This window comes from Methylobacterium sp. V23 (assembly GCF_002917135.1).
GTDB lineage: Bacteria > Pseudomonadota > Alphaproteobacteria > Rhizobiales > Beijerinckiaceae > Methylobacterium.
Map to the genome: position 1 here is coordinate 1 of NZ_PDHT01000030.1, position 55,248 is coordinate 55,248.

Genomic DNA, 55,248 nt, shown 5'->3' on the forward strand with positions numbered 1-55,248 from the left:
CCCGGACCCTTCCGCTACCTCCTCTACAAGGACGTCAACCGACACCCCGCGCTCGCCCCCATCCGGGCCCGCCGATGAACGACCGCCGGATCGTCGCCGCACCGCTGACGGCGGAGGCCTTCGCCCCGTTCGGCACCGTGATCGACAAGGACGCCGTCGCGCCGCGCTCCATGAATGCCGGCAAGGCCCGCCGCTTCCACGACCTCGCACAGGTGCGGGTGGCGGGCGAGGATGGGCATGTGGTGATCGGCTACGTGGAGGCCGAACCCTACGGGCTGCCCCTCGCCGTGAGCCTCGTGGAGCGCCACCCGCTCGGAGCACAGACCTTCCTGCCCCTGGATGCCGCGCCGTTCCTCGTGGTGGTCTGCCCCGACGAGGGCGGTCGCCCCGGCCGGCCGCACGCCTTCGTCACGGCGCCGGGGCAGGGCGTCTGCTACGGCATCGGGACATGGCACGGGGTGCTGACCCCCTTCGGCGCGCCCCAGGACTTTCTCGTGATCGACCGCGGCGGGCTCGGCACGAACCTGGAGGAATACGTGTTCGACCAGCCCTGGACGATCGAGGCCCCCGCAGCGCCCTGAGCGGCTGCGCGCCTCTGGAACGCACAGGCAGCAGGCGTGCGCCCGCTCGTCAGCGCGCCTTTGCGGCGGGGGAGGCGAGGCGGGGCGACAGGACGATCATGAGCGGCACGACGGCCAGCGCCGTCGCGGCGGCGGCCAGCATCGCGACGCGGGGTCCGGCAGCATCGCCCAACCGTCCGTAAAGCAGGGGGGCTGCCAGGGCGCTTCCGCCCAGGGTCCAGGTGTAGAAGACCGCGAAGGCCTTCTCGACCTGCCCCCCGGGCGCCAGGTCCGGCACCGTGCCGTAGAGCACGGAGGAAGTCCCGTTCAGCATGATGCCGAGGACCGGCAGGAGCGCCAGGGCCGGCCAGAGCGGGAGCACCACCACGGCCAGGATCGCCAGCGCCGTGCCGGCCTCCGTCAGGATGACAGTCCGGGTCACGCCGAACCGCTCGCCGAACCGCCCGCAGACGGCTTTGCCGAGAGCGCCCCCGATGAACACCGCCGAGAGGGCGAAGCCCACCGTGGTCAGGCCGGCGCCCTTCTCCTGAAGCAGGAACGGCAGGTAGAGCAGGAAAGCCGGGCGGGCGGCATTGTCGAGGGTGCCGATCGCCACGAGCAGCCGGAAGCCGGCGCCTCCGGTCCCGTCGGGCGTCAGGGGTCGCGGCGTCCTGGCCGGGCTCCCGTCCCGTGATGCCGGGTCACGCGGCAGCAGGCGCAGGAGGCCGAGTGCCACCGCGAGGCCCAGGGCGGCGATGAGCCAGAGCGCCGAGCGCCAGTCCATCAGCGACAGCAGCAGGCCGAGGAGGGGTGGTACGCTGGCTTTCCCGAGATCGCCCGTGAAGTTGTAGGTGCCGAGCGGCCCGCGGGCCGACCGGCCGTAGGCGCGGGTGATCACCGCCGAGGCCAGGGGATGCTGGGTGCTGCTGCCGATGCCCCCGAGCGTCAGGGCAAGGCAGAGGCCGGCGAGGCTCCCAGAGAGGCCGGCCAGCGCATAGCCCCCGGCGCTCAGCAGCGTCCCGAACACCAGCACCTGCCGCGCGCCGAAGCGCGCCGCGAGCCTGGCCGACGGCATCTGCAGGGCGGCGAGGGCCCCATTGTACAGGCTGCGCAACAGGGCGAGGGCGGCGTAGCCGAGGGCGAACTCCGCCTGCCAGACCGGCAGAAGCACGTAGATCAGGTCCGTATAGCCATCGTGCAGGGCGTGGTTCAGGCCAACGGCCGCCAGCGTCCGCTGCGCCTCCGGATGAGGCAGGGCGTCGGCGGCGGGCGCTCGACATAAGGCGCTCAGGTCCTGGGCGGACGACATGCGGGAATGATCCTCGTTTTCCGACGCAGGATCGCCCGCTCGTCCACGGCTGACAAACGTCTTATGCTGACGCTCGCGTGAGGAAACCTGACCTGTGCTGCGTCGTCTGCCGCCCCTGAATGCGCTGAAGGCCTTCGAGGCCGCCGGGCGCCATGCCAGCTTCACCCGGGCTGCCGAGGAGTTGCGCGTCACGCACGGGGCGGTGAGCCGGCACGTCCAGGCCCTGGAAGCCTGGCTCGGCCAGCCGCTGTTCGAGCGTCACAACCGTCGCGTGGTCCTGACGGAGGCGGGCGCGAGCTACCTCGCCGAGGTCGGCGCCGCCCTGGACCGCATCGCCCTGGCAACGACGCGACAGCTGGAGCGCGGACGGCCACGCTTGCTCCGCGTGAACGCCCTGGCGACCTTCACCCTGCGCTGGCTGATCCCGCGGCTCTCCGGTTTCCAGCGCGCCCATCCCACCGTAGAGGTGCGGCTGACCACTTCGAACGTGCCCTTGGCCAACCTGGCCGAGCCCTTCGACGTCGCCATCCGGGGTGGCCCCGACCTGCGGCCGAACCATATCGGACGCCCCTTTCTCACCGAGCGCCGCATCCCCGTCTGCAGTCCTGATCTGCTGCGGCGCCTGCCCCTGACCGAGGCGGGCGCGCTTCGGCAACACACGCTGCTGCACGCAGCGACGCTGCCCCAGGTCTGGCCGCAATGGCTGGAGGCCGCCGGCGTGCCGGGCCTGGAGCCGCAGGCCTCGGTGACGCTGGAGCATTTCTACCTGACGCTCCAGGCGGCCCTCGACGGCCTCGGCGTAGCAATGGGGCCCGAGCGGCTGATCGCCGACGACGTCGCGGCCGGCCGGCTGACCTGCCCCTTCGCCGGCCCCGCGCTACCGGCCCGCAGCTACTTCACCTACGTGCCGGAGGCCCGCGCGGACGATCCCGCGGTCCGCGCATTCTGCGCTTGGCTGGTCGCCGCGGCCGACCCTTGAGGCGCCGGCCCACCGCGCTCCCGGCGGGCCCCGCCCCGCCCGTCTCAGCGGGCGGTGGGAGAGGGGGCGGCCTTGCGGGCGGCCAGGGCAGCAGCCTTGCCGGCAGCCGCGTAGAGATTGAGGCGCGCATACACGCCGAAGGCCGATTCATCGTCCAGGAACCCGCCGCCCGGCCCCTGGGTCTCCGTCAGGATGGCGTTGGCCTCCGCGAGGCTGAGCGCCGGAAAGGCGGCCGTGAGCAGGTGTCCGGCCTCCGGCGCGATCCGGCCGACATCGTCCGTCGTGCCCACCCGCTGCGGATGCACGACGGGCAGGTCGTAGGTCTGTGTCGCGTCGTAGAGGGCCGCATTGGCGGAGGCATCGCGGAAGCGGCCGGTATCGGCGCGCGCGCAGGTCGCGACCGTGTCGCCGCAAGCCTCCTTCAGGAAGGCGGTCAGGTCCGTGCGGGCGGCCTCAAGGGCCGCACGATAATCGGTGAGCGTCACGGCCGTGTTCGTCCCGCGGCTCATGTCGTTGACCACCGCAGGGTTGCGCCGCATCTGGCCCACATAGGCGGGATCGTTGGCGAGGAGATGGGCGACCGCGTGCAGGGCGACGGCCCGTCCGCCGAGCACATCCATCGCGTAATGCGCCCCGATGACGATGCGGTTGGTGCCGTACTCGGCGGCGCGCGTGATCATCTGCTGGTAGCGCTCCGGCACCAGGATCGCGAGCACGACGGATTCGATATAGCCGTAGGTGGTGTGCCCGCTCGGATACGAGGGGCTGTCGAGCAGGTTCATGCGCGGGCCTCGCAGCCAGTCCAGGCTGTGGGACGGCCGGCCGAAATAGTCGATGCCGCGATAGGCGAACAGGCTCGGCAGGGTCTGGAACGGGCGGGCATCGCCGTGGACATCGCTGCCCGGCGTCCCGGCGGGTCGGTCATAGGCCTTGCCGAATACGTCCGTCGTGCCGCCGCGCTCCGTCAGGATGACGGCGGCAGCCTCCGAGACCGGCGCCTTGCCGTTGGTGGTGGCGTTCGCGAAGAAATACTTGCCCGCATTCGAATCCGACTTGGCGACGTTGTTGGTGTAGCCGAGGAGGTCGGCGACGGACGCGGCCACGTTGGTGAAGGTCTCGTCAGCGGCGTAGCGGGCCTTGGCCTGATAGAGGCCGCCGAGCTTGCTACCGAGCCCGTCGGCGAGTTCCGTCGCGTTTCCGTCGGTGATGAAGGAATCGCGCAGCGCGAGCTGACGCTGCTCGCTGAGCGGCAGCAGGAAGGGCACCTTGCCGGCACCGGCCTGAATCGTGCCCGTGACCCTCAGGTTGGCGTCGAGGGCGTCTCGTCCCGCCGCGCTCTCGCCCAGGGCGCTGACGGGCGCGAGCCCCCTGAGGGCCGTCAGGTTCTGCGCCGATTGCGCGGCGGCCGGGAGGGGCGCCAGGAGGCACAGGGCCGTCGTCCAGGATCTCAGGGTCTTCGCCATGGGGTCGTCTCCGGTGCTCGCTGTCAGGTCCGGTCCAGAGGCTCCGGAACCCTAAACTCCGAGCCCAGACGCGGCGGAATCGGGGAGCTCGGATCGGGTCATAGAAGTTGCACGTGACAGGCGGACGTCAGGAGCGTGCCCGAAGCAGTCGAGCGTTCAGGCCGATCGACCCGGGCCGATCGCGGCGTCCCGGTCCGCATCGAGCTGGAGCATCAGCTCGGCGAGCCGTGGGTCGAGCGGCTCGTCGATGACGGGCTCGTAGAGGGCTTGCAGCTGACGGCCGAGACGGAGCCGGGTGGCCTCGTTCAAGGTCGGCAGGGTTATCTCATCGGGACGGCGATGCCGTTCGTGCTCAAGATCGCTGGCCATGAGCCTCATGTGGCGGACGAACGGCTGCCGGCAATGGGTGCGGCCGTCCCCAACCACAGCCTTTCGCGCCCTCGCTTGCCCCTCGCTGACCCGTTCGGCGCCGGAACACGTTGATCCTGCATCCGGTTGGACGCTGACGACGAGCGGAAGAATTACCCGTCAAAAGGAGTCATCCATGAAAATCAGTCTCGCCTGTACGGCCGGCCTCGCCCTGGGTCTTATCGCCCTCGGGGGTCAGGCGGATGCCAAGGGCTGCATCAAGGGCGCGGTCGTCGGCGGCGTCGCTGGGCACATGGCCGGGCATGGAAAGATGGGCGCCGCCGCCGGCTGCGCCATCGGGCACAGCAAGGCGAACAAGAAGGACCAGCAGTCGAGCGGAGGTCAGCAACAGCCGCAACAGAACTGAGGCCTTGAAGCCCCTCCCGCGGCGGCAGCTCCGAACGTGGGTGGGACTGGAGACGCAGGCCTGCCTCCTTTGGGACAGGCCTCCTCTTCGAGTCAGGTTGCTTCGAGCCAGTTTTCTCCGGGCAAAAATTCTCGAAAATGCCTCTGCGCATCCACGAGGAAGCTACGGAAGGCTTTGTCAAACAAGACTTGGTCGAACAAGACTTGGTCGAGTAAGATTTTCTCGACCAAGTCTTGCGTGAGGGTATCGCGGGGCGATCGAAGTTCAGGGAACAGGGCCTTCAGAAAACCGGTTCCCGAGGACGTGCCCTGAGCTGCGTGTCGCTGCCAGGGTGTCCCCCTTTCCCTTGGAGTCCCTCGATGCATCGTCGCGATTTTCTCTTCAGCATGCTGACGGCCACGGCGGCCCTGGCGGTGACCCGCACGGCGGTCGCGCAGCCGACGCCCGCCGGTGCCATCCCGACCCCCGTCTACCTGAACATGGCGACCAAGGGCGGCCTGTTCCTCGAGAACACGGCGCGGGATGCCTTCGACAAGACCCAGAATCCACGCGTCAAGAAGTTCTCCCGGGCCGAGGTGGTCGAGCAGGTGAACCTCTCGAAGAAGCTCGCGCCCTATACCGGTGGTATGGCGGCCGCGGCGGCCGGCGGACCGGGCGGCCTGATCGGTGGCCTCGTCACGGCACCCCTTGCCGTCGCCGGCGGCGTCGCGGGGGCGACGGTGGGTGCAGTGGGCGGTGTCCTCGGCGCGCCCCCGCCCGGCGGCATGACCTCGGACGAGCAGAAGGCGCAAATCCTGTCGCAGCTTTCCGGGATGCAGCCAGGGCCGCAATACGACGCAGCCTTCGTCAACGCCTCGCTGCAGGGCCACCAGGAGGCCTACGCAATCCATGGCGGCTACGCGGAGACCGGGGAAGATCCCCAGTTGCGCCGCATCGCCCGGGGCGCCATCCCGCTGATCCAACTCCACATCTCCCAGCTCACGAAGATGCAGGGCATGATGGGCGGCCGGGCCGGCTGAGCCCAGCGCGCGCCCGGGCATCTTCCGGGCGCGCGGAACGCTGCGCACTCCCGGAGGCGCCGGCTACCCAGGGCCGGCGCCGTGCGCTAGCCTTCCTGCATCGCATTGGCCCGGCACCGGCGGGCCGGGCGAGGGGAGGCGGCATGAGCGGGACGACCAAAGCGCAAGCTGGCCTCTCCACCCCCCGCGGCCGTCCCCATCGAGGACACGAGCCTCACCGGGTTCTACGCCGACATGACGACGCCCGAGCGGCGCACCTTCTGGGCCTGCGCGGCCGGGTGGGCCCTCGATGGCATGGACTTCATGATCTATCCCCTGGTGATCGGGACGATCATCAAGCTCTGGAACGTCGATGCCGGGACGGCGGGTCTCGCCGGTACGGTGACGCTCCTCGCCTCAGCCCTCGGGGGCTGGGGCGCAGGGTACCTCGCCGATCGGATCGGTCGCGTCCGCACGCTGCAGTTCACCATCCTGTGGTTCTCGTTCTTCTCCCTGCTCTGTGCCTTCGTCCAGGACTTCAACCAGCTCCTGATCTGCCGCGCCCTTTTCGGGCTCGGCTTCGGTGGCGAGTGGGCGGCGGGGGCAGTGCTCATGGGCGAGACGATCCGCGCCCAGTACCGCGGCCGGGCCGTCGGCTCGGTGCAGTCGGGCTGGGCGGTGGGCTGGGGGCTGGCCGTGCTGGCGCAGGCCGCGCTGTTCTCCCTTCTGCCGGCCGAGCAGGCCTGGCGTTGGATGTTCGCCCTCGGCGCCCTGCCAGCGCTGCTCGTGTTCTACCTGCGGGCCTATGTCGAGGAGCCGGCGGTAGCCGCTGAGGCCCGGGCGCGGGCGGCGGCCGCCAGGGACCGGCCGGCCCTCTGGGAGATCTTCTCCGGCCCGATCCTGAGGACGACGGTGCTGGCTTCCCTGGTGGCGACCGGATGCCAGGGCGGCTACTACGCCATTACCTTCTGGGTGCCGCGCTTCCTGACTACGGAGCGCAAGCTCTCGATCGTCTCCTCGACCGGATACCTCGCCGCGCTGATCGCAGGCTCCTTCGCAGGCTACCTCGCCGGCGCCTGGTTCGCCGACCGATACGGGCGCCGTACCCTGTTCCTGGTCTTCTCGCTCGGAGCCATCGCGGTCATCCTCGTCTATACCCAAGTGGCGCTCTCGAACGAGCTGCTATGGGTCCTCGGGTTCCCCCTCGGCTTCTTCGCCTCCGGCTACTTCTCCGGCATGGGGGCCTTCCTCACTGAGCTCTACCCGACGCGACTGCGCGGCTCGGGACAGGGATTCTGCTACAACTTTGGCCGCGGCGTCGGCGCCCTGTTTCCCTTCCTGGTCGGTGCCCTGTGGCAGACCACGACCCTCGCCAACGCGATCTGCCTGTTCGCGGTGGGTGCCTACATTCTCTTCTTCGCGGCCGCCTACGCGCTGCCGGAAACCCGGGGCCGCGTTCTCCATGCCGATGCGTGAAGCCGTTCCCTCCGTCGACGAGGCGCCCGCCTGCCCTGGGCCGCAGCCGCACCCACGTGGGCCGACCCGCTACGCCGTTCCGCCAGGGGCCGTCGACACCCACGCCCACGTCATCGGACTCCCGCCGAACGATCCCTTCGTCCGGCCGCGCAGCTACACGCCGCCGGCCGCCGCCGCGCCGGATTACCTGGCGATGCTCGATGCGACCGGGATGGCCTACGGCGTCCTCGTCCAGGTCAGCGTGCACGGCACGGACAATCGCCTCCTCCTCGAGACCCTGCGGGCGCATCGCCAGCGCCTGCGCGGCGTCGCGGTGATTCCCCTCGGCCTGCCCGACCGGGCGCTCGCCGCACTCCAAGAGGCCGGCGTGACGGCGCTCCGTCTCAACGTGCTCTTCGGCGGCGGCGTCGGTCTCGCCGACGTCGAGGCCTACGGGCAGCTCGCCCGCGAGATGGGCTGGCACCTGCAGTTCCTCCTCGACGCGCGCGACCTGCCGCCGGTGGCCACCCGTCTGTCGCGGCTGCCGGTGCCGGTGGTCATCGATCACATGGGCCATCTCCCCACCTCCGCCGGCCTCGACGATCCGGGCTTCCGCTCCCTCGTCGACCTCGTGCGCGACGGCGCCTGGGTGAAGCTCCAGGGCGCGTTCCGCACCTCTACGGCGGGGCCGCCCTACGCCGACACGGTCCCGTTCGCGCGGGCCCTGAACGAGGCCGCACCGGATCGCTGCCTCTGGGGCTCGGACTGGCCGCACGTAGCGACCTGGGGGCCGATGCCCGCCATCGGCGACTTGCTCGACCTGATGGCGGACTGGATTCCGGACCCGGAGCGACGGCGAAAGCTCTTCGTCGACAACCCGCACAGGCTCTACGGCTTCCCGCCAGGGCTTCGTTAAGGCTCTGTGCAGGACAGGCGGATTATGGTCCGGTCATGCGCTACATCCCGGCCGCCGGCCTGCTCCTCTGCGTCTCGCTCCACGCCTCGGCCGTGGCGGCTGGACCACTTGATAGCCTGATGGGTGCGCCCGACACGCCCGGCGTGGTCACCGGCGGCACCTTCGGACCGAGTGGCAATGACTATTACGGTGACATGCGCCTGCGGCGCCCGGCTTCCGGGCCACGCGCGACCCAATACGCCAGGGTCAAGCCGCGCCACACCAAGGTCGACAAACCGTTTCCGAAATCCTGACGCGGACACAAGAAACCCGCCGCGGCCGGAGCCGGGCGGGTGGAGGTGTTCGCTTTGGGAGGAAAGCGTCTGTCCTTCCTACCGGGTCCTCCGACCGGCACCACTTCGCCGGGCGCCGGTCTGGTATGCCAGGGTGGCGCGCCGCCTCGGGCCGGGTCGTCCCCTCGCATTTCGACCTCCCATGGTCACGCCATGGTGACGATCACTCTACGGTGACAGACTTGGCGAGATTGCGGGGCTGGTCGACATCCTTCCCCATGGTCACCGCCGCGTGGTACGCCAGGAGCTGGATCGGGATGGCGTAGAGGATCGGCGCCACGGCCGGCCGGCTCGACCTCCGGCATCATCACCGTCGCCAGGGTATCCAGGCCGTGTGCGGCCGCGCCGGTGGCATCACCGATGAGGACGATCCGTCCCCCGCGCGCGGCAACCTCCTGCATGTTCGACACCGTCTTCTCGAACACCGCGTCGTGCGGCGCGATCACGATGACCGGCATCGCCTCGTCGATCAGGGCGATCGGGCCGTGCTTGAGCTCGCCCGCCGCGTAGCCCTCGGCGTGAATGTAGGAGATCTCCTTCAGTTTCAGTGCACCTTCGAGGGCGAGCGGATAGGCGGTGCCGCGGCCGAGATAGAGCACGTCGCGGGCCTTCGCGATCTCCTGGGCCAAGCCCTGGATCTCGGATTCCTGGCGCAACGCCTGCGCCATCAGGCCCGGCATGGCGATCAGCGCGTCGACGAGCCGGCGCTCCTCGGCCGCGTCCAGATGCCCCCGGGCGCGGCCCGCCGCGATGGCGAGGCACAGGAGCGTCGTCAGCTGTCAGGTGAAGGCCTTGGTGGAGGCGACACCGATCTCGGGTCCGGCGAAGGTCGGCAGCACCGCATCCGATTCCCGCGCCATGGTCGAGGTCGGCACGTTGAGGACCGCCAGGATGTGCTGGCCCTGGGCGCGGGCGTAGCGCAGGGAGGCGAGGGTGTCGGCGGTCTCGCCCGATTGCGAGATCACCAGGGCGGCCTCGCCCGGGCTCAGCGGAGCCTCGCGGTAGCGGAACTCGGAGGCGACGTCGATCTCGACCGGCAGTCGGGCCAGGCATTCGAACCAGTACTTGGCCACGAGGCCTGCATAGTAGGCCGTGCCGCAGGCGGTGATGGACAGGCGCGTCAGGTCGGCGAAGGCGAACGGCAGCGTCACGGGAAGCCGGACTCGGCTCGCCGCGAGGTCGATGTAATGGGCCAGGGTCCGGCCCACCACTTCGGGTTGCTCGTGGATCTCCTTGGCCATGAAAATGCGAAGTGTTCCCCGAAGTCCTGACCTTTGAAGATCGCCGCAACCCTGACGCATCGCACGGCCTGTGATGGCGCGCTCACGCCAGCCCGAGTGGTGCCTTCGCCTCTCCCGGGCCACTCTGTGCCCCCTCGGGCGTTCGACGAGTGCGATCGGATGCGGTGGGGCCGGGGCGGCGCCGGGACCCTCGAGGTTCCTCAGGCGATCCCAGCGAACGCTGGGTGCTTGGGAAGGGGCCGCGTCGTAGCGGCCCCTCAGACCGGGGCCGTCGTGTCGCGAAGGGCGCGGTCCGCGGCGAGGAAGGCTTCGACCGCGTCCGACATCGGCGGCGCTTCGGCCGCGATGCCGATCGCCGCGAGCAGGGTTCGCATCGGCACGTAGCTGCGCCGCCGGCGGTCATAGAGCCCGGCCTGAACCAGCGCGATGGCCGCGACCGTGCAGGTCTCCCGGACCACCATCCGGTGCTCGATGACGAAGCGGGTCTCGTCCCAATGCCAGAAGGGTCTCCAGGTCGAAAGTCTGGAACGGCCGGAGTTCGCGGCGAAAGCGGATCTGGCCGGCGCTGACCACCGGGGTCCAGCGCTGGCGCAGCACCGCGCGCCACAGGCCGGAGCCGAGCATGAGGTCGGTGCGGCCGAGATCCATCAGAGTCCAGTAGCGCCCGTTGTTCAGGTGCAGCGACGTGTCGAGGTCGTGGGGCCAGACCCGGAAGCCGAGGCGCGAGACCCCGAAGGGCGGGGCGAGCTTCGGTCGCCGCCACGCGGTCGCGATGAGCCAGAGGAGGCGCAGCCAGAGAGTCATGGGCGTCCCGGAACGGAGCCTCGGATCGGGGCTCTCGGCAGCGCCCGGATTGGCAGAACCCCGACGCCCGCACCAGCCTCCGACGGGAGTCGGGTGATCGTGGTTGCGCCGCCGCTCCCGAACTCGTCGCCGTCCGCGCCGGGCGGAGGCCGAACCATCGCCCCCGGGGCCGGTTCTCCGGGCATTCGAACACGGACGCCGCTTCCTGCCACAGCGCTGAGGATCGCCCTTCGCGCCGATCAGCCATCGCCGGGCTGGTCCGCCGGGCCGTCCGGCACTGTAGTCTCACCGGAGCCCCGGGTGCGGTCCGCGCCGGTGGGGTCGGTGAGAGGAATGGACATGCTGGCCCCGACGCTCCTGCGGCGCCTCGATCCGACGACGCTGCGCCTGTTCGTGGCGATGTGCGAAGACGGCACCCTGACCCAGGCGGCCCGGCGGGCGGCGATCGCCCCCTCCGCCGTCAGCAAGCGCCTGGTCGAGCTGGAGCAGAGCCTCGGCGTCCAGCTGATGACGCGGCATGCGCGGGGCATGGTGATGACCCCGGCCGGGGAGACCCTGCTGCATCACGCCCGGCGCATGCTGCACGACGTCGAGCAGATCGTGGCGGAGCTTGCCGAGCACGCCAAGGGCGTCCGGGGCATCGTGCGGATGTTCGCCAACCTCTCGGCTATCGTGCAGTTCCTGCCCGAGGACCTGCGTGCCTTCCTGGCGCGCCAGGAGGCCATCAAGATCAGCCTGGAGGAGCGTCCGAGCGGCGGCGTGGTGGCGGGCGTCGAGGCGGGCCTGGCCGAGCTCGGCATCTGCTCCGGCAGCATCCCGGCCCGCGACCTGACCAGCGTGCTCTACCGCCGGGACAGCCTCGTCGTGGTCATGCGACACGACCACCCCCTGGCGGACCGGTCCGCGCTCGCCTTCCGGGACACCCTCGACCACGACTTCGTCGGGCTCCACGCCGAGAGCTCGATCTATGCCAGCGTGCGCGGCGAGGCCCAGAACATCGGCCGCCCCTTACGCCTGCGCGTCCACGTTCCCGGCTTCGACGCGGTCCTGCGCATGGCCCAGGCCGATATGGGGCTCGGCGTGGTGCCCCTCGGGGTCTTCGCCCTCCTGGGACGAGCCATGGACCTCGCCGCGATTCCGCTCACCGACCCGTGGGCCCAGCGCGAATTGCGCATCGTCAGCCGCCCCGGCACCCTGTCGCCAGCGGCGAACCTGCTCGTCGCCAGCCTGACCGCGGACGCCGCCTGAGCCTCGAAGCGTTCTCCGAACGCGAACGGTCATCGCCGAAAGACGGTTGGCCTTCAGCGGCCCTGCGCAGCTATCGATGGGACAAGAAGACGATCCCAGAAGACCATCGCCAACAGACCCCCGGAGGAATCGTTCATGGCCGGACCGCTCGCCGGAATCCGCGTTCTCGAACTCGGACAGCTCATCGCCGCCCCCTTCGCCGCCCGCCTGATGGCGGAGTTCGGCGCCGAGGTGATCAAGGTCGAGGCGCCGGGGGAGGGCGATCCCCTGCGCAAGTGGCGCAAGCTGCACGAGGGCACCTCCCTTTGGTGGTACCTCCAGTCCCGCAACAAGAAGTCGATCGCCGTCGACCTGAAGTCGCCGGAAGGCGTCGCGGTGGTGCGCGCCCTGGCCACCAGCGCCGACGTGGTCATCGAGAATTTCCGCCCCGGCGGCTTGGAGAAGCTCGGGCTCGGCTGGGCCGACCTCTCCGCCCTCAATCCCAACCTCGTCATGGTCCGGATCTCCGGCTACGGCCAGACCGGCCCCTATCGCGACCGGCCGGGCTTCGGCGCCATCGGCGAGGCCATGGGCGGCCTGCGCTTCACCACCGGTCATCCGGACAGCCCGCCGGCCCGCGTCGGCGTCAGCATCGGCGACACCCTGGCCTCCCTGCACGGCGTCATCGGGGCGCTGATGTCGCTCCTCCACGTCAAGACCGCCGGCGGCAAGGGCCAGGTCATCGACGTCTCGCTGGTGGAGAGCGTGTTCAACGTGATGGAGAGCCTCGTCCCCGAATACGACCTCCTCGGCGAGGTCCGTACCCGGACGGGCGGCGCCCTGCCGGGCATCACGCCCTCGAACACCTACCCGACCCAGGATGGCGGCTACGTCGTCATCGCGGGGAACAGCGACCCGATCTTCCGGCGCCTGATGCAGGCGATCGGCCGGCCCGACCTCGCCGACGACCCGGCCCTGCGCAGCAACGACGGCCGCTCGGCCCAGGCGGCAATGCTCGACGCGGCCATCGCCGATTGGTCGGGCTCGCGCAGCATCGCGGAGGCGCTGGCAACCCTGGAGGCGGCGCAGGTCCCCGCCGGGCGGATCTACTCGGTGGCCGACATCGTCGCCGACCCGCACTACCAGGCCCGCGACATGATCCTCCCGACCGAGTTGCCCGGCGGCATGGCGGTGAAGATGCCCGGCATCGTGCCCAAGCTCTCCGAGACCCCCGGGGCGGTGCTCTGGTCCGGCCCGGCCCTCGGGGCCCATACCGACGCGGTGCTGGCGGATCTCGGCTACGACGCCGCGGCGATCGCGGCCCTGCGGACCACGGGAGCGGTGGCATGAGTGGCGGCGAGACCGGCAGCCCCGGCGACGAGACGCCCCTGATCGTCCAGGAGGTTGCGCCCCGCGACGGCCTGCAGATCGAGCCGGCCTTCGTCGACACAGCCGACAAGGTCACGCTGATCGACGCCCTCTCGGCGACGGGCTTCAGCCGGATCGAGGCGACCTCGTTCGTCTCACCCAGGGCCGTCCCGGCCCTGCGCGATGCCGCCGAGGTGCTGGCCCGGATCACCCGGCGCCCGGGCACGCTCTACGTCGCCCTGGTGCCGAACCTGAAGGGCGCCGAGCGGGCACTCGCGGCCCGCGCCGACGAGCTCAACCTCGTCATGTCGGCGAGCGAGACCCACAACCGCGCCAACATGGGCCTGACCCGCGAGGCCTCCCTCGACGGCTTCGCGCGCATCGTCGCGGCGGCCCGCGGCAGCGGGGTGCGACTCAACGCGACGGTGGCTACCGCCTTCGGCTGCCCCTTCGAAGGCGCCCAGCCGCCGGAGCGGGTCCTCGGCATCGTCGAGCGCTACCGCGCCCTCGGGATCGACGGCATCACGCTGGCCGATACCACCGGCATGGCGAACCCGCGCCAGGTCGGCGACCTCGTGGCCCGGGCCCTCCGGCTCGTCCCGGTGGAGGCGCTGACGCTCCACTTCCACAACACCCGCGGCCTCGGCCTCGCCAACGTGCTGGCGGCGCGGGCGGCCGGCGCCCGGCGCTTCGATGCGGCCCTCGGTGGCCTCGGCGGTTGCCCCTTCGCCCCGGGCGCCACCGGCAACATCTGTACCGAGGACCTCGTGAGCATGGCTCACGAGATGGGCATTCCCACCGGCCTCGACCTCGACGGACTGATCACCCTGTCGCGCGGGCTGCCGGCCCTCGTGGGCCATCCCGTGCCGGGGCAGGTGGCCCAGGCCGGGCGCCCCGGCGACCTCCACCCGCCGCCGCCCGGGATCGCGGCCTGACGCTGGGGTTCGGCGCACGTCGAGCCGAACCCGCACGACGGGCCGAACCACGAGACTGCCCGAACGCAAGAACGCCGAACATGAATGACCACCCGGATAAGGGCGGCGCGCCATTGAGACGCCTCCAGGGAGAGACACCATGACCCTCGCCGCCCCGGCCGCCCTCGGCGTGCCCGCAGAGACCAGCGAAGCCGCCACCTACCGCAAGATCGCCTGGCGGCTGATGCCGCTGATCATGGTCTGCTACCTGTTCGCCTTCTTCGACCGCATCAACATCAGCTTCGCCAAGTTCCAGCTCCAGAGCGACCTCGGTTTCAGCAACACCGCCTACGGCCTCGGCGCGAGCCTGTTCGTGGTCGGCTACGTCATCTTCGAGGTGCCCTCGAACCTGATCCTGTACCGGGTCGGCGCCCGGCGCTGGATCGCCCGGATCATGATCTCCTGGGGGCTCGCCACCGCCGCCATGGTGTTCATCACCCAGGAGTGGCACTTCTACGCCCTGCGCTTCCTCATCGGCGCCATGGAGGCGGGCTTCGCCCCCGGCATCCTCTACTACCTGACCCTGTGGTTCCCGGCCTCGCGGCGGGGGCGCATCACCTCGATGCTGTTCGTGGCTTCGGCCTTCTCGGGCATCTTCGGCGCCCCGTTCTCGGGCCTGATCCTGACCTCGCTCAACGGCGTCGCGGGCCTCGCCGGATGGCAGTGGCTGTTCCTCGCCGGCGGCCTGCCCTGCCTGCTTCTCGGCGCCCTGGTGATGAGCCGCTTCGACGACCGCATCAGCGATGCCCGCTGGCTGACCGACTCCGAGAAGACCCTGGTGGCGAGCCAGATCGCCGAGGCCAACCGCGGCATCGGCGACCACTCGCTCCTGGGCGCCATCCGCAGCCCCGGCTTCCTCAAGGTCGGGCTGATCTACTTCCTGCTTCAGATCGGCTCCTACGGCCTGAATTTCTGGGGACCGGACCTGATCCGCACCGCGAGCGGCGCCAGCACCGGGACGGTCGGGCTCCTGGCGGCGCTGCCCTACATCTGCGGGGCGATCAGCATGGTGGTGATCGGGCGGCTGTCCGACGCCTCCGGCAACCGGCCGAAATTCGTCGCCGGCCTCGCCATCGCGGCGGCTCTCGGCTTCTTCGGCGCCGGCCTGTTCGACCGGCAGATCGTGCCGTTGATGCTGGCCCTCTGCCTCGTCGGCACCGGGATCGTCGCCTCGATCCCGACCTTCTGGACCTTGCCGCCGAAGCTCGTCACCGGCGTCGGCGCCGCCGGCGGCATCGCCCTCATCAACACCCTCGGGCAGTTCGGCGGCATCGTCAGCCCGGTGATGGTGGGCTGGGTGAAGGATCTCACCGGATCGACCACCCCGGCCATCTGGGTGATCGCCGGCCTGTGCCTCACGGCCGCCGCCATCAGCCTGTTCGCCCTGCCGGCCCAGCTGCGCCGCAGCGACCGGATCGACTGACCGTCCGTCGGAGCGCCGCCTGGTCGGGGGCGCTCCGTCCGACCTCAGGCGTGCGGGACGGGGAGAGGCGCCTCGTCCGTCGCGCCGACGAAGCGACCCAGGACCCGACCAAGGACGGCGCTGAGGCTGTCCATCAGCAGGAACACCGCCGGCACGAAGACCAGCGAGAGCAGGGTCGAGACGATCAGGCCCGAGATCACCGCCACCGCCATGGGCGCGCGGAACTCGCCGCCGATGCCGAGCGCCATGGCGGAGGGCACCATGCCGGCCGCCATGGCGATGGTGGTCATCATGATGGGGCGGGCGCGCTTGCGGCCCGCATCCACGATGGCGGTGACTCGGTCGACGCCGCGGGCCATCTCCTCCACCGCGAAATCCACCAGCATGATGGCGTTCTTCGTCACCAGCCCCATCAGCATCAGGATGCCGATCACCACCGGCATCGAGATCGGCATGTTCAGGATCAGGAGGCCGAGGATCGCGCCGCCGATGGAGAGCGGCAGGGAGAACAGGATGGTCAGCGGCTGCAGGAACGAGCCGAAGAGCAGCACCAGCACGGCGTAGACCATCATGATCCCGGCGCCCATCGCCATGAGGAAGCCGGAAAACACCTCGCCCATGATCTCGGCGTCGCCCGTCTGACGAATGGTGACGCCCGGCGGCAGGGTCTTGGCCGTGGGCGTCTCCAGCGCCTGGGCGATCAGGGAGCCGAGCGCGTCGGAGCCCTCCATATTGGCCTCCACGGCCACGCGCACGACGCGGTCGTAGCGCTCGATGGCGCCGGGGCCCTGGTCGAGTTCGATGTCGGCGACGGCCGCGAGGGGCACGGCGGCGCCGTTCTTGGCCGGCACCTTGAGGTTCTCCAGGCGCGAGACCGCGCCGCGGGCGCTCTCGGGAAGCTGCACCCGGATCGGGACCTGACGGTCGGGCGCGTTGAACTTCGCCAGATTCAGGCCGATGTCGCCGATGGTGCCGACCCGGACGGTCTCGGCGATGGCGTCGGTGGAGACGCCCAGATCGGCCGCCGCCCCCTCCTTGGGCCGGATGCGGACCTCGGTGCGGTTGAGGGGGGCCGTCGACATCACCGAGACGAGGTGGGGGATCGCCGCCATGTCGCGCTGGAGCCGGGCGGCGACCTCCGCGACCACCGCGGCATCGGGGCCGCCGACCACAAGGGCGAGGTCGCGCTGGCCGCCGTCGCGCAGGGTCCAGGAGCGGATGTCGGGTTCCTGGGCGAGCAGGCCGGCGATCTCGGTCTCGATGGCGGCCTGATTGCGGGCGCGCTGGTTCTTCGGCGTCAGGTTGACGATGAGGGTGGCCAGCCGGGTCTCCTTCTTGCCGCCGGCCTGGCGGCCACCGTCGACGAAGACCGAGACCACCTCGGGCAGAGCCCGGATGCGGGCCACCACCCGGTCCGAGACCGCGACGGTGTCGGGCAGGCGGGCGCCAGGCGCGAGCTCGACCATGAACAGCGTGCGGGCATTGTCCTGCTTCGGCACGAACCCCGAGGGCAGCAGGCCGGTGGAGGCCAGGGAGCCGGCGAACAGCGCGAGGCCGACGATCAGCGTGATGACGCGGTGGCGCACCGACCAGCCGACGAGGCGGCCGTAGGCGCGCATCACCGGTCCCTCGCGCTCCTCGGCATGGCCGTGGTCGCGCAGGAAGTAGGCCGCCAGCATCGGGGTGATGAGGCGCGCCACGAGGAGCGACATGAACACCGAGACCGCGATGGTGAGTCCGAACTGCATGAAGTAGCGGCCCGCGATGCCGCCCATGAAGGAAACGGGCGCGAACACCGCGATCAGGGTCGTCGTGATGGCGATGACGGCGAGCCCGATCTCGTCGGCGCCCTCGATGGCGGCGCGGTAGGGCGATTTGCCGAGCCGCATGTGCCGGACGATGTTCTCGATCTCCACGATGGCGTCGTCGACGAGGATGCCGGTGACCAGGGTGATGGCGAGCAGGCTGATCCCGTTGAGGGTGAAGCCCATGGCGTCCATCGCCCAGAAGGTCGGGAAGACCGAGAGCGGCAGGGCGATGGCGGCGATCAGCGTCGCGCGCCAGTCGCGCAGGAACAGAAAGACCACGAGCACGGCGAGCGCCGCCCCCTCGATCAGGGTGTGCATCGCCGAATCGTAGGAGCCGATGGTGGCGGCCACCGAGGAGTCGATGGTCGCGAACTGGATGTCGGGATAGGCAGTCTTGAACTCGGCGATGCGCTTCTCGACGCCGGCCGCGACCTCTGCGTCGCTGGCACCCGAGCCCCGGGAGACCGCGAAGGCGACGACCGGCTCGCCGTTGAAGCGCGCGAAGGTGCGCGGCTCCTCGATGGAATCCTCCAGCGTCGCCAGTTCGTCGAGGCGGACCTTGCGGCCGCCCGGGAGCACGATGGAGGTCGCCTTGAGGTCGCGCAGCGAGCGCGAGGCGGCGAGCGTCCGGATCGACTGCTCGCGCCCGCCGATCTCGCCGCGCCCGCCCGCCATGTCGGCGGAGGTCAGGCGCAGCTGACGGTTCACGTCGGCCGCCGTGATGCCCAGCGCCAGCAGGCGGTCGGGGAGCAGGGTGACGCGCATCTCGCGGGCGACGCCGCCGACGCGCTCGACGCCGCCGACGCCCTTTACGCCCTGGAGCGAGCGGGCGACCTTGTCTTCCACGAACCAGGACAGCTCAGCCGGCGTCATCCCGGGCGACTTCACGCCGTAGATCAGGATCGGCAGGCCGGTGATCTCGACGCGCTGGATCACCGGCTCGTCGATGGTGCGGGGCAGGTTGATGCGGATCTTCGAGACCGCGTCCTTGACGTCGTTGACGGCCCGGTCGGTGTTCACCTCGAGGCGGAACTCCACGGTGGTGACCGAGGAGCCCTCCGTGATTGCCGAGGTGATGTGCTTGACCCCGCGCACGCCTGCGATCGAATCCTCGACCCACTTCGTCACCTGGGTCTGCAGCTCGGAGGGTGCGGCGCCCGACTGCGTGATCGTCACCGAGACGATCGGCACGTCGACATTGGGCATCCGCGTCACCGCGAGGCTGCGGAAGCTGACGAGGCCGAGCACGATCAGCACCAGGAACAGCACCAGCGGCGCGATCGGGTGGCGGATCGCCCAGGCGGAGATGTTCAGGCGCATGCGGCGACTCGATGGGGGTTTCGTATCGGGAGACGAGGAGGCACCCGGTCAGGGCGTCCCGGCCTCGGCGGTCTCGCGCGGAGAGGGGGCGGCGGCGACGGCAGGCTCGGGCACGGCCAGCGCCACCGGGCGGACCCGGTCGCCGTCGCGCAGGAAGCTGCCGGCGCGGGCCACTACGCGCTCGCCGTCGGCGAGTCCGGCGCGGATCTCGATGTCGTCGTCGTCGGACAGGCCGGTGCGGACCTCGCGGACCTCGACCACGTCGTCCGCGACCACGAGGACGGAGCTGCGCTTGCCCCCGCCGTAGAGCACGGACGCCTGCGGCACGGTCACGCCGCGGGTGCGGGCGAGCTCGACGGCGCCGCGCGCGAAGGTGCCGATGCGCAGGCGCAGGTCCGGTTCCAGGCGGATGCGGACCTTGCCGAGCCGCGTCGCCTTGTCGACCTCCGGGTAGACGGTGCGGACGCTACCGGGGATACGGGTGCCGTCGCCGAGGTCGATCCAGGCCGGGGCGTTGTCGCGGAGCTGCGGCAGCTTGGTCTCGATGACCTCGCCCTCGAGCTCGATCTCGCCCCGGGCGATCAGGCGGAACAGGGGCTCGGCCGAGGCGGAGGCGGCGAGGCCGACGCGGGCGCTGCGGCGGCTGACGATGCCGGCCTCCGACGCGCGGATCTCGGTGCGGGCCAGGCGCAGGTTCAGTTCCTCCAGGACGGCCCGGGCCTGGGCGAGGTCCGCCCGGGCGATGCGCAGGCCGTTGCGGGCGAAGGCGAGCTTGCCCTCGGCCTGACGCAGGCTGGCGGTGCGGCCCTCCATCACGGCCGCGGTTGCATTGCCGGTCTTCAGGAGCTGCTGGGCGCGTTCGAAGGCGAGGCGCGCCTCGGTCTCGGCGGCCTCCGCCTGCTCGATGCTGCTCTGGGCCTGGGGCACGGCGGCCTCGGCCTTCTCCACCAGGGCCGCCTGCTGGGCGAGCTGGCGGTCGATGAGGTCGCGCGAGAGGCGGGCGAGCACTTGGCCGCGGGCCACCCGGGCGCCTTCCTCCACCAGCACCTCGGTGACTCGGTAGCCCTCGATCTCGGGCGTCACCAGGATCTCGTCACGCGGGACCAGGGTACCGGTGACGACCACCGACTCGACGATCTCGCGCCGCTTGGCTTCGACCACGCTGATCGTCGGCACGAGGCCGGCCTTGATCGGCTGAGCGGAGGCGGCCGGCGGCTGGGCCGGGCCGGCGAGGGCTGCGGAGACGGGCAGCGCCCAGGCGAGCAGGGCGAGACCGAGGCGGGCGACGGTCATGGGCGGGGTTCCGTGACGGGAAGGGGGGCACGGCCGGCGAGTCCGGCCTCGATCAGGGCCTGGAGCTGCGCCACGGCGAGACTCGTGTCGAAATCGGGCAGGATGGCCCGGCTCAGGACGATCCCCTTCAGCTGGGGCGCGAGCAGGGCGTAGAGGGCGACGGGATCGCAGTCCGGCGCGGTGGCGAGGTCGGCGAAGGTCTCCTCGAACCAGGCCCGGGCCTCCGCCTCGGTCTCCGCCGTCAGGGCGGCGATGGCCGGATTGCGGGTGCCCTCGGACCAGATTTCCAGGCGCAGCACCGCCGCCTCCCGGGTCAGGGCGCCGAAATACTGCCCGAGCACGCCGAACAGCGCGCTGCGCCGGTCGCCCTCCTGCTGGAGACGCGTCACCAGCTGGGCGCCGCTGATCCGCTCGCGCTCGACGAGGCCGAGGACCAGCGCCTCCTTGGAGCGGAAGTAGTGGTAGAAATTGCCCGCCGTCATGCCGGCCTCGCGGGCGAGATCCTGCATCGTGGTGCGGTGGAACCCGTTGCGCACGAAGCAGGCGCGGGCGGCGTCGAGGATCTGTTCCCGGCGCGCGGTCTGGCTGGCGCGGGCGTCGATGAGGGTGCCGACCGGCGAGGCCATGGTCAGGAGACCCGTCCGTCCGCCGAGGGCGCGACCACCCGGCAGGCGGCGACCGAAGCGTCCGCATCGGCGCAGAGGCGGGCCTGCCAGCCCACCGCGCCGTTTCCGGTCCAGGCGATGAGCGAGGCCCAGCCGAGCACCAGCACGGCCCCGAGCAGAAGGTGCTCCGGTGTGACGAACGCCCGCGCCTTGCCCACCAGCGCCTGAAACGGAAAATCTTCGTGCGTCCGCTGCATCGCATCCTCCACCCGACCCCATCGTCGTATTGAATGTTCATTCATTGGTCAATGAGCGTTCATTCTGCGGGTGCGGCAGGACACGGTCATGCGGCCTCAGAGACACGAACGGCCTCGATTCTCGAGCCGCCGTGTCAACGTGAAGCAAGCCAGGGCCGGAACGGCGGAGCGCCGCACGGGTTCGAGCAGACCCCCGCGGAGGATCCCGCTCGGCCCGGTTCGGACAGAGGCGACGCGCAGGGATTGCCCGTGGCGCCTCGCCCGGCCCCGGCCGGACTCGTTCGCTCACCATCCGAGGTCGCCCGCGCCGTGCTGAAGCCTTTTCCCCGCGAGGGCGGTGCCGTCGCCCGCACCGACGGATTCCTCCCGATCGAGGGCTACGCCGCCATCGGCGAGGGTCGCTCGGTCGCGCTCTCGGGCGCCGACGGATCCATCGACTGGTGGTGCTGTCCCAGTCTCGATTCACCGCCGCTGTTCGACCGCCTGCTCAGCCCGGAGGAGGGCGGCTACTTCGCGATCACGCCGGAGGAGCCCTTCACCGCCGAGATCGGCTATCGCGACGGCAGCAACGTCCACGAGACCGTCTTCACCACGAAGACCGGGCGGGCGCGACTGACCGAGAGCCTGAACAGCGGCCCGGCTGGGCGCCTGCCCTGGGCGGAACTGGCTCGCCGGATCGAAGGCCTGGAGGGGCACGTGCGCTTCCGGGTCTCTCTGGTCTTCGGCACGCGGGGCGACACGGCCGCGCCCTATCTCTCGGGCAACAGCAACGGCACCGCCTTCCACGTGGCCGGTATGATGGGCCTGTTCCGCACCAGCGACGGCATCCGGATCGAGACGGAGAACGACCATGCCATCTCGGGCTTCGTCGAGGTGCGGGCGGGCCAGCGCGAGGTCGTCGCCATCGTGGCGGCCGAGAACCAGCCCCTGGTGGTGGCATCGATCGACGAGATCGACGGGCGCATCGACGTATCCTGTCAGGAATGGCGCGACTGGACCGAGCGTCTCGCCTATCGGGGTCGCTATGCCGAGCAGGTCGAGCGCAGCGCCCTGGCGCTGAAGCTGCTGCTCTACTCGCCCACCGGCGCCATCGCGGCGGCGGCCACGAGCTCCCTGCCCGAGGGCATCGGCGGCTCCAAGAACTACGATTATCGCTACGCCTGGATCCGCGATGCCGGCTACGTCATCAAGGCTTTCCTGCGTTTGGGCGCCCAGGCCGAGGCCAACGCGGCCCTGTCCTGGCTGATGCGCCACATCGGCGAGCACGGGGCGCAGGTGCTCTACACCCTCGACGGCGGCTGCGTACCCGGCGAGCGGGACATCGACCTGCCGGGCTATCGTGGCTCGCGCCCTGTGCGCACCGGCAACGCCGCCACGAGCCAGCACCAGCACGGTATCTACGGCGACATCTTCGAGACCGCCGAGCGCTTCGTCGCCGACGGGAACATGCTCGACCTGCGCACCGGGGCGCTGCTCGCCCAGCTCGCCGACCAATGCGCCGAATCCTGGAAGCTCAAGGATGCGGGCATCTGGGAGTTGCCGGAGGCCGAACACTACACCGGCTCCAAGATCAGCTGCTGGCAGGCATTGGCCCGGGCGGTGGAACTCGCGGATGGCGGCCACCTGCCGGGCAATTGCCGCGAGCGCTGGGCCCGGGCCCGCGACCGCGTGGCGGAGTGGATCGACGGGAACTGCTGGTCGGAGGCGCAGCAATCCTACGTCATGTATCCGGGCACGGAGAAGCTCGACGCCTCGATGGCGCTGGCCGTGCGCTTCCGCTTCGGCAATCCCGAGCGGCTCGCAGCCACCTGCCGGGCCATCGACCGGGAACTCGGACGCGGCCCCTACCACTACCGCTACACCGGCGCCGAGGTGGAGGAGGGCTGCTTCCTGGCCTGCACCTTCTGGCTCGTCGAGGCCAAGGCCCTGCTCGGGGAGACGGCGGAGGCGCAAGCAGAGTTCGAGGCCCTGGTGAAGGCCCTCGACAGGAATTCCGGCACCTACTCGGAGATGGCCGACCCCAACAGCGGCACCTATCTCGGCAACCTGCCCCAGGGCCTGACCCACCTCGCCCTCATCCAGGCTGCCGCCACCCTGTCGGGCCTCAGCCTGTGAGGCTGCGGCATTCGGCGGGAGCATTGGTCGCAGATCCGACCCCCATCCTGCCGCGTTGCCGGGGACCACGACAGGAGACGGCAGCATGGCCAAGACCACGGATAAGACCACGGACGTGACGACCTACACCCTCAAGCAGGCCCTGGCCGCCCGCGTCGACGATCACGTAAAGATCGCGGTCGAGGCTGAGGACGGCACCCGGTTCAAGATCCGGGCGACCGCAGACCAGCTCGACGCCCTCACGGGCGACCTCGAGACCATTTTCGAGGCAGACGACGCGGACGCCTGATGGTCCCGGGGCCCGCCGCCAGGCGGGCCCTTTCTCTCGAAGACAGCCCTGGAAGGCCGAGACGCCGATGACCACCGATCCCCGTGACGCCGGCCCGCGGCCGCCCTTTCCCGGCGACCAGCAGCAGGAGCGGCCGGGCCTGACCTCGCGGATGCGTCCGGCTCCCGACCACGGCGAGACGAGCTACGTCGGAAAGGGCCTCCTGACCGACCGGGTCGCCCTGGTGACCGGCGGCGATTCCGGCATCGGCCGGGCCGTGGCCATCGCGTATGCCCGCGAGGGCGCCGACGTGGCGATCGCTTACCTGCCGGTCGAACAGTCCGATGCCGAGGACACCGCCGAATGGGTGCGCAGGGCGGGCCGGCGCGTCCTGCTCCTGCCCGGCGACCTCCGGGACACGGCCTATTGCCGCGACCTCGTCGCCCGCACCGTCGCCGAGCTCGGCGGCCTCGACATCCTCGTGAACAACGCCGCCGCGCAGGTGGTCAACGAGGACCTCGACGACGTGACGCCGGAGGATCTCGAGGGATCGTTCCGCGCGAACGTCTTCGCGATGCTCTACCTCGCCCAGGCCGCCGTGCCGCACATGAAGCCGGGCTCGGCCATCGTGAACTCCACGAGCCAGCAGGCCAAGGTCGCCGACAGGACCATGCTGGTCTACGCCGCGACCAAGGGCGCCATCGCGAGCCTGACTATCGGCCTGTCCAACCTGCTGGCGCCCAAGGGCATCCGGGTGAATTGCGTCGCTCCGGGCCCGGTCTGGACCCCGATTCAGCCCATCGTGAAGAGCCCCGAGCAGATCGCGTCCCTCGGTGCCGACACGCCCCTCGGCCGTGCCGGTCAACCGGCCGAACTCGCCCCCGCTTACGTGCTCCTCGCCTCGCGCGAGGGCAGCTACATGACGGGCGCGCTGGTGCCGGTGACGGGCGGTACGCCGATGTATTGATGAACCCGACGCCCGTGGCCGCGGCGGTGGCCTCGCACCATCGCCGCCGAGGCATGCCGATTGCTTAGCGCTCCTCCTTCAGGAACGCCTCGGCGCTGCGCAGGCTCAGGGCCATGATGGTCAGCGCGGGGTTGGCGGCGAGCGAGCTCGGGAAGGTGGAGCCGTCGCAGACCCAGAGGTTGGGGATCTCGAACGTGCGGCCGAAGGGATCCACGACCGCCGTGTCGCCGTCCCGGCCCATGCGGCAGGTGCCGATGGTATGCGCGACGCGCTCCAGGGTCCAGAGGTCCGTCGCCCCCGCCGCCTCCCAGACACGGTTCAGGAAGCGGATCGCATGGGCGTTGAGCCGCTCCTCGTTCCGGCTGTAGCCGAAGCTGATCGCGGCCTTGCGCATACCCAGCGCATCGACCTCGTCGGACAGGGTCAGCACGTTGGCGTCGCAGGGCAGCGTCTCGCCGTTGATGCCGATGCCGGCCATGTGATTGTAGCGGGCGAGCTGGTCGGCCAGCGCCCGTCCCCAGAGCTTGCGGCCCCGCGCCACGGAATTGGCGAAGGTGAGGGGCACGACGCCAAGGCTCTGCACGAGGTAACCGCCAGCGAAGTCCGCGTCGGCCGGGCGGATCATGTCCTCGGTGATGAGCGAGGACGGATAGCCCTTGTTCATCCGCATCTCGGGCTCGAAGGTGCCCCAGACCTGGGTGGCGACGTGGCCCATGTAGTTGCGCCCGACCTGTCCGCTGCCATTGGCCAAGGCGAGATGCAGCAGGAGGCGCGCGGATTCCACCGAGCCGGCGCAGAGGAAGACGTTGCGACAGGGCTGACGATGGTCGACGCCGCCCTGGCGGTAGATCACCGCCGTCACCCGGCCGTCCTTGGCGCGCTCGATGCCGTGGACCCGCGCCTCGGCCCGGATCTCGGCGCCGTGATGGACGGCGAGCGGCAGGTAGGTCACGTCCATGCTGGTTTTCGCGCCGGTGCGGCAGCCCTGGTGGCAGTAGCCGCAATTGATGCAGCCGGGCCGGGTCGGGCCGTGCTCCTGTGCGAAGGCGCGCGAAACCACGGCCGCCGGCGCATCGGCGTAGCGCACACCGAGGGCCGTACAGGCGCTCGCCATGGCCTGGGCCGGGGCGTTGCGGGCGACGGGGCTGAGCGGATAGGCACGCGACGCGTCCCACGGATAGGCGGCGGGGCCGGAGACGCCGATGAAGGCCTCGACGCGCTCGTAGAACGGCAGCAGCTCGGCGTAGTCCAGGGGCCAGTCGACGCCCTCGCCGGTCTCGGTCTGGAGGCGCAGGTCGCGGGCGTCGGCCCGAGGCGTGAAGGCGCCCCAGTGCAGGGTTGAGCCACCGACGCCGGTGCCGCTGTTGTTGCCGCCGAAGGCCTCGGGCGTCGAGCCGCCGCTGATCCGCTCCTCGGTCCAGTAGATCTCGTCGGCCAGGGTCTCGTCGAAGGCGAATCCCTTCGGGTCGAAGTTCGGCCCCGCTTCCAGGGCCACGCAGGAGAGGCCGGCCTGGGCGAGGCGCGCCAGCAGGGGCGCGCCGCCGGCGCCGGTGCCGATCACCACCGCATCGACGGTCTCGGAGGTTGCGTGGCGACGCATCGCATCGAGATTCATCGGACGGTCTCCAGGGGGGCGTTCGGTTCCCAGGCCTCGCGCTGGCCGATGCCGACCTCGTGGAAGCCGGGCAGGGGTTCGGTGTCGCCGCCGGCGCCGATGCCGCTGAAGTTCATGCGGGCCAGGGCGACGGGGTGGGCGAGATAGGTGCGGGCCACGTCCGCGCGCAGGTCCTCGAACCAGCAGCCCATCTGCTCCGCGTCGAGGTCACCGGAGACCGCACCGGCCTCCAGGCTTCCCAGCAGCGCGTCCTGCGCCTCGGCCTCGAGGGCAACGAAGGGCGCGCCGTGGGCGGCGCGGGCGGCAGCGTCCAGGGTCTTCAGGGCGCGTCGGTAGGCCTCCGGATCAGGGGGGAGCCGGGCGAAGCGCCAGCCATCCCCCGCTCCGCTCGCCAGCCGCGCATCGATGCGGGCGGCAAAGTCGATGGTCCCGCCGCTCTCCTGCGGCAGCACCCGGGCGCAGGCGGCCCGCAGGATGGCGAGGCCGACCGGATCGAGGGCTCGAGGCTGGTAGGCCGGGTCGTCGGGCTCTGCACGCTGCCGCAGGGCCGCGCGCAGGCGGGCATTGACCCGATCGGATCGGATCAGGGCCGCGTAGGCGTCCGGGAGCGCGGGCGCCTCGGCTGTGGCTGAGACCGCTCCGGCCGCAAGGCTCCGCACCGCCTCGGCCGCCGCCTCCGGGCGCTCCAGGGGGATGAGGTGCCCCGTCTCCGCCAGGGACACGAGGCGGTGATGGGCGAGATGCGGCGCCGTCAGGGCGGCCTGGGCCGCCGGGCCGAGATCGGCATCCTCAGCCCCCGCCAGGAGGACCGCCGGGCTGCGCAGCACGCCGATGCGTGCGCACCAGTCTTCGCGGCTGCCGCCGGTCAGCCAGCGTTTCCAGGCGTCGGGGCTGGCACGCAGGACATCCGCCACCGTCCGTGCCATCCGGTCCGGGTCGAGGGGCCGGGCGATGTTCGCGGCAACGAAGGCCTCGGCCTCCCGCTGCCGGGTTTCGGGATCGGCATCGATCCAGGCGATCATGGCGGCGCGCCTGTCCTCGCCCATGGGCTCGGGGGAGGGCGGCGACCCCGCCATGAGCACGAGGCCGGTCAGACCGTCGAGACCCGGCGCACCATCCTCCGCCTGGCGAGCGACCACCAGGGCGACCTTGGCGCCCATGCTGTTGCCGGCCAGCATCCACCGGCCCGGCGCGTCTGCGCGGATCCGGGCGGCCACGCCGTCCGCCATGGCGGCCACATCCCGGCCTGAACCGGCGCCGTCCGCGCCGAAGCCCGGGAGGTCGAGGGCGACGCAGGACACCGCGTCCGCGAGGTGTTGCGCGACCGTCTCGAAAGTCCCGGCACTGCCGCCGAGATAGTGGAGGCAATATAAGACCGGCTGGTCGGATGATTTGATAGTCATTGCCGGGAAAGAGCGCGCGGCGGCGTCCGTTCAAGTCATCGGGGACGCGGCGTTCGGCAGCAGCCCGGCCACGGAACGAACGCCCGCAGCGGTTGCACGTCCGTCAGCGGGTCGCGGAGGCCTGCAGAACCGCGAAGACGCGCAGGCTCGCTTCCAGATCGGCGGTACTGACCTCGGCGAAGACTTCGGCGCGCAGGCGGGCGAGATCGGCCTCCATATGGGCGACCACGGCCGTGCCGGCCGGCGTCAGGCTGAGCACCTTGGCCCGGCGGTCCGTGGGATCTTCGCGGCGGACCGCGAGGCCGGCTTCGCAGAGCTGGTCGAGGAGACGCACCAACGACGGTCCCTCGATGCCGACGGCCTCGGCCAGGGCGTTCTGCCGCGGCACACCGTCGAGACGGGCGATCATGATCAGCGGCACGGCGGTTGCGTCCGAGAGGCCGTGCGCCTCCATCACGGCGTTGGCGGCGCGGCGCCAGTGGCGCCCCGTCAGCAGCAGGGTGTGCGTGTAGGCGAGGCGGAGCTGGTCCAGGCTGCGGGAGGGCGGCGGATTGACCGGCGCCGGCTCCGCGGACGGTTTTGGAGGCGACACGCACCAGGCTCCTGTGACACCGACCGGTGGATGATCCGATTCTCTTTTCGTTTGCGTATTATTAGGATGCAAGCCGTTTGATCGCAAGCGGACATCGTCGTATCAGGACACCAGCCCACGTCTCGTCGTCCGGATGCGCCCGGCGGCCCGCGCCGTGGCGGGCGCTGCACCGGCCCTTGATTGATCCGACGAGACGTAAGTAAGGACTGACGATGAGCGCCCCCGACGACCTCTCCTTCACCACGCAGCCGCATGCCTCGCCCGTCTCACCGGAGCGCCGGGCCGAGCTCCTCGTCGATCCCGGCTTCGGGCGGGTGTTCACCGACCACATGGTGACGATCCGCTACGTCGAGGGACGCGGCTGGCACGATGCCCGCGTCGAGGCGCGCGCGCCGATCGCCCTCGATCCGGCGGCGGCGGTGCTGCACTACGCCCAGGAGATCTTCGAGGGGCTGAAGGCCTACCGCACGGCCGATGGCGGTGCCGCCCTGTTCCGGCCGGAGGCCAACGCCCTGCGCTTCCGTCGCTCGGCCGAGCGCCTGGCGATGCCGCCGCTCCCCGACGCCGCCTTCGTCGAATCGGTCAAGCAACTCGTCAGCGCCGACCGCGACTGGATTCCGTCGAGCGAGGGCGGCAGCCTGTACCTGCGCCCCTTCATGATCGCCAGCGAGGTGTTCCTCGGGGTCAAGCCGTCCTCCGAATACCTCTACCTCGTCATCGCCTCGGCAGTGGGCGCCTACTTCAAGGGCGGCTCCGAGACCGTGACGGTCTGGGTCTCGCGGGACCAGACCCGCGCGGCGCCCGGCGGCACCGGTGCGGCCAAGTGCGGCGGCAACTACGCCGCCAGCCTGCGCGCCCAGGCGGCGGCCGTGGAGCATGGCTGCGCCCAGGTGGTCTTCCTCGACGCGATCGAGCGCCGCTGGGTCGAGGAACTCGGTGGCATGAACATCTTCTTCGTCTTCGACGACGGCTCGATGGTCACCCCGCCCCTGAGCGACACCATCCTGTCGGGCATCACCCGCGACTCGATCCTGACCCTGGCCCGGGCGGACGGCATCTCGGTCGCCGAGCGGCCCTATTCCATCGACGACTGGAAGGCGGACGCCGCCAGCGGACGCCTGCGCGAGGTCTTCGCCTGCGGCACCGCCGCGGTCATCACGCCGGTCGGGACCGTGCGCAGCGCCGACGGGGAGTTCTCGGTCTCCGACAACGTCGCCGGGCCGGTGACGAAGCGCCTGCGCACGGCCCTCGTGGACATCCAGCGCGGCAACGCCCCCGATTCCCACGGCTGGGTCACGCGGGTGTATTGAGCGGTCGTCGCCCGGCTCAGGCGAGCCAGGGCCGGGCCGCGAGGTGCCGGGCCTGGAACGCCCGGATCGCCTCCGCGTGGTCGAGGGTGGCCCCGATCGCGTCGAGGCCCCGGACGAGGTGATCCTTGCGCCGGGCCGGGATGTCGAAGCGCTGCACCGCGCCGTCCGCGGTGGCGATGGTCTGGGCCGGCAGGTCGATCGTCATGCGATTGCGGGCGGGGTCGGCCGCCAGGGCCGCCAGGTCCGCGACAGGCTCGGGCGACAGCTCGATCAGCAGCAGACCGTTATTGGCGGCGTTGTCGGCGAAGATGCCGGCGAAGCTGGTGCCGATGACCGCGCGGATGCCACCCTGGAGCAGGCCCCAGACCGCATGCTCGCGCGACGAGCCGCAGCCGAAATTCGGGCCGACCACGAGGATGCACGCCCCCTGCCAGGCGGGTCGGTTGAGGACGAAGTCCGGGCGCGGCTGGCCGGGGCCGACGTAGCGCAGGTCGTGGAAGGTGGCCGCGCCCAGGCCGGCGCGGTCGATCCCCTTCAGGAACTGCTTGGGCATGATGACGTCGGTATCGATGTTGGCTCCGGGCAGGCCGGCGGCCGGACCCGCGACGATCGTGAACGGCTGCATGGTCAGGTCTCCGGCGCGAGGCGGCGGCTGTCGGTGAGGTGGCCCGCGATGGCCGCGGCTGCCACCATGGCGGGGCTCATCAGGTGGGTGCGCCCGCCCGCGCCCTGGCGGCCCTCGAAGTTGCGGTTGGTGCTGGAGGCGCAGCGCTCGCCCGGCGCCAGCACGTCGTCGTTCATGGCCAGGCACATCGAGCAGCCGGATTGGCGCCACTCGAAGCCGGCATCGCGGAAGACCCGGTCGAGCCCCTCGGCCTCGGCGGCCCGGCGCACGCTGGAGGAGCCTGGCACCACCATGGCCTGGACCCCGTGTGCGACCCGCCGGCCGCGCACGAGGGCGGCGGCCTCGCGCAGGTCGGAGAGCCGGGCGTTGGTGCAGGAGCCGATGAACGCGCGCTGGATCGGGATGGCCGCGAGGGGCGTGCCCGGCGCCAGGTCCATGTAGGCCAATGCCCGGACCATGTCCCGCCGCCGGGCCGGATCGGGCTCGGCCGCCGGATCGGGCACACAGCCGTTGACCGGGCCGGCCTGGTCCGGGCTGGTCCCCCAGGTGACCATCGGCTCGATCGCGGACGCGTCGAGGGCGACCTCGCGGTCGAACACGGCCCCGTCGTCGCTGCGCAGGGTCCGCCAATGGGCCGCGGCGGCCTCCCAGAGGGCGCCCTTCGGCGCGCGGGGCTTGTCCACCAAGTAGTCCAGCACGGTCTGATCGGGGGCCATGACGACGCCGCGGGCGCCACACTCCACGGCCATGTTGCAGATCGTCATGCGCCCCTCGACGGACAGGGCTGCGACGGCGGGGCCGGCGAACTCGACGGCGTAGCCCGTCGCCCCGTCGGCGCCGATCCGGCGGATCAGGGCCATGACCACGTCCTTGGCGGTGACACCCGGCGCCAAGGCGCCCGAGACCGTGACCCGCAGGGTCTTCATCCGCCGGTACACCAGGGTCTGGGTGGCGAGGTAGTGCTCGATGTCCGAGGTGCCGATGCCGAAGCCAAGGGCGCCCAGCGCCCCGTAGGTGGTGGTGTGGCTGTCGCCTGCCGCCACGATCATGCCCGGCAGGACGAAGCCTTGCTCGGGGGCGACCACGTGCTCGATGCCCTGGAGGGGGTGCAGCACGTCGAGGAGTTCGATCCCGAAATCCCGGCAGTTCTCGTCGAAATACGCGACCTGCCGCGCTCCGCCCGGATCGGGCATGGCGGCGACGCGCTGGGCCGCCGTGGGATTGACGTGATCGACCACCGCCAGGGCGGCCTCCGGTCGCCAGACCCGACGCCCGGCGGTGCGCAGGCCGCTGAAGGCCTGCGGGCTGGTGTACTCGTTGAGCACGGTGCGATCGACGTAGAGCAGGACGCTGGCCCCGGGGCCCTCGGCCGCGTCGAGGCGGCGCACGGTGTGGGCGTCCACCAGCTTGTCGTAGAGGGTGCGGGCCTGCATCGATCGGCTCTCTGGCTCAGGCGGGATTTGGGCGTGGGACTTGGGCGTGGGACTTGGGCGTGGGACTTGGGCTCAAGTGGGACTGAACCCGATCCGGCCCTGCGAGGCCAATGCCGATGCGGCATCGGGTGATGCCGGGCTCCCCGGCCGGTTGACCCTGGGGCGGCCCGCTCGCAATCTGCCACCTTCGACGATCCCCGACCTCTCGAGAGCACCGACGCGATGGACTCCGCCTGGCTGGAGGATTTCCTGGCCCTGGTCGACGGCGGCCACTTCTCCCGGGCCGCCGAGCAGCGCGGCATCACCCAGCCGGCCTTCAGCCGCCGGGTCCGGGCCCTGGAAGACTGGGTCGGCGGCCCGCTCTTCGACCGCGAGAGCCAGCCCGTGACCCTGACCCCCGCGGGCATCCGCTTCCGCCCGGTGGCGGAGGAGGCCCTGCGCCGGCTCTACCAGGGACGCGAGGCCGCCCGCGAGGCCGGACGCGCCGCCGCCGAGACCCTGCGCTTCGCCTCGACCCAGGCCCTGTCGCTGACCTTCTTCCCGCGCTGGCTGCAGGCCCTTGAGGCGCGCGAATCGTTCAGCGCCACCGTCCATCTGACGGCGGCGCACATGGCCGCCTGCGAGCAGGTGATGCTGCGCGGCGAGGCGCAGTTCCTGCTCTGCCACCACCACCCGGCGGCAGCGAGCTTCCTGATGTCGGATCAGTTCCACAACCTGCCGGTCGGCGCGGACCGGCTGCTGCCCGTGAGCGCGCCGGAGGCCGGAGGAACGGCGCCGCTGTTCTCCCTGTCGGCGCCCTCGGACACCCCGGTTCCCCTCCTGAGCTTCAGCGGTGAATCCGGGATCGGGCGCATCCTCGCCGCCACCCGGGCGGTCGAGGAGAGCGGCGCGCGGCTCAGCCCGAGCTTCACCTCGCATCTCGCCTCGGTGCTGGTGGCCATGGCCCGGGCGGGCCGGGGTCTCGCCTGGGCGCCGATGAGCCTGGTGGCCGACGACCTCGCCCGCGGCACCCTGGTACGGGCGGCGCCGGCGGAGCGGGACGTCGCCATCGAGATCCGGCTCTACCGGGCTCGAGCCCGCCAGAGCCCGTCGGCCGAGCGCCTCTGGGCGGCGTTGGCGCGCGGGCCCGGCCCGGCCGAGGGGACGGTGTGAGGGATCAGGGCAGCGCGGCGCGCTTGCGCAGGATCATGTCGCCCCGGAACAGGAACTTCTGGGCACGCTTGCCGGTGTCGACCTCGGTGGTGAAGACGTTGCCGTGGCTGTCCACCGCGAGGTTGTGGACCCAGTGGAAGTCGCCCGCCATCCGGCCGTTGCGGCCGAAGGCGCCGAGCACCTCGCCGGTCTCGCGGCTCAGGGTGCGGACCTCGTTGTTGGCCCCGTCCGCGTTGAGGAGATAGCTCTGCTCGGCGTCGGGCCAGAGCGCCAGTTCCCAGACGGAGCCGTTGGCCCGGGTGTTCTTCTCGACGAAGAACTCCTTCACGAAGGTGCCGTCGCGGTGGAAGACCTGGACCCGGTCATTGGTGCGGTCGCAGACGTAGACAAGACCGTCGCGGGCAATCTGCACGCAGTGGACGGGATTGCGGAACTGCTGGGCCGGGGCCGCCGCCGGGTCGTAGGCCGGCAGGGCCTCGTCCGTGGGCGGCTTGCCGTAGGCACCCCACATCCGCTTGAACGCCCCCGTCTCGGCATCGAACACGATGACCCGGTGGTTGAAGTAGCCGTCGGCGACGTAGAGCTCGTTGGTCTCGGGATCGACCTGCATCGCGGCCGGCTTGCCGAGCCGGGTGGTGTCGAGGCTGTTGGTCTGCGGGCCCTGCTTGCCGATCTGCAGGACGAACTTGCCCTCGGCCGTGAACTTGAGGATCTGCCCGTCGGTGTCGCCGTTTCCGGCGAGCCAGACGAAGCCCTTGTGATCGATGTGGATGCCGTGCTCGTTCTGCGGCCAGTCGTAGCCCTCGCCGGGACCGCCCCAGCTTCGGATCAGGGTGCCGGCCTGGTCGAACACCAGCACGGGGGGCGCGGGACGGCAGCACTTGGTACGCGGCGGCGACAGGCTCGCGGCCTTCTCGTCGTCGGTGAGGGTGCGCGGGCGCTGCACCACCCAGATGTTGTCCTGCCCATCGACGGCGACGCCCGAGGCCTGCCCCATGATCCACTGGTTGGGCAGCGGTTTCGGCCAGGCCGGATCGACCTGGAAGGTCAGTGGATCCGCATATGCCACAGTCGCCCACGCGACCGCGAGCGCGGCCAGACCAAGCCGAAGCCTCATGCTTTCCTCCCGATGTCGTCCGGCCTTGGCGACCGGCTCTTGATGATCGGTTCTTGAACACAGTATTCGCGCCTGGCGGGGAGGCGTCCAGTCGCGGCGGAGCGGAGGCGTGTCGCCGACCCGGATCTGTCACCCGGCCGGGGCGTCAGGCGCCCTCGCGGGACGGCCCCCGGAGGATCGCCTCCCAGAGGATTGCCGCCCGCTCCCAGGTCAGGGCTCGGCGCTGCAGGAGCGCGCCGGCGCTGAGCTCCGACCAGAGGTCGTCCTGGGTGGCGAGGCTCACGATGGCCTCGGCGAAGGCCGCATCCGTCCCGGCGATCCAGCCGTTCACGCCGTGCTGCACCCGCTCGGCGAGGGCGCCGATGCCGGCGGTCACCACCGGCAGCCCCATGGCCTGGGCCTCTGCCGCGGCGAGGCAGAAGGTCTCGTCGGGGGAGCCGGGGCAGACCATGGCCCGCGCAGTGCCGTAGAACGCCGCCAGGGCGGCGGCCCCACGGCGAGGATGGAACACCACCGGTCCGCGATCGTCGGGCGAGTCGGGCTGTTCGGATCCGAAGACGTGGAGCTTCGCGCCCGAGGCGATCAGGGGTGCGGCGCCGCGCCAGAGCCGCAGCATCCGGTCCAGGCCGCGCTGGGGCTGGGAGGCGTAGACGAAGTCCCGGCTCCGGCCCCGCGTCGGCTCGGGCGTCAGGAACACGGGCGAGACGCCGTGCGGGACGACGTGCCGGCGCCGGAAGGGATAGAGCGGCGACATGATCCGCGCCGCGAGGGTGCCGACGAAGACGGCCTCGGGCCGCAGGGACAGGAAAGGCAGGAGGTAGCCCTTCCGCACGGACTTCTCGACGTTCAGCGGATTGTGGACCCAGACGATGCCGCGCCGGCCCGGATGGGCGCGGAGCGGGCGGGGATCGTTGCTGGTGACCACCGCGTCGGCCTCGCAGCCCGCGGCCTCGCCGAGCGGGATGTTGCGGACCCCGTCCCGCTCGACCGTCCCGCTCCGGCGCGTGGCCAGGGTCACCGCCCAGCCCCGTCGGGCCAGGGCGCGGGACAGGGCGATGTTCGTGCTCTCGATCCCGCCGAGGCCGATCTCGGGCGGCGTGTCGAGGCCGAAGGCCACCGGCGTCGCGCAGATGAACAGGACCCGACGCATCGACATCTCCAGGGATCGCGTGTCCGGCCGGTCAGAGGCCGAGGCTCCGGGCCTGCTGGCCGAGCCAGGAGGCGGGCGGCGGGGGAGCGTCCCGGCCGATCGACCAGAGCTTGCCGCGCCAGGCATGCACCGAGACCGTCTCGGGCCCGATGAGCGCGCGGGCCGCCCGGTCGTCCGCCTCTGCCAGGAGGTGGGCATCGTCATCGCCGAGGGGATAGAACACCTCCCGCGCCTGGGCATGGCCCTCCAGGCGGAGCTTGCGCACGAAGTAGGTGAGGGCGCGCGGGCCGATCGCCAGGCGCTCCGGGCGGAACGGGATGCGCTTGCCGATCAGCAGTTCGAGGCGGCGCTTGACCCGGATGTGTCCGGTCGCCCAGGGCGCTCGGATCGGCACCGTCGAGATCGCGTCCCAGTAGTGGGTGACGAGCTCGGATTCCGGGGGAGCCGACAGGATCGCGTTGTTGAGGCGGCTCGCGTTCAGCCAGCCGAAGAGGTACGCGGCCGCGCCGGCGGGCGTCTCGAGGGGGCGCTGGAAAACGCAGTCGAGGTCCGACCAGATGCCCTTGCCGTCGCGGATCAGGCTCAGCCGCAGGTAGTCGGCGTAGAAGGCGAGGACCCCGCGGCTGCGATAGAGATCCGCCATGAAGTTCGGCCCGATCCCCTCGCGGGCATCGATCACCGTGCCGGGCAGGCCCTGGGCGCGCAGGGCGGCGACATCGTGCGCGTAGATGTGGAGCGGGTGCCCCGCCGCGACGATCGAGGCCGCGCTGAGCCGTTCGAGCCAGGTCACCGGCCCTTCCCAGTAGGTGACGATGGTCCTGGGTGGCGTTCGCTCGGGCGCAGCGGGCATGGCCGCGGATCGACTCATTCCCTCTCACGCCCCTCCGTCTCGCCGCCGCGCGGTCTCGGTTCCTGGGGGCTGCTCTATCGCGGCCCCTCCGACACGACCACCGCTAAATCCGGTCCGGGTCACGGGGAGGCCAGGATCCGCTCCCGCAAGGGAGCGTCGGCGTAGCCGTCGGGAGGCAGGCCGTTGGCGGCCTGGAAGGCCCGGATCGCCGCCCGCGTCCGGGGGCCGATCTTGCCGTCGGCGCTACCAGCCGGAAACCCGCGCTCGGCCAGGCGCAGCTGCAGTGCCCGGACGTCCCCGGCACTCGGCATCACCGTGTCACGCGGCCAGTCCCGGGTGAAGGCCGGCTCACCGCGCAGGCGGTCGGACAGGTGCGCCACGCTGAGCGCGTAGGCGAGGGCGGTGTTGTAGCGCAGGATGATCCGGAAGTTGGGCTGGAGCAGGAAGGCGGGCCCGCCCGCGCCCGCCGGCAGGACCAGCGTCGCCGGGCCGCCCTCTTCCGCCAGCGGCTGGACCGGGATCACGCCGCGTTCGCGCCAGGCGGCGATGCTCCGCTCCGTGGTCTCGTCGGCCAGCGCGAGGTCGAACCCCTCCGGCAGCCGCGCCTCGCTGCCCCAGCGCGCCCCGGAGCGCCAGCCCATCGCCACCAGGTAGTTGGCCGTGGAGGCGAGGGCATCCGGCACCGAGGTCCAGATGTCGCGCCGGCCGTCCCCGTCGAAATCCACCGCGTAGGCCTGGTAGACGGTCGGCATGAACTGGGTGTGGCCCATGGCCCCGGCCCAGGACCCGGTGAGCGGCCCGGGGGGGCCCTTGTCCTGAGCCTGGATCTCCAGGGCGGCGATCAGCTCCGCGCGCCAGTAGGGCGCTCGCGCCGTCTCGGTGCAGGCCAGGGTCGCCAGGGCGCGCAGGACGGGGCGGACGATCCCGGGATCCTCGAGGACGCTGCCGTAGGTGGATTCGACCCCCCAGAAGGCCGCCAGGATGAAGCGGTCGACGCCGTATCGGGCCTCGATGGCGTCGAAGGTCGCGGACCACTCCGCCAGCTTGCGTCGCCCCTCGGCGATCCGCGTCTCCGTGAGGGTGGCATCGAGATAGGACCAGATCGGTGTCACGAATTCCGCCTGGCCCTGCGGCGCAGCGGCCACCGCGGCATCCGGCGAGAGGGCGCGCAAGCCGTCCGCCACCCGCGCGGGAACGCCGCGCGCTTCCGCCTCGGCGGCGATCGCCCCGGTGCACCGCTCGAAGGCGAGGGGTTGTGCCCCGCCCCCGGATGCGGCACCCGCGGCGGGGGCCGCGGTCTCGGCCAACGCGGTACGGCCCGCGCCCGGAAGCAGGAACAGGGCGGCCATGACCGAGCGCGCGGCGGCAGGCCCGAGCAGAACCCCGGAGCGTCGCTGGCAGCACCACATGCGGGTCGTCTCCCTCCCTCGTTCCGTCGGGAGCCTAGCGTCGCCGACCCGAAGGCGAAAGCGGCCCCTCGCGACGCGTCGCCCTCCGCGGACCTTCACGGGATCGGCGCGCGCTGGCCCGGCAGCGGCATCAACCGACCGTTGCGAAACCGACGCTGCGCGTTGAGGATGCGGCGAGGGAGGACCACCATGCGTTGCCGGAACCGGCGTGATCGCTTGCGAGGCGGCCGATGCTGATCGCGCTGCTTCTGTTCGTGAGCGCGATCGCGGTCGGCTTCTACAGCCGGGTCATGACGGCCGTCGGATTGTCCGGTCTCGTGGTCGTCCTCTCCGTCGTGGTGTGGATCGCCCGGGGCGACGCCTCCGCCGTCGGCGGGCTCGTACTCCTCGCCCATCTCAGCGCCCTGCAGGCCGGCTACCTGCTCGGCGCCTATCTGCGCGTCCGCGCCGACGACCCCTGACGGTGCGGACGCCTCACCAGAACCAGACCGCCGTCTCGCTGAGTGCCAAGATCGGCCACCACAGGAGCAGGGCCGTCGCGCAGAGAACCAGCACCAGCGACAGGGGCGGACGCCGGTTCGAACCAGGACGGCATGTCTTGAAGCGGAACATGATCGATGCGGCCCGGGACAGTTCGACGTTCGTCTTGGGCTGAACTGCACGGTCCGGGCCGTCGCGGCGGCGAGGGCGACGCGACGACCCGGCGGTGCATTCGGACATCTCTGCGTAACCAAACGCGGGGAAGTGATGTCCGAGGCCCGGTTCGCAAGCAAAATTGCCGCAATGTGGCTCGACTCCCGACCACGTTTGCCGCCTTGCTCCGCGCAAGGGGTCACCATCGATCCGTGCGGCCCCGGGGCGGCGCCGCGCGGCCAGGGAGTTTTGACATGATCGGACGTGGGTATCGGGCGCCGTGGATCGCGGCGGCCTTCGCGGCGCTCGTCTGTGCGACGGGCGGGGCGAACGCGGCGCAGTGCGGCAACAGCGCGGCCGGCTTCGAAGCCTGGAAGCGGGAATTCGCCGAGGAGGCGCGCGGCCGGGCCAGTGCCGCGAGCCTCGCCGCCCTGATGGGCACGTCCTACTCGACGGCGACCATCTCGGCCGATCGCGGCCAGAAGAGCTTCAAGCTCTCCCTCGATCAGTTCCTGGCCAAGCGCGGCGGCACCACCATCGTGTCGCGCGGCCGCGCCCTGAAGGCGCAGAACGCCGCCCTGTTCGATTCGATCGAGCAGCGCTACGGCGTGCCGCCCGGCCCGCTCCTGGCGATCTGGGGCATGGAGACGGGCTTCGGCGCGGTGAAGGGCAACGTGAACACGCTCTCGGCGGTCGCGACCCTCGCGTACGATTGCCGCCGCTCGGCCTACTTCACCGATCAGCTCTACGCTGCCCTCACCCTGGTGGATCGCGGCGTCCTGACCGCAAGCACCCGGGGCGCGGCCCACGGCGAGGTCGGCCACACCCAGTTCCTGCCCAAGAACGTCCTGAACTACGGTGTCGGCGGCAGCCTCGACAGCAGCGCCAACGCCCTCAACTCCACCGCGAACTTCCTCAAGGGCCATGGCTGGCGCGCGGGCGCCGGCTACCAGCCGGGCGAGCCGAACTTCGCGGCCATCCAGGGCTGGAACGCCGCGTCGGTCTACCAGCGCGCCATCGCGCTGCTCGGCGAGCGCATCGACGGCCGCTAGCGGACCCCGCCTCGCTCCGCGCCGGCGCGGAGCGAGGTCGGCCTCAGGGCCGCAGCCCGGCGACGTCGTCGCTGCAGAGCATCAGGTCGGTCGCTCCCGCCACGAGACCGGCGACGGCGCGCAGGTCCTGCGGCTCGCGCGGGCTCGCCGCGACCCGTCCGGCATCGCGCTTGAGGGCGCGGTTGCAGCCGCAGGAGGGCAGGCCTCCGTCGGGGGTACAGGCGTCGTGCTTGCGGCAGGCGGCGTCGAGGGCGTCGATCGGGGCCACATCCATGCCGTCGTTGCCGGGGCCGCAATAATGCCCGTGCATGAGCAGGGTGGGACGCGGCGTCTGACCGGGACCCGTCAGGTCCTGGGCGGCGACGGGCGTGGCGAGGGTGAAGGCTCCGAGAATCAGGGCGAGCGTCAGGGTCCGCATGGCGGGTCTCCGGTCAGAGAATCAGGTCGAGGACATCGTGGCAATCGAGCCCACCGAACGCGTGGCGGCGCCGACGCAGCGGTCGGGCGCGCGCCCGGAGGCAGCCGCGTGCGGCGCGCTCAGGACGGGGCCGCGTCGCGGATGAGCGCCGAGGCGCGATCCGGCCCGGGGCCGGCGGTTCCGATCGTCGGCGATGCGAAGGTCATGGTGGTGAAGGTCATGGTGGCGAAGGTCATGGTGGCGAAGGTCATGGTGGCGAAGGTCATGGTGGCATTGTCCCGCGTCTTGGCAGGACGGATCGAACGCGGGCCGCACGCGCTGGCCGCTTCCGCCGTCCGGTAGACCCCTCGGGCGTTACAACCGGATCGGAACCGCGGCGTTCCATAATTTTCAGAGAGCAGCCGGTCCGGACCCGCGAACGCTGGCCACGCTCAAGCTTGCGTTCGATCATGCGCCATGGAAGCTCGGCAATGAGTCGGAGACCTGTGCGAAGACCTGCATGAAGGCCTGCGCCGGTCTGGCGCCATTAGGAAACCAATTCGTTCCTTTTAAGCGGTGGGCCTCAACAGGCCGCGACGTTCACCGCGAGGCCACCGAGGGAAGTCTCCTTGTACTTCGCCTGCATGTCGTGGCCGGTCTGGCGCATGGTCTCGATGACCTCGTCGAGGGTGACGCGGTGAATGCCGTCGCCGCGCAGCGCCAGGGACGCCGCCACCACCGCCTTGTTGGCCCCGAAGGCGTTGCGCTCGATGCAGGGGATCTGCACCAGCCCGCCGATGGGGTCGCAGGTCATGCCGAGATGATGCTCCATCGCGATCTCGGCGGCATTCTCCACCTGGGCCGGGCTGCCGCCGAGGAAGGCCGCGAGCCCCGCCGCCGCCATCGCGGCCGCTGAGCCGACCTCCCCCTGGCAGCCGACCTCGGCCCCCGAGATCGACGCGCGGGTCTTGATCAAGCCGCCCACCGCCGCGGCGGTGAGCAGGAACTCCCGGGCGCGGGCCTCCGACCAGTCGGGGCAGAAGTCCCGGGCGTAGCGCAGGACGGCCGGCACGATTCCGGCCGCGCCGTTGGTGGGCGCCGTCACCACCCGTCCGCCCGCCGCGTTCTCCTCGTTCACCGCCAGCGCGTACAGGCTGATCCAATCCACGATCTCGTGGGCGGCGCGCGCATTGCGCAGGCGCCCGGCGGTGAGGTCGTCGTGCAGCCGCTTGGCGCGCCGGCGGACCTTGAGGCCGCCGGGCAGCTCCCCGTCCTGGCGTAGCCCCCGGTCGATGCAGGCGAACATCGCGTCGCGGAGGGCATCGAGCCCGGCCTCCACCGCCTCCGGGGCGCGGGTGCCGCACTCGTTGGCGAACTGCACCTCGGCGATGGAGAGGCCCTCGGCGACACAGAGCGCGAGGAGGCCGGCGGCACTGGCATAGGGCAGGGGGCAATCCGCCTCCGCCCCCGATGCGCCCTGCGCCTCCGCCTCCGTCACCACGAAGCCGCCGCCGACGGAGTAGTAGATCTCGCTGTCGAGGATCGCGCCGGCGGCATCGAGGGCGCGAAAGCGCAAACCGTTCGTGTGCAGGGGCAGCACGTCGGTGAAGTTGAACGCAAGGTCTTCGGCCGGGTCGAAGGCCGGGCCCGCGGGAGCCAATCGCTTCTCCGCGCCGAGCGTCGCGACGAGGCCGGCCACCCCGTCCGGGTCGACCGTGCGAGGGTCGTGGCCGAGGAGCCCGAGGAAGATCGCCGTGTCGGTGCCGTGCCCGCGCCCCGTCCAGGCCAGGGAGCCGAAGATCTCCGCCTGGATGCGGGCGAGCCCGGGCAGCCCCGCGGTCCGGGTACGGAAGCGGTGGGCGGCCACCATCGGGCCGACGGTGTGCGAGCTCGACGGGCCGATCCCGATCTTGAAGAGGTCGAAGGCGCTGATCATCGGGTCTCGCGTTCCGGGTGGGACCGACACCCGCGCAGGAACCGCGCCACCGCACTTCGACGATGCGGGCGGGACGTCGGCCGGGGGGCGGCGCCTCGCCTGATACACTGCGGGGTCGGGGCCGCGTATCCCGAATTTGTGCCGTCGGCCCTGGACGGCGGGACCCGATCCCGGCGAATCAGGCCGCCGCGCGGTCGTAATCGGTCCGGTCGACGGCCGAAGCCAGGAGCTCGGCGACCAGGGCGACGAGTTGGTGCCCGTGATAGGGCGTGCGCAGGCGCAGCGACCCCGGTTCCAGGGCCTCGGCGTCGAGCTGGCGCAGCGAGCGCGCGGTGTAGACGACCCCCACGGCCGGGTCGAGACAACGGGCTACGCCGGCGAGCGAAAGGCCGTCCACCGTGTCGCGCACGTCGGCATCGGTCACCAGCACGTCGACGCGGCGCGCGGCGGTCTGGGCGAGGAGCAGGCTCTCGACCTCGCCGGCCGTGCGCGCGCCGAGCACCTCGTAGCCCGACATCTCCAGGCAGCTCGTGGTGATGGAGCGGGTCAATTCGTCTCCGGCGAGGAGAACCACGAGCGGTTGGCGGGACGCGGCCATCATGCGTGAACTTCCTGGGTAAACCGATCTCGCGCGCTTCGGCTTTCAAGTGGATGGTGGCGCGATCGTAGGATCGACCAATTAACGCGTGCTTAAACGACCGGTTTCACGAGGCAACATCAATTCTTTCTATAAGCACACAAGATCGGCAATTTGCAGCACATGCCCACCTTATCAGCATCGACCTGCCCGAAAAGATATCGATCCAAGCAGGCCGACTGCGTCGACTGGATTTCACCCCTGATCTCCGCCTGGAATAAGGGCATTGCCTGGGTGAAAACCGTGCCGCTCCTCATCTCCCCGTGCCTCCGCGTGCACCAGATCCAGGCCGGGCGGGCGATCCCGCCCCGCACTTGGGCCGGTGAAGCAAACTTCCGGCCAGTGCTCGCGATCGGGGAAGGAGCTTTTCCGTTCGGACCGAAAAAAGCCGTTTGCTTCCTTTGACGCACGGACAACTTCGCGCAATCCTAGGAACACAACGACAAACCGGAACACTAATCGAGACAAAATCAGTTTTCACAAGCATGTGATGCGTCCGGTTTTTGTATTCATTCCGTCAAAGGGTCGGTATTCGGGCGCGGCCCCACGGGCCCTGCCGGAACGCGTGGCTCGATCAACGCAGGGGTGGAAAGATGGCCTTTCAAACCGGAATTCGTGACGGCAGCGAACCGATCCGCTTCGCCTACTGGGTCCCCAACGTCTCGGGCGGCCTCGTCATCAGCAAGATCGCCCAGCGCACGAGTTGGGACGCGCCCTACAACCGGCGCCTCGCGCAGATCGCAGAGGAAGCCGGGTTCGACTACGCCCTCACGCAGATCCGCTTCACCGCCGGCTACGGCGCCGAGTATCAGCACGAATCCGTTGCCTTCAGCCACGCCCTGCTGGCAGCCACGTCCAAGCTGAAGGTGATCGCCGCTCTGCTGCCGGGTCCCTGGAACCCGACGCTCGCCGCCAAGCAGATCGCCACCATCAGCCAGATCACGGAGGGGCGTATCGCCATCAACGTGGTCTCGGGCTGGTTCTCGGGCGAGTTCCGCGCCATCGGCGAGCCGTGGCTCGACCATGACGAGCGCTACCGCCGCTCGGAGGAGTTCATCCGGGCCCTGCGGGGGATCTGGACCCAGGACAATTTCACCTTCCGGGGCGATTTCTACCGCTACAGCGACTATACCCTGAAGCCGAAACCCGCCGATCCGCAGCCCGAGATCTTCCAGGGTGGCTCATCCCGGGCGGCGCGCGACATGGCGGCCCGCGTCTCGGACTGGTACTTCACCAACGGCAACACGCCCGAGGGCATCCGGGCCCAGGTCGACGACGTCCAGGCCAAGGCGCGCGCCAACGGCCACGCGGTGAAGGTCGGCGTCAACGCCTTCGTCATCGCCCGCGACACCGAGGCGGAGGCCCGCGCCGTCCTCCAGGAGATCATCGACCACGCCGACCCGGACGCCGTGAAGGCCTTCGGGCACGAGGCGAAGAACGCCGGCAAGGCCTCGCCGGAGGGCGAGGGCAACTGGGCCAAATCGAGCTTCGAGGATCTCGTCCAGTACAACGACGGCTTCAAGACCAACCTGATCGGCACGCCCGACCAGATCGCCGAGCGCATCGTGGCGCTGAAGGAGGTCGGCGTCGACCTCGCCCTGCTGGCCTTCCTGCACTTCCAGGAGGAGGTCGCGTATTTCGGCGAACACGTGATCCCGCGGGTGCGGGCCCTGGAGGCCGCGCGCCGCGAGCGGGCGCAGGCGGCCTGAGCCGAGCCCGTCCCGAACGCGCCCCCTGATCCGGAGATATCCCATGACCATCGCCGTCAGCCCGCCCCCGCGCGACACCGATCGCTGGCCCGACGGGGCACCCGGCCCCGCGCGTCCGGCCGCGCCGGCCCACGTCATCCGCGACGCGGCCGAGGCCCTGCGCGTCGCCCACGCCCTGGCGACAACGTTCCGGGCCGGCGCCTCCGAGCGCGACCGCACCGGGCGCCGCCCCCTGGCCGAGCTCGACGCGTTCTCCCAGAGCGGCCTGTGGTCGATCACCGTGCCGCGGGCCCATGGCGGGCCGGGGCTGTCCTACAGGATCCTGGCCGAGGTGATCGCCCTCATCTCGGCCGCCGACCCGTCGATCGGTCAGATCGCCCAGAACCACCTCGGCATCGTGGCCGCCATCGACACGGTCTCGGACGAGGCCCAGAAGGCCCTGCTGTTCGGCCTCGTCCTGGCCGGTACCCGGTTCGGCAACGCCTTCTCGGAGATCGGCACGCCGCGCGCCGCCGACTTCAAGACCCACTTCGTGGAGGACGGCGACCACGTGGTGGTGCACGGCACCAAGTTCTACGCCACCGGTGCGCTGCTCGCCCACCTCGTGCCCATCGTGGCCCTCGATGGCGAGGGCCGGGCCTGGTACGCCATCGCGCAGCGCAACGCGCCCGGCCTGACGGTGATCGACGATTGGTCGAGCTTCGGCCAGCGCACCACCGCGAGCGGCACCGTGCGGATCGACGGCGTGCGCGTGCCGAAAACCCACCTGGTGCCGGCCTGGAAGGGCTACGCTCAGCCGAGCGCCGACGGGGCGATCTTCCAGATCATCCAGGCGGCCGTGGATGCGGGCATCGCCCGGGCGGCGCTCGCCGAGACCATCGACTTCGTGCGCACGAAATCGCGCCCCTGGATCGACAGCGGTCTGGCGCGTGCCTCCGACGACCCCCACACCATCCGCATCGTCGGCGACCTGACGATCCGCCTGCATGCGGCCGAGGCGCTGCTCGACCGGGCGGGCCTCGCCCTCGACGCCGCCGTGGCCGCCCCCGCTGCCGAGACGGTGGCGGCCGCGCAGCTCGCGGTGGCGGAAGCCAAGGTGCTCACCACTGAGGTGGCGCTCAGCGCCAGCAACACCCTGTTCGAGCTCGCCGGCACCCGTGCGACGCTGGCCGAGCACAACCTCGACCGGCACTGGCGCAACGCCCGCACCCACACGCTCCACGACCCCGTGCGCTGGAAATACGCGATCGTCGGCAATCACGCCCTCAACGGGGTGAACCCACCCTTCCATGCATGGAGCTGACCGGGGACGCCGCCCCCCCGACGCACTCGACGCCGCCTCACGGCCGGCTCGCGCTTGAGAGCGGGCGCCCGCGCGCGAACGGAGGCGCAGGTTCCCACCGAGCCTCTGGCCGTGCGGGCAGAGGCTCCACACCGATCAGACCCGCCGGGATCCTCGCATAGACACCGTCCGCTCCGGGGCGGAGCCGCTCAGGCCGAACGCCGCGCCGCCCCCACCTCGTCCGGATCGGGCGCCTGCCCGAGCCGGGCCGCGAGGGCCTCGAGGGTCCGGTCCAGCAATGGCGACAGACCGGCGATCTCCGCGTCCGTGGCACGGACGGCGCCGGCGCGGGCCTCGGCCTCGATTTCTCCCAGCACCAGACCCAGGGCGCGGCCACCGATGTTCAGGCTCATCGACTTCAGGCTGTGCGCCGCGCGCGCGAGCGCATCGGCATCGCCGCGGCTTGCCGCCACCCGGAGGTCCGCGAGGGCCTTCGGCGCGTGGTCCCGATAGAGGCCGAGCACGCGCGCACTGAAATCGCCGCCGGCCCGGGCCGCCATGTCGATCAATCCCGCGAGTACGTCCTCGTCGAGAAGGCCGGCCGCCTCCCGCTCGGGCGCGGCATCGGGCGCGGCATCGAGCACGGAGAGTCTCGGCGCGCCCGCGCTTTCCGCCTCGGGCACCAGGAAGGCCGCCAGCGTGTCGGCGAGGGCCGCCAGGGTGAAGGGCTTGGCCAGCTTGGCGTCCATTCCGGCCTCGCGCCACGCCTCGGCACCGGCCCCGACCACGTGGGCCGTGAGAGCGACGATGGGCGTGCGGGCGCGGCCCTGCGCGAGAGCCTCGGCCCGAATGGCCTCGGCCGCCGCGTAGCCGTCGAGGACGGGCATGCTGCCGTCCATCAGGATGAGGTCGAACGCCCGGCCGCGACAGGCTTCGAGTGCCGCACGGCCGTCCTCGACCAGGGTGAGGGCGGTGACGCCACAGCGGGCCAGGGCCTCGCGGGCGACCTCGCGGTTCACCGGGCTGTCGTCGGCCACCAGGATGCGCGCGGCGGGGAATTGCGGCAGGCGCCTGCGGGCGGACAGGCGGGTGCCCGGTCCGGAGGCGAACGGCGTCCCGCCGGCCAGGGAGTCCAGGGCCCCGCGCCACTCCTCCTGGACGACCGGCCAGCTCAGGAGATGGTCGGCCCAGCCCGCCTCCAGGACCGGGGCCGCGGCGGCATCGCCGAGGCGCGCCAGGGCCAGGACCCGGCCCGGACCGGTCGGGCGACGCCCCAGGGCCAGGATCGTGGCCGCATCCGCGATCCAGTGCGCCGCCTCTGCCCCGGCCGCCTCCGCCGGACGGCAGGTGAACCCGGCTTCCGCGAGGCGGCGCCCGAGGCTCTCTCGCGTGGCGTCGCCCGACAGCGCGAGCACGATCCCGGCCCCGACCGCGTCCGCACGCCGGACGAGGGTCGGCGCGCCGGAACCGATCGCCTCCAGGGGCAACTCGGCCCAGAAGGTCGAGCCGGCACCGAGCACGCTCTCGACACCCATGCGACCGCCCATGGCGAGGGCGAGGCGATGGGCGATTGAGAGGCCGAGGCCGGTGCCGCCGAAGCGCCGGGTGGTCGACTGATCGGCCTGCGCGAAGGCCGAGAACAGGGTCCCGACCTTGTCGGCCGGGATGCCGACGCCGGTATCCCGGACGCTGAGGCGCAGCATGCCGGCCGCGCCGCGCTCCAGCCGCACCAGGACCGAGCCGGACGGGGTGAACTTCAGGGCATTGTTGACGAAGTTGCTGAGGATCTGGCCGAGGCGCACCGGATCGCCGAGCACCTGGCGCGGTACGTCCGGCGCCACGTAGGCGGCGAGGTCGAGGCCGGTCTCGACGGCCTTCTCGGCGAAGAGCGAGACCACGGTGTCGACGATCTCGGACGGATCGACGGCGATGCGCTCCAGATCGAGCTTGCCCGCCTCCACCTTCGCGAAGTCGAGGATGTCGTTGATGATCGCCAGCAGGCTCTGCCCGGAGCGGGCGACCACCTCGGCGTAACGCTGCTGCCGCTGGGGCAACTCGGAAGCCGCCAGGAGTTCGGCCATCACCAGCATGCCGTTGAGCGGCGTGCGGATCTCGTGGCTCATGGTGGCCAGGAAGGTCGACTTGGCGGCGTTGGCGGCCTCGGCCGCCTGCTTGGCCTCGTGCAGGTCGGCGGTGCGTTCCGCCACGTCGGCCTCCAGGCGCTGCATGTGCTGCGCCAGGCGGGCGTCGCGCTCCCGCACGGTGTCGAGGAGCGCGTTGAACGAGCGCGCCAGCACGCCGACCTCGTCGTCCCGTGCGATCACCGCACCCTGCGTGTAGTCCTGCGCGATGCGGACGCGGTCCATGGTGCCGGCGAGCGCCGCGATCGGCTGGGTGATCGCCCGCTGGATCGCGTAGGAGATCGCGAAGCCCAGGACCATGACCAGGCTCGAGATCAGGGCCGAGGTCCGCAGCAGCGCCAGCAGGCGGTCGTTGAGGTCGGCCAGGTCGGAGACGAGGATGAGATTGCCGACTGTCCGGCCCGCCTCCTCGACGGTCACCGCCACCAGGGCGGTCCGGCTGGTGAGGAGGGCCAGGGGCGACTGCCCCTTTCGAAGGTCGAAATCATCGGTGAGGCGGGCCGTGAGGCCCCGGTCGGCCAGGATCGAGCCGTCGGGCCGCTCGATGGCCGCATAGACGAGCTCGCTCCGGTCTCCCTCCCCGGTTCGGTCGTCCGCCGTCTCGCCGTCGCTCGCCTCGCCGTTGAGGACCCTGGCGTCGCGGGTCTTGCCGATGGCGTTCAGGACGCGGGCCGCCGCCGCCTCGTCCCCGGCCGCCGTGGCCCGCGCGCTCGCCGCCGCGAGCACGTTGGCGATGGCGACGAGGCCGTCCCGCTTGTCGTCGGCGTAGCGATTCACCTCCTGCCAGAGCGAGAGCAGCGTTCCGGCGAGGAAGGCGATCGCCACGGAGGCGCAGACCGCCAGGGCCAGGCGTCCGGCCAGGGTGCGCTGCCGACCCGGACGCCGGGCGGACGGAGGGGTTTGCCGGGAAGGGTCGGGGGCGCGCCGGGGATCGGTCATGGTGGCGACAGCGTACCGGGTGTTGGTTGGAAGGGTCTTAATTGTTCTCCGAGCGCGCCGTCGCGACACGTCCGGAACGGACCCGGAGACAGGCATTCGACCAGCCCCATCCGCAATCAGCACGCGCATCGAGCGTCGAGCCGCGATCAGGCACTGAACCTCCCCATCCCGATCCGGTCATCGGGGGAACGATTCCACGCGAAGTCTTGGCGGCGCAGCCACGAATGCCTCGATGCCTTTCCGGCGGGACAGCGCTTCGTCCGGCTTGCCGGAATCTTAAGTGGTCGGCGCTAGACCAGGGCAGGGCTGCCGACGCCCCCTCGAACGCGTTCCGATCGGCCGCCCGATCCGTATGCCGCCCGTATCCATGTGCGATCCCGCAAATCCTGAACTCGTGAATCCCGATCGCGTTGCCGCAGGTTCTGGCCACGCACCCGGCGGCGGGGGCGGGACGTCGCTGCGCATCGTCCTGGCGCGATCCGGTCCGCGGCGGTTCCGGCAGGATCAGTCGGGCGCCATGGCGGTCGAATTCGCCCTGGTCCTGTTTCCCCTCTGCATCCTGATCTTCTTCGTCCTCGAGAACGCGCTGGTGTTCTGGGTCACGTCCGCGCTGGACAACGGCCTCGATGCCTCGATGCGGCAGTTCTACGTCCAGTCCGGCGCCTCGGCGACCTCGCTCCTCGACGCCGTGCGCGTCGAGGTCTGCCGCCAGGTCAATCCGTTCGTCCGCTGCGAGAACCTGAAGATCGATATCGGCGTCTACGACAGCTTCACCCGGATCGACCGGACCAGCCCGATCGACCCCGCCTCGGGGACCTGGCGGGCGGATTTCGGCGTCCAGCACGGCTGTCTCACGAAGGGCAGCGTGGTGGTGGTCCAGGCCGCCTTCGCGCAGCACACGTTCCAGAAGTTCGGTGTCGTGAAGACCCAGTTTCAGGACGGAAGCTGGCTCATCAATGCCACGTCCGTGCTGCAGCTGGAGGGCAACTCCACCGGCGGCAGCGGCTGTTGAGCCATGGCGGTCGCGCGCCTTCGCTCCGTGATCGCACGCCGTCGGATGGGTGAGCGGGTCGCCGCGGGCTTCGCACGGGCGGAGGACGGCGTCGCGATCGTCGAATTCGCCCTGATCGTACCGGTGCTGCTGCTCATCTACTTCGGAGCGGTGGAGATCACGAGCGTGATGCGCAACGTGCGCAAGGTCGACATCCTGTCCCGCACCATCGGCGACACGCTCTCCCAGCGCACGATGCCGACGGCGGACGAGGTGAACGACGTGTTCCAGGTGGCGCCCATCGTGCTCGCGCCCTTCGACGGCACCGGGGTGCAGATGACGGTGAGCGCGGTCGGGGTGGTGGGCGACACCGAGACGGGCCCGCTGCAGATCTGCTCCAGCGTGGCCGCGGCGGGGTCGCCGGTCCGTGCCCCCGGAACGCCCGCCCCCGTCGCCGTCGCCGACAGCCTGCAGCCGAAGGGGACGCGCCTGCTGCTCGTGGAGATCAGCGCGCCCTACAAGCCGGTGACCGGCTCGTCCCTGTTCAGGGATGGCGGCCCGGGCTTCGTCATCACCCGCAAGACCCTGTGGCCGGTCCGCTACGGCCGGCGCTACGCGAGCATGAGCCCCGAAGTCGTCCTGGGTAGCGGCATCGCCTGCCCGCCGCGCTGAGCGGCCGGGCCGGTCGGCCAGCACGAGCCGCCTGTCGGTGGCGCCCGGCCTACTGCGTGAGCTGCGTGTCGGCCGAGCTCGGTCCGACGCCGGCCGGCACGGGCACGTCGGTGCTGCCGTAGCGGGCGTTCAGCATCAGGTTCGGGCCGTCATAGAGGTTGATCGTCCGGGCGATGATCACCGTGTAGGCCGACTGGTCGGCGACCGGCTTCTTGGAATCGATGATCAGGCGGCCGAGGGGCAGGTAGATGGTCCCCAGGAGCGTGCGGGCATTGTCGCTGATGATGCGGTATTCGCGCAGGGCGATGAACCCGCCGGGCGCGGGCTTGGGCTTGCCTTTTCCGCCGAGCGGCAGCGGCAGGATGGACGGAATGGTCGCGTTGCGGTCCTCGAAGAACAGCAGCCCCGCCAGCAGGCCGGTCTTCGGCGCGGTGAGGCTGATGATGCTCTTCTCGTCGAAGAGCAGGCCGCCGCGCACGCCGGTGAAGTAGAAGCCCGTGTTGACGCCGCTCAGGCTGGCATCCTTGTCGACCACGAGGGGGCCGTCCTTGAGGATGTAGATCCCGGGCTGCAGCGTCACGACCGCGCCCTTGGTGATGTGCAGGCCGCCGCAATAGGTGCCGGGCTGCAGGGTGACGATCCCGCTCACGACGTTGACGCCGTAGGTCGGGTCGTCGATGCCGTCGATGAACTTCTTCGGATCGACGAAGAAGCCGAGGCTGACGCAGGAGCCCGGCGTCGGGCCCTGCCGATCGATCAGGGGATCACGCAGGGCGGGGCACCCGGTGGCCGGCGGCGGCGTGAAGTTGGCGCCCGACCCGGAATAGCCGCCGGCGGAGCAGGTGGAGAGGGCGGTGGCCACCGCCGCGTTCTCGCCCTGGATGCCCTCCGGGTGGGTGGAATTCGAGTAGAGCGAACAATCGGTGGCGGTGATGCGGGCCGCGCTCTCCAGGTGGAAGGCGCCCATCGCCTGGCGGTCGAGGGCGAGCAGGCACAGCCGCGTGGTGCCGGCGAGCTTCGCCGTTGACGAGACGCTCACCTCCAGGCTCGGAATGTTGAGGAGCTTGCCGAAGGACAGGGCGACCTGCTCGCTGAGCGTGAGGCGGACGCCGGAATGGTTGTTGAGCACCTCGGCCGTCACGGCCGGGGGCGCCGCGCTGCCGCTGCGGGCCTGGGCCAGAGCCATGGCCTTGGCGGTGCGGATCGCGGCCGCGTCGTCCGCATTGGCGAGCTTGAACTGGTTGACCCCCGCGATGCTGCCGCTGTCGGCGGCGCGCTGGAGCTCGGCCCGCCGCTTGACCAGGGAGGCGTAGTCGATCGCCACGGCGCTCAGGCCGGTCAGGATCGGAAACAGCAGGGCGACGAGAACGAGGACGCCGCCACGTTGGTCCGTGCGGAAACAGGCGGCAAACTTGGCGGCGTGGGCGGCAGTCATGCCGTTACGCTTACGAGGGGCGGGTTACCGACCTCCTGAAACCGTCCCCGAAAAATCACTGTGTTCGGGCGAAGACAGGATCAAGGTTAAGGTCACGCAACAGGATCCTGGAGTCTTCCTGAAGTTGAGCGCCGCGCCACGACCGGTCTGGTTCAGCGGGTGCGAGACTTCAGGAAGGCTTCCACGCAGGCAGGATCGAAATGACGCCCGGCCTCATCCTGGAGATGGGCCAACGCTTCCGCCGGCAACCACGCCGTCTTGTACGGCCGATCGGAGGTCAGGGCATCGTAGACGTCCGCCACGGCCACGATCCGCCCCGACAGGGGAATGGCCTCCCCGCGGAGGCCGGCCGGATAGCCGCTGCCGTCCCAGCGCTCGTGGTGGGTGGCCGCAATCTCCGCCGCGAGGCGGACCAGACGCGAGTCGCTGCCTTCGAGGATGCGACGGCCGCGCTCGGCATGCGTCTCCATCGTCCGGCGCTCGTCCGCGGACAGGCGCCCGGGTTTCAGCAGGATCGAATCCGGAACGCTGAGCTTGCCGATATCGTGCATGGTGGAGGCCAGGCTGAGCTGCTCCACCTCCTCCGCGGCAAAGCCCAAGCCCTCGGCGATCCGGGCCACGTATTCGGCGACCCGCGCCACGTGGTTGCCGGTCTCCGAGTCGCGATGTTCGACGGCCTTCATCAGCAGGCCGATGATCTCACGCTCGCGGGCGACGATGAGGGCGGTGGCGGCCTTCACCTCGCGATCGAGCCAGGCCGCACGGTCGATCTGCGCCAGGCGCGCCTGGTTGAGGGCGAGCAGATTCGAGACACGGGCGCGCACTTCGACCGGATCGAAGGGTTTGGCGAGGAAATCGGTGGCACCGGCGGCCAGCGCGTCCCGGCGCAGCGCGCGCTGGTCCAGGCTCGTCACCATGATCACCGGCACATGCTCGAAGCCCGGGATGTCCCGGGCGGCGCGGATGAACGCGATGCCGTTCATGCCAGGCATCTCGAAGTCGGAGATGGCGACGCCGATCTCGGCCGGGTGCTCGCGGACGAACGCCAGGGCATCGTCGGGCCGGAGGAAATCACGGGCCGTGCAGCCGGGAAGGTCGCGGAGAGCCTCCACCATCAGCATGTTGTTCAGGGGCGCATCATCCAGGATGAGCACGAACATCAGAGCAGCCTTGAGTCAACGCGCCTCGCCGAGGCCTTCCTTATACCGGAGGGATTGCCGCCGGACCTTTAACGAAGATACCCAGGGGCGCTTGACCCGCCTCCGGGGACGCTTGCTCCGCGCCTGCGCGGCCATGCCCTGTCCGGCTCCCGCGCGAGGTCGGGCGCCCCTCGATCCCGCTCCGCGCTCGCAGCCGGAAACACCCGCACGCCCCACCGGCTTCGAAGGCGGACGACGCGCTCCATCCGTGGCCGGCGGCCGGCCCAAACAGGTGTGCTCCCCCGGAGCCGCGCCGGACATCCGTGTGCGGCCGCACCCGCCGGACCCGGATCGCTGCATGCCAGCGTTTCGTCGGGCGGGTCTGCCGGGCTCCGGGTGCAAGGCGTATCTTAAGCAAGACGTATCTTAAGACCGTAATCATCGTTTTCATTGCGGAATGCGGTGACGCACACCTCTATTCGGGAACCTGGACCGTGGATATCGAGACCGCCAAGATGCTGGTGGGGGCTGCCCTGATCGTGGCCATCGGCAGCTTCACTTTGCTGACCGTGGGCTGGACCGTTCGGGACATGCTGACCGACCTGCGGGCCGGCCGCGCCGAGCGGGCACGGGCGTCCACGGCGGATTAATCCGGGGACGCCCCAGCGCCCTTTGACGCGGGGAAAACCGGCCTTCCAAACGCGCCCGCCATCTGGAGATCGCGCGGGCGTGATCCATGTGCTGGGTATGAACTTCATCCCATCGCATCGGCATCTTCAGGATTGTTCGGAGACCCACGCCGTCCGCATCCAGGCCGCGGCCCGCGCGGTCGCGGACCGCGCGGGCGAACGCGCCGATGCCCTCGACCGGGACGGCGGTTTTCCGGCCGAGGACATCACCCACGCGCACCGGGCCGGGCTGCTCGCCGCGCCGCTGCCGGTAGCCCTGGGCGGGGCCGGTCTCGACGCCCCCGCGATGGCGCCGGTTCTCGCCGATGTCCTGGCGCAGATCGGCCGGGGCAGCCTCGCCCTCGGTCGCCTCTACGAAGGCCACGTCAACGCCTTGTCCCTGGTGCTGCGCTATGCGGAGCCGGCGGTGATCGAGCGGCTGGCCGGCGACGTCCGTGCCGGACACCTGTTCGGCGTTTGGAATACCCAGCCCCAGGCCGGCGGCCTCAGCCTCGAGAAAGCCGGCGGCCTCAGCCCCGAGGAAGCCGGCGGCCCGAGCCTGGCAATCCCCGACGGCCCCGCACCGGCCGGGGACGCCTGGATGCTGGCGGGGGTCAAGTCTTTCGCCTCCGGGGCCGGCTCGGTCACCCGCCCCCTGGTCACGGCGCGCCGGCCCGACGGCCGCCAGCAGATGCTGATCGCGGATCTCGAGACCGGGACCCGGGCCGACCTGTCCGGCTGGCAGGCCCAGGGTATGCGGGCCTCGACCTCCGGTCTCCTCGACTTCACCGGCCTGCCCGCCGGCCCCGGTTGCTTCGTCGGTGGCCCGGACGACTACTTCGCCGAGCCGCACTTCTCCGCCGGCGCCTGGCGCTTCGCCGCGGTACAACTCGGCGGCATCGAGGCGGTGTTCGACGTCCTGCGGGCGCATCTGCGGGCCACCGGCCGCGGCGGCGACCCGCATCAGGCGGCCCGCCTGGGTGAGGCCGCGATCGCGGTGGAGGGCGCCCGCCTCTTCGTGGCTCAGGCCGCCCGGCTCGCCGCCGACCCCGGGGCGGAGCCGGACCGGGTGATCGCCTACGTCAATCTCACGCGTCTCGCGGTGGAGCGGGCCGGCCTCGACGTGCTGGAGCGGGCCCATCGCTCCGTGGGATTGGCGGGCTTCCTCAGTCCGCATCCCCTCGAGCGGCTGGCGCGCGACCTGGCGACCTACCTGCGCCAGCCCGGGCCTGACCGGGCCCTGACCAGCGCGGCGGCCTACGTCCTCGGCGATGCGCGACCGGCGGACCGGCTCTGGCGCGATTCCGCCGGGGCGCCGGGCCCCGACGAGGGTCCGGCCGATCTTTAGGCGGTGACGGTGATGACACGCTCCCCACATACGCTGCCGCCGGATTACTTCACGGACCTCTACGCCGCGAACCCCGATCCGTGGGACTTCACCACCAGCCCCTACGAGCACGCCAAGTACGAGGCCACCCTGGCGGCGCTGGGCCGCGAGACCTACCCGGAGGCCCTGGAGGTCGGCTGCTCGATCGGCGTGCTGACCCGCCGGCTGGCCGACCGTTGCGCGGCGCTGCTCGCCCTCGACGTGGCCGAGGCGGCCCTCGATGCCGCCCGCGCCCGTTGCACGGCGTGCCCCCAGGTCGCGTTCCGGCGCGCCGCGGTGCCGGCGGAGTGGCCCCCCGGCCGGTTTGACCTCGTGGTGCTCTCCGAGGTGCTGTACTTTTTCACGCCCGAGGACCTGGCCCACATCGCCGTGCGCCTGGCGGCGGCCCTGAAACCGGGGGGCGAGGTCATCCTGGTCCACTGGCTCGGGGAGACGAACTTCCCCTTGAGCGCCGATGCGGCGGTCGAGACGCTGATCGATCTCACCCGCGGTGCCCTCGAACCCGACCGCAGGGGCCGCACCGAGCGCTATCGCCTCGACGTGCTGCGGGCGCCCACGTGACCCGCCCGCCGATGGCGGAGGATCCGGGACCGTCCCTGGTTCACCGGCACGCCGCCTGGGTGCGCCTGACGCATTGGCTCAACGCCGTCGCGTTCCTTGCGCTCCTGGTCAGCGGCATCGCGATCCTGCTCGCCCTGCCGCGGCTGTTCTGGGGCGAGACCGGAGCCAACGGGGCGCCGGCCGCCCTCGACCTGCCGTTGCCCGTGAACCTCGAACAGACGGGCTGGGGCCGCAACCTGCACTTCCTCGCGGCCTGGGTGCTCGTCCTCAACGGGGTCGTCTACCTCATCGTGGCCTTCGTGGGCGGTCACTTCGCCCGCGACCTCGTGCCGGATCGCGATCAGCTGGCCCCGGGCCACCTCGCCCGCGAGATCGCCGACCATGCCCGCCTCAAGCCGGCACGCGGACGCGAGGCCCTGCGCTACAACGCTTTGCAGAAATTCGCCTATCTCGTCGTCCTGTTCGTGCTGTTTCCGCTGATGGTGCTCACCGGGCTCACCATGTCGCCGGGGGTCACGGCGGCCTATCCGGAGCTCTTCGCCCTGTTCGGCGGCCG

At 71.0% G+C, this 55,248-nt stretch carries 52 protein-coding genes and 1 pseudogene (1 of these 53 only partly in view); 26 read left to right on the plus strand and 27 right to left on the minus strand.

Features of this window, described 5'->3' with window-relative positions; all coding sequences use genetic code 11:
- Positions 1-74: 74 nt before the first annotated feature.
- A complete protein-coding gene (locus CRT23_RS21800; protein WP_103711771.1) occupies positions 75-581 on the plus strand; it encodes an ureidoglycolate lyase in 507 nt (168 codons plus the stop codon).
- Positions 582-630: 49 nt separating this feature from the next.
- Here the strand turns inward: CRT23_RS21800 and CRT23_RS21805 are convergent, their stop codons facing one another.
- A complete protein-coding gene (locus CRT23_RS21805; protein ID WP_103711772.1) occupies positions 631-1,869 on the minus strand; it encodes an MFS transporter in 1,239 nt (412 codons plus the stop codon).
- 94 nt (positions 1,870-1,963) lie between these two features.
- Here CRT23_RS21805 and gcvA point away from each other — a divergent pair, with 94 nt between their 5' ends.
- The gene (gcvA, locus tag CRT23_RS21810; RefSeq protein ID WP_103711773.1) at positions 1,964-2,848 is read left to right on the plus strand and encodes a transcriptional regulator GcvA; all 885 of its coding nucleotides are present in this window, start codon (positions 1,964-1,966) and stop codon (positions 2,846-2,848) included.
- 44 nt (positions 2,849-2,892) lie between these two features.
- On the opposite strand, the gene CRT23_RS21815 is transcribed toward gcvA, so the two are convergent.
- Together CRT23_RS21815 and CRT23_RS21820 are read right to left on the minus strand one after the other, a co-directional pair.
- Positions 2,893-4,311 carry a phosphatase PAP2 family protein gene (locus CRT23_RS21815; protein ID WP_103711774.1) on the minus strand — a complete coding sequence of 473 codons (1,419 nt, stop codon included), beginning with the start codon at positions 4,309-4,311 and terminating at the stop codon, positions 2,893-2,895.
- A 156-nt stretch (positions 4,312-4,467) separates the two neighbouring features.
- Complete coding sequence (locus tag CRT23_RS21820) at positions 4,468-4,680, minus strand: hypothetical protein (RefSeq protein WP_103711775.1); 213 nt, start codon at positions 4,678-4,680, stop codon at positions 4,468-4,470.
- 175 nt (positions 4,681-4,855) lie between these two features.
- Here CRT23_RS21820 and CRT23_RS21825 point away from each other — a divergent pair, with 175 nt between their 5' ends.
- The 5 genes from CRT23_RS21825 (at position 4,856) to CRT23_RS21845 (ending at position 8,748) form a co-directional block, all read left to right on the plus strand.
- Positions 4,856-5,086 carry a hypothetical protein gene (locus CRT23_RS21825; protein WP_103711776.1) on the plus strand — a complete coding sequence of 77 codons (231 nt, stop codon included), beginning with the start codon at positions 4,856-4,858 and terminating at the stop codon, positions 5,084-5,086.
- A 359-nt stretch (positions 5,087-5,445) separates the two neighbouring features.
- Positions 5,446-6,105: a DUF4142 domain-containing protein gene (locus CRT23_RS21830; RefSeq protein WP_103711777.1), complete on the plus strand. Its 660-nt coding sequence runs from the start codon at positions 5,446-5,448 to the stop codon at positions 6,103-6,105.
- Positions 6,106-6,339: 234 nt separating this feature from the next.
- The gene (locus CRT23_RS21835; RefSeq protein ID WP_103711778.1) at positions 6,340-7,560 is read left to right on the plus strand and encodes an MFS transporter; all 1,221 of its coding nucleotides are present in this window, start codon (positions 6,340-6,342) and stop codon (positions 7,558-7,560) included.
- The gene (locus tag CRT23_RS21840) at positions 7,553-8,455 is read left to right on the plus strand and encodes an amidohydrolase family protein (RefSeq protein ID WP_103711810.1); all 903 of its coding nucleotides are present in this window, start codon (positions 7,553-7,555) and stop codon (positions 8,453-8,455) included. Before CRT23_RS21835 ends, CRT23_RS21840 begins: the two co-directional genes overlap by 8 nt.
- A 35-nt stretch (positions 8,456-8,490) precedes the next feature.
- The gene (locus CRT23_RS21845) at positions 8,491-8,748 is read left to right on the plus strand and encodes a hypothetical protein (RefSeq protein ID WP_103711779.1); all 258 of its coding nucleotides are present in this window, start codon (positions 8,491-8,493) and stop codon (positions 8,746-8,748) included.
- A gap of 202 nt (positions 8,749-8,950) precedes the next feature.
- Here CRT23_RS21845 and glmS read toward each other — a convergent pair.
- The 3 genes and pseudogenes from glmS to CRT23_RS21855 form a co-directional block, all read right to left on the minus strand.
- Positions 8,951-10,049 (minus strand): annotated as a pseudogene (gene glmS, locus CRT23_RS21850) (glutamine--fructose-6-phosphate transaminase (isomerizing)); the annotation flags it as partial.
- Between the two features lie 236 nt (positions 10,050-10,285).
- Positions 10,286-10,408, minus strand: coding sequence for a hypothetical protein (locus tag CRT23_RS29785; RefSeq protein WP_348628882.1), 123 nt, complete (start codon positions 10,406-10,408; stop codon positions 10,286-10,288).
- A 19-nt stretch (positions 10,409-10,427) separates the two neighbouring features.
- Positions 10,428-10,832, minus strand: a complete 405-nt coding sequence (locus CRT23_RS21855; protein WP_348628883.1) for an acyl-CoA thioesterase — start codon at positions 10,830-10,832, stop codon at positions 10,428-10,430.
- Between the two features lie 339 nt (positions 10,833-11,171).
- Between CRT23_RS21855 and CRT23_RS21860 the strand changes: the two genes are divergently transcribed.
- From CRT23_RS21860 to CRT23_RS21875, 4 genes are all read left to right on the plus strand, one after another.
- Positions 11,172-12,080, plus strand: coding sequence for a LysR family transcriptional regulator (locus CRT23_RS21860; RefSeq protein WP_103711811.1), 909 nt, complete (start codon positions 11,172-11,174; stop codon positions 12,078-12,080).
- A gap of 135 nt (positions 12,081-12,215) precedes the next feature.
- The gene (locus tag CRT23_RS21865) at positions 12,216-13,409 is read left to right on the plus strand and encodes a CaiB/BaiF CoA-transferase family protein (protein ID WP_103711780.1); all 1,194 of its coding nucleotides are present in this window, start codon (positions 12,216-12,218) and stop codon (positions 13,407-13,409) included.
- Entirely contained in the window at positions 13,406-14,362 is a 957-nt protein-coding gene (locus tag CRT23_RS21870) for a hydroxymethylglutaryl-CoA lyase (RefSeq protein WP_103711781.1), read from the plus strand. Before CRT23_RS21865 ends, CRT23_RS21870 begins: the two co-directional genes overlap by 4 nt.
- 139 nt (positions 14,363-14,501) lie before the next feature.
- Positions 14,502-15,824: an MFS transporter gene (locus tag CRT23_RS21875; protein ID WP_103711782.1), complete on the plus strand. Its 1,323-nt coding sequence runs from the start codon at positions 14,502-14,504 to the stop codon at positions 15,822-15,824.
- A gap of 44 nt (positions 15,825-15,868) precedes the next feature.
- On the opposite strand, the gene CRT23_RS21880 is transcribed toward CRT23_RS21875, so the two are convergent.
- From CRT23_RS21880 to CRT23_RS21895, 4 genes are read right to left on the minus strand one after another with little or no spacing between them, the layout of a single operon-like run.
- Positions 15,869-18,952 carry an efflux RND transporter permease subunit gene (locus tag CRT23_RS21880; protein ID WP_103711783.1) on the minus strand — a complete coding sequence of 1,028 codons (3,084 nt, stop codon included), beginning with the start codon at positions 18,950-18,952 and terminating at the stop codon, positions 15,869-15,871.
- Between the two features lie 48 nt (positions 18,953-19,000).
- On the minus strand, positions 19,001-20,245 hold the full coding sequence (locus tag CRT23_RS21885; RefSeq protein ID WP_103711784.1) for an efflux RND transporter periplasmic adaptor subunit: 1,245 nt from the start codon (positions 20,243-20,245) through the stop codon (positions 19,001-19,003).
- Positions 20,242-20,871 (minus strand): TetR/AcrR family transcriptional regulator, encoded by a 630-nt coding sequence (locus CRT23_RS21890; protein WP_103711785.1) that lies wholly within the window; start codon positions 20,869-20,871, stop codon positions 20,242-20,244. The genes CRT23_RS21885 and CRT23_RS21890 overlap by 4 nt, the downstream gene beginning before the upstream one ends.
- Before the next feature lie 2 nt (positions 20,872-20,873).
- Positions 20,874-21,107: a hypothetical protein gene (locus CRT23_RS21895; protein ID WP_146056458.1), complete on the minus strand. Its 234-nt coding sequence runs from the start codon at positions 21,105-21,107 to the stop codon at positions 20,874-20,876.
- Positions 21,108-21,356: 249 nt separating this feature from the next.
- Here CRT23_RS21895 and CRT23_RS21900 point away from each other — a divergent pair, with 249 nt between their 5' ends.
- The 3 genes from CRT23_RS21900 to CRT23_RS21910 all read left to right on the plus strand — a co-directional run bounded on the left by CRT23_RS21900 (position 21,357) and on the right by CRT23_RS21910 (position 24,457).
- Positions 21,357-23,222: a glycoside hydrolase family 15 protein gene (locus CRT23_RS21900; RefSeq protein ID WP_245436472.1), complete on the plus strand. Its 1,866-nt coding sequence runs from the start codon at positions 21,357-21,359 to the stop codon at positions 23,220-23,222.
- Between the two features lie 85 nt (positions 23,223-23,307).
- Positions 23,308-23,511, plus strand: a complete 204-nt coding sequence (locus CRT23_RS21905; RefSeq protein WP_103711788.1) for a hypothetical protein — start codon at positions 23,308-23,310, stop codon at positions 23,509-23,511.
- Positions 23,512-23,578: 67 nt separating this feature from the next.
- Positions 23,579-24,457 carry an SDR family oxidoreductase gene (locus tag CRT23_RS21910; protein ID WP_103711789.1) on the plus strand — a complete coding sequence of 293 codons (879 nt, stop codon included), beginning with the start codon at positions 23,579-23,581 and terminating at the stop codon, positions 24,455-24,457.
- 64 nt (positions 24,458-24,521) lie between these two features.
- Here the strand turns inward: CRT23_RS21910 and CRT23_RS21915 are convergent, their stop codons facing one another.
- The 3 genes from CRT23_RS21915 to CRT23_RS21925 form a co-directional block, all read right to left on the minus strand.
- Positions 24,522-26,072, minus strand: coding sequence for a GMC family oxidoreductase (locus tag CRT23_RS21915; RefSeq protein ID WP_103711790.1), 1,551 nt, complete (start codon positions 26,070-26,072; stop codon positions 24,522-24,524).
- Positions 26,069-27,475: an alpha/beta fold hydrolase gene (locus CRT23_RS21920; protein ID WP_103711791.1), complete on the minus strand. Its 1,407-nt coding sequence runs from the start codon at positions 27,473-27,475 to the stop codon at positions 26,069-26,071. The genes CRT23_RS21915 and CRT23_RS21920 overlap by 4 nt, the downstream gene beginning before the upstream one ends.
- Before the next feature lie 103 nt (positions 27,476-27,578).
- Entirely contained in the window at positions 27,579-28,067 is a 489-nt protein-coding gene (locus tag CRT23_RS21925) for a MarR family transcriptional regulator (RefSeq protein WP_245436473.1), read from the minus strand.
- A gap of 212 nt (positions 28,068-28,279) precedes the next feature.
- Between CRT23_RS21925 and CRT23_RS21930 the strand changes: the two genes are divergently transcribed.
- On the plus strand, positions 28,280-29,377 hold the full coding sequence (locus CRT23_RS21930) for a branched-chain amino acid aminotransferase (protein WP_103711792.1): 1,098 nt from the start codon (positions 28,280-28,282) through the stop codon (positions 29,375-29,377).
- A gap of 16 nt (positions 29,378-29,393) precedes the next feature.
- Here the strand turns inward: CRT23_RS21930 and leuD are convergent, their stop codons facing one another.
- Together leuD and leuC are read right to left on the minus strand one after the other, a co-directional pair.
- Positions 29,394-30,002, minus strand: coding sequence for a 3-isopropylmalate dehydratase small subunit (leuD, locus tag CRT23_RS21935; protein ID WP_103711793.1), 609 nt, complete (start codon positions 30,000-30,002; stop codon positions 29,394-29,396).
- 2 nt (positions 30,003-30,004) lie between these two features.
- On the minus strand, positions 30,005-31,435 hold the full coding sequence (gene leuC / locus CRT23_RS21940) for a 3-isopropylmalate dehydratase large subunit (protein ID WP_103711794.1): 1,431 nt from the start codon (positions 31,433-31,435) through the stop codon (positions 30,005-30,007).
- 222 nt (positions 31,436-31,657) lie between these two features.
- On the opposite strand from leuC, the gene CRT23_RS21945 reads away from it, so the two are divergent.
- Entirely contained in the window at positions 31,658-32,587 is a 930-nt protein-coding gene (locus CRT23_RS21945) for a LysR family transcriptional regulator (protein WP_103711795.1), read from the plus strand.
- Positions 32,588-32,591: 4 nt separating this feature from the next.
- Here the strand turns inward: CRT23_RS21945 and CRT23_RS21950 are convergent, their stop codons facing one another.
- From CRT23_RS21950 to CRT23_RS21965, 4 genes are all read right to left on the minus strand, one after another.
- Positions 32,592-33,704, minus strand: a complete 1,113-nt coding sequence (locus tag CRT23_RS21950) for a hypothetical protein (RefSeq protein ID WP_103711796.1) — start codon at positions 33,702-33,704, stop codon at positions 32,592-32,594.
- Positions 33,705-33,849: 145 nt separating this feature from the next.
- Positions 33,850-34,854: a glycosyltransferase family 4 protein gene (locus CRT23_RS21955; RefSeq protein ID WP_146056459.1), complete on the minus strand. Its 1,005-nt coding sequence runs from the start codon at positions 34,852-34,854 to the stop codon at positions 33,850-33,852.
- Between the two features lie 31 nt (positions 34,855-34,885).
- On the minus strand, positions 34,886-35,722 hold the full coding sequence (locus CRT23_RS21960) for a hypothetical protein (protein WP_146056460.1): 837 nt from the start codon (positions 35,720-35,722) through the stop codon (positions 34,886-34,888).
- A 101-nt stretch (positions 35,723-35,823) separates the two neighbouring features.
- Entirely contained in the window at positions 35,824-37,113 is a 1,290-nt protein-coding gene (locus CRT23_RS21965; protein ID WP_245436474.1) for a lytic murein transglycosylase, read from the minus strand.
- 230 nt (positions 37,114-37,343) lie between these two features.
- On the opposite strand from CRT23_RS21965, the gene CRT23_RS21970 reads away from it, so the two are divergent.
- Positions 37,344-37,574: a hypothetical protein gene (locus CRT23_RS21970; RefSeq protein ID WP_055958346.1), complete on the plus strand. Its 231-nt coding sequence runs from the start codon at positions 37,344-37,346 to the stop codon at positions 37,572-37,574.
- Between the two features lie 13 nt (positions 37,575-37,587).
- Here CRT23_RS21970 and CRT23_RS28610 read toward each other — a convergent pair whose 3' ends face one another.
- Positions 37,588-37,725 carry a hypothetical protein gene (locus CRT23_RS28610; protein ID WP_181017427.1) on the minus strand — a complete coding sequence of 46 codons (138 nt, stop codon included), beginning with the start codon at positions 37,723-37,725 and terminating at the stop codon, positions 37,588-37,590.
- Positions 37,726-38,000: 275 nt separating this feature from the next.
- Between CRT23_RS28610 and CRT23_RS21975 the strand changes: the two genes are divergently transcribed.
- The gene (locus tag CRT23_RS21975; protein ID WP_055958339.1) at positions 38,001-38,798 is read left to right on the plus strand and encodes a lytic transglycosylase domain-containing protein; all 798 of its coding nucleotides are present in this window, start codon (positions 38,001-38,003) and stop codon (positions 38,796-38,798) included.
- A gap of 43 nt (positions 38,799-38,841) precedes the next feature.
- On the opposite strand, the gene CRT23_RS21980 is transcribed toward CRT23_RS21975, so the two are convergent.
- The 4 genes from CRT23_RS21980 to CRT23_RS21990 form a co-directional block, all read right to left on the minus strand.
- Positions 38,842-39,216, minus strand: coding sequence for a hypothetical protein (locus CRT23_RS21980; protein ID WP_103711798.1), 375 nt, complete (start codon positions 39,214-39,216; stop codon positions 38,842-38,844).
- Between the two features lie 119 nt (positions 39,217-39,335).
- Positions 39,336-39,482: a hypothetical protein gene (locus tag CRT23_RS28615; protein WP_181017428.1), complete on the minus strand. Its 147-nt coding sequence runs from the start codon at positions 39,480-39,482 to the stop codon at positions 39,336-39,338.
- 296 nt (positions 39,483-39,778) lie between these two features.
- Positions 39,779-41,131: an L-serine ammonia-lyase gene (locus CRT23_RS21985; RefSeq protein ID WP_055958333.1), complete on the minus strand. Its 1,353-nt coding sequence runs from the start codon at positions 41,129-41,131 to the stop codon at positions 39,779-39,781.
- A gap of 178 nt (positions 41,132-41,309) precedes the next feature.
- Positions 41,310-41,732, minus strand: a complete 423-nt coding sequence (locus CRT23_RS21990) for a response regulator (RefSeq protein WP_103711799.1) — start codon at positions 41,730-41,732, stop codon at positions 41,310-41,312.
- Between the two features lie 629 nt (positions 41,733-42,361).
- On the opposite strand from CRT23_RS21990, the gene sfnG reads away from it, so the two are divergent.
- Positions 42,362-43,477, plus strand: coding sequence for a dimethylsulfone monooxygenase SfnG (sfnG, locus tag CRT23_RS22000; protein ID WP_103711801.1), 1,116 nt, complete (start codon positions 42,362-42,364; stop codon positions 43,475-43,477).
- Positions 43,478-43,520: 43 nt separating this feature from the next.
- The gene (locus CRT23_RS22005) at positions 43,521-44,780 is read left to right on the plus strand and encodes an SfnB family sulfur acquisition oxidoreductase (protein WP_103711802.1); all 1,260 of its coding nucleotides are present in this window, start codon (positions 43,521-43,523) and stop codon (positions 44,778-44,780) included.
- Between the two features lie 188 nt (positions 44,781-44,968).
- On the opposite strand, the gene CRT23_RS22010 is transcribed toward CRT23_RS22005, so the two are convergent.
- Positions 44,969-47,839: an ATP-binding protein gene (locus CRT23_RS22010; RefSeq protein WP_103711803.1), complete on the minus strand. Its 2,871-nt coding sequence runs from the start codon at positions 47,837-47,839 to the stop codon at positions 44,969-44,971.
- Positions 47,840-48,356: 517 nt separating this feature from the next.
- Here CRT23_RS22010 and CRT23_RS22015 point away from each other — a divergent pair.
- Both CRT23_RS22015 and CRT23_RS22020 read left to right on the plus strand, forming a co-directional pair.
- The gene (locus CRT23_RS22015; protein WP_181017429.1) at positions 48,357-48,851 is read left to right on the plus strand and encodes a TadE family protein; all 495 of its coding nucleotides are present in this window, start codon (positions 48,357-48,359) and stop codon (positions 48,849-48,851) included.
- A 3-nt stretch (positions 48,852-48,854) separates the two neighbouring features.
- Complete coding sequence (locus CRT23_RS22020; RefSeq protein WP_103711805.1) at positions 48,855-49,502, plus strand: TadE/TadG family type IV pilus assembly protein; 648 nt, start codon at positions 48,855-48,857, stop codon at positions 49,500-49,502.
- A 49-nt stretch (positions 49,503-49,551) separates the two neighbouring features.
- On the opposite strand, the gene CRT23_RS22025 is transcribed toward CRT23_RS22020, so the two are convergent.
- Positions 49,552-50,937: a pilus assembly protein TadG-related protein gene (locus CRT23_RS22025; RefSeq protein ID WP_055958313.1), complete on the minus strand. Its 1,386-nt coding sequence runs from the start codon at positions 50,935-50,937 to the stop codon at positions 49,552-49,554.
- A gap of 152 nt (positions 50,938-51,089) precedes the next feature.
- Entirely contained in the window at positions 51,090-52,097 is a 1,008-nt protein-coding gene (locus CRT23_RS22030; RefSeq protein WP_103711806.1) for an HD domain-containing phosphohydrolase, read from the minus strand.
- Between the two features lie 473 nt (positions 52,098-52,570).
- Here CRT23_RS22030 and CRT23_RS28620 point away from each other — a divergent pair, with 473 nt between their 5' ends.
- From CRT23_RS28620 to CRT23_RS22045, 4 genes are all read left to right on the plus strand, one after another.
- Positions 52,571-52,726, plus strand: coding sequence for a hypothetical protein (locus tag CRT23_RS28620; RefSeq protein ID WP_181017430.1), 156 nt, complete (start codon positions 52,571-52,573; stop codon positions 52,724-52,726).
- Positions 52,727-52,805: 79 nt separating this feature from the next.
- Positions 52,806-54,092 carry an acyl-CoA dehydrogenase family protein gene (locus CRT23_RS22035; RefSeq protein WP_245436475.1) on the plus strand — a complete coding sequence of 429 codons (1,287 nt, stop codon included), beginning with the start codon at positions 52,806-52,808 and terminating at the stop codon, positions 54,090-54,092.
- Positions 54,093-54,104: 12 nt separating this feature from the next.
- A complete protein-coding gene (locus CRT23_RS22040; RefSeq protein ID WP_103711814.1) occupies positions 54,105-54,692 on the plus strand; it encodes an SAM-dependent methyltransferase in 588 nt (195 codons plus the stop codon).
- Positions 54,693-54,703: 11 nt separating this feature from the next.
- A protein-coding gene (locus tag CRT23_RS22045) for a cytochrome b/b6 domain-containing protein (RefSeq protein ID WP_103711808.1) crosses the window boundary here: on the plus strand, positions 54,704-55,248 show its 5' portion. Its footprint extends 181 nt past the window's final position; the window shows 545 of its 726 coding nt (coding positions 1-545); it begins with the start codon at positions 54,704-54,706; the stop codon falls past the right edge of the window.

Excerpts from the sequence above, each read along its gene's own strand:
- CRT23_RS21800 (WP_103711771.1), top strand. The coding sequence starts at position 75 with ATGAACGACCGCCGGATCGTCGCCGCACCGCTGACGGCGGAGGCCTTC.
- CRT23_RS21805 (WP_103711772.1), bottom strand. The coding sequence starts at position 1,869 with ATGTCGTCCGCCCAGGACCTGAGCGCCTTATGTCGAGCGCCCGCCGCC.
- CRT23_RS21815 (WP_103711774.1), bottom strand. The coding sequence starts at position 4,311 with ATGGCGAAGACCCTGAGATCCTGGACGACGGCCCTGTGCCTCCTGGCG.
- CRT23_RS21820 (WP_103711775.1), bottom strand. The coding sequence starts at position 4,680 with ATGGCCAGCGATCTTGAGCACGAACGGCATCGCCGTCCCGATGAGATA.
- CRT23_RS21825 (WP_103711776.1), top strand. The coding sequence starts at position 4,856 with ATGAAAATCAGTCTCGCCTGTACGGCCGGCCTCGCCCTGGGTCTTATC.
- CRT23_RS21830 (WP_103711777.1), top strand. The coding sequence starts at position 5,446 with ATGCATCGTCGCGATTTTCTCTTCAGCATGCTGACGGCCACGGCGGCC.
- CRT23_RS21835 (WP_103711778.1), top strand. The coding sequence starts at position 6,340 with ATGACGACGCCCGAGCGGCGCACCTTCTGGGCCTGCGCGGCCGGGTGG.
- CRT23_RS21840 (WP_103711810.1), top strand. The coding sequence starts at position 7,553 with ATGCGTGAAGCCGTTCCCTCCGTCGACGAGGCGCCCGCCTGCCCTGGG.
- CRT23_RS21845 (WP_103711779.1), top strand. The coding sequence starts at position 8,491 with ATGCGCTACATCCCGGCCGCCGGCCTGCTCCTCTGCGTCTCGCTCCAC.
- CRT23_RS21855 (WP_348628883.1), bottom strand. The coding sequence starts at position 10,832 with ATGACTCTCTGGCTGCGCCTCCTCTGGCTCATCGCGACCGCGTGGCGG.
- CRT23_RS21860 (WP_103711811.1), top strand. The coding sequence starts at position 11,172 with ATGCTGGCCCCGACGCTCCTGCGGCGCCTCGATCCGACGACGCTGCGC.
- CRT23_RS21865 (WP_103711780.1), top strand. The coding sequence starts at position 12,216 with ATGGCCGGACCGCTCGCCGGAATCCGCGTTCTCGAACTCGGACAGCTC.
- CRT23_RS21870 (WP_103711781.1), top strand. The coding sequence starts at position 13,406 with ATGAGTGGCGGCGAGACCGGCAGCCCCGGCGACGAGACGCCCCTGATC.
- CRT23_RS21875 (WP_103711782.1), top strand. The coding sequence starts at position 14,502 with ATGACCCTCGCCGCCCCGGCCGCCCTCGGCGTGCCCGCAGAGACCAGC.
- CRT23_RS21880 (WP_103711783.1), bottom strand. The coding sequence starts at position 18,952 with ATGCGCCTGAACATCTCCGCCTGGGCGATCCGCCACCCGATCGCGCCG.
- CRT23_RS21885 (WP_103711784.1), bottom strand. The coding sequence starts at position 20,245 with ATGACCGTCGCCCGCCTCGGTCTCGCCCTGCTCGCCTGGGCGCTGCCC.
- CRT23_RS21890 (WP_103711785.1), bottom strand. The coding sequence starts at position 20,871 with ATGGCCTCGCCGGTCGGCACCCTCATCGACGCCCGCGCCAGCCAGACC.
- CRT23_RS21895 (WP_146056458.1), bottom strand. The coding sequence starts at position 21,107 with ATGCAGCGGACGCACGAAGATTTTCCGTTTCAGGCGCTGGTGGGCAAG.
- CRT23_RS21905 (WP_103711788.1), top strand. The coding sequence starts at position 23,308 with ATGGCCAAGACCACGGATAAGACCACGGACGTGACGACCTACACCCTC.
- CRT23_RS21910 (WP_103711789.1), top strand. The coding sequence starts at position 23,579 with ATGACCACCGATCCCCGTGACGCCGGCCCGCGGCCGCCCTTTCCCGGC.
- CRT23_RS21915 (WP_103711790.1), bottom strand. The coding sequence starts at position 26,072 with ATGAATCTCGATGCGATGCGTCGCCACGCAACCTCCGAGACCGTCGAT.
- CRT23_RS21920 (WP_103711791.1), bottom strand. The coding sequence starts at position 27,475 with ATGACTATCAAATCATCCGACCAGCCGGTCTTATATTGCCTCCACTAT.
- CRT23_RS21930 (WP_103711792.1), top strand. The coding sequence starts at position 28,280 with ATGAGCGCCCCCGACGACCTCTCCTTCACCACGCAGCCGCATGCCTCG.
- leuD (WP_103711793.1), bottom strand. The coding sequence starts at position 30,002 with ATGCAGCCGTTCACGATCGTCGCGGGTCCGGCCGCCGGCCTGCCCGGA.
- leuC (WP_103711794.1), bottom strand. The coding sequence starts at position 31,435 with ATGCAGGCCCGCACCCTCTACGACAAGCTGGTGGACGCCCACACCGTG.
- CRT23_RS21945 (WP_103711795.1), top strand. The coding sequence starts at position 31,658 with ATGGACTCCGCCTGGCTGGAGGATTTCCTGGCCCTGGTCGACGGCGGC.
- CRT23_RS21950 (WP_103711796.1), bottom strand. The coding sequence starts at position 33,704 with ATGAGGCTTCGGCTTGGTCTGGCCGCGCTCGCGGTCGCGTGGGCGACT.
- CRT23_RS21955 (WP_146056459.1), bottom strand. The coding sequence starts at position 34,854 with ATGCGTCGGGTCCTGTTCATCTGCGCGACGCCGGTGGCCTTCGGCCTC.
- CRT23_RS21960 (WP_146056460.1), bottom strand. The coding sequence starts at position 35,722 with ATGAGTCGATCCGCGGCCATGCCCGCTGCGCCCGAGCGAACGCCACCC.
- CRT23_RS21965 (WP_245436474.1), bottom strand. The coding sequence starts at position 37,113 with ATGTGGTGCTGCCAGCGACGCTCCGGGGTTCTGCTCGGGCCTGCCGCC.
- CRT23_RS21970 (WP_055958346.1), top strand. The coding sequence starts at position 37,344 with ATGCTGATCGCGCTGCTTCTGTTCGTGAGCGCGATCGCGGTCGGCTTC.
- CRT23_RS28610 (WP_181017427.1), bottom strand. The coding sequence starts at position 37,725 with ATGTTCCGCTTCAAGACATGCCGTCCTGGTTCGAACCGGCGTCCGCCC.
- CRT23_RS21975 (WP_055958339.1), top strand. The coding sequence starts at position 38,001 with ATGATCGGACGTGGGTATCGGGCGCCGTGGATCGCGGCGGCCTTCGCG.
- CRT23_RS21980 (WP_103711798.1), bottom strand. The coding sequence starts at position 39,216 with ATGCGGACCCTGACGCTCGCCCTGATTCTCGGAGCCTTCACCCTCGCC.
- CRT23_RS28615 (WP_181017428.1), bottom strand. The coding sequence starts at position 39,482 with ATGACCTTCGCCACCATGACCTTCGCCACCATGACCTTCGCCACCATG.
- CRT23_RS21985 (WP_055958333.1), bottom strand. The coding sequence starts at position 41,131 with ATGATCAGCGCCTTCGACCTCTTCAAGATCGGGATCGGCCCGTCGAGC.
- CRT23_RS21990 (WP_103711799.1), bottom strand. The coding sequence starts at position 41,732 with ATGATGGCCGCGTCCCGCCAACCGCTCGTGGTTCTCCTCGCCGGAGAC.
- sfnG (WP_103711801.1), top strand. The coding sequence starts at position 42,362 with ATGGCCTTTCAAACCGGAATTCGTGACGGCAGCGAACCGATCCGCTTC.
- CRT23_RS22005 (WP_103711802.1), top strand. The coding sequence starts at position 43,521 with ATGACCATCGCCGTCAGCCCGCCCCCGCGCGACACCGATCGCTGGCCC.
- CRT23_RS22010 (WP_103711803.1), bottom strand. The coding sequence starts at position 47,839 with ATGACCGATCCCCGGCGCGCCCCCGACCCTTCCCGGCAAACCCCTCCG.
- CRT23_RS22015 (WP_181017429.1), top strand. The coding sequence starts at position 48,357 with ATGGCGGTCGAATTCGCCCTGGTCCTGTTTCCCCTCTGCATCCTGATC.
- CRT23_RS22020 (WP_103711805.1), top strand. The coding sequence starts at position 48,855 with ATGGCGGTCGCGCGCCTTCGCTCCGTGATCGCACGCCGTCGGATGGGT.
- CRT23_RS22025 (WP_055958313.1), bottom strand. The coding sequence starts at position 50,937 with ATGACTGCCGCCCACGCCGCCAAGTTTGCCGCCTGTTTCCGCACGGAC.
- CRT23_RS22030 (WP_103711806.1), bottom strand. The coding sequence starts at position 52,097 with ATGTTCGTGCTCATCCTGGATGATGCGCCCCTGAACAACATGCTGATG.
- CRT23_RS22040 (WP_103711814.1), top strand. The coding sequence starts at position 54,105 with ATGACACGCTCCCCACATACGCTGCCGCCGGATTACTTCACGGACCTC.